At 35.7% G+C, this 57,671-nt stretch carries 49 protein-coding genes and 1 pseudogene (1 of these 50 running past the window's edge); 39 read left to right on the top strand and 11 right to left on the bottom strand.

All coding sequences use genetic code 11. The features are described from left to right. The 5 genes from KO504_RS16135 to KO504_RS16115 all read left to right on the top strand — a co-directional run. On the top strand, positions 1-1,244 hold the 3' portion of the coding sequence (locus KO504_RS16135; RefSeq protein WP_215928564.1) for a glycosyltransferase. The gene continues 178 nt to the left of window position 1, outside the view; the window shows 1,244 of its 1,422 coding nt (coding positions 179-1,422); its start codon lies beyond the left edge, outside the window; it ends in the stop codon at positions 1,242-1,244. A 290-nt stretch (positions 1,245-1,534) separates the two neighbouring features. Beyond that, complete coding sequence (proC, locus tag KO504_RS16130; protein WP_215928562.1) at positions 1,535-2,341, top strand: pyrroline-5-carboxylate reductase; 807 nt, start codon at positions 1,535-1,537, stop codon at positions 2,339-2,341. Between the two features lie 3 nt (positions 2,342-2,344). After that, positions 2,345-3,124, top strand: a complete 780-nt coding sequence (gene proB / locus KO504_RS16125; protein ID WP_215928560.1) for a glutamate 5-kinase — start codon at positions 2,345-2,347, stop codon at positions 3,122-3,124. 31 nt (positions 3,125-3,155) lie between these two features. Continuing rightward, on the top strand, positions 3,156-4,355 hold the full coding sequence (locus KO504_RS16120) for a glutamate-5-semialdehyde dehydrogenase (protein ID WP_215928557.1): 1,200 nt from the start codon (positions 3,156-3,158) through the stop codon (positions 4,353-4,355). Between the two features lie 112 nt (positions 4,356-4,467). Next, positions 4,468-4,842, top strand: a complete 375-nt coding sequence (locus KO504_RS16115; RefSeq protein WP_215928555.1) for a hypothetical protein — start codon at positions 4,468-4,470, stop codon at positions 4,840-4,842. A gap of 49 nt (positions 4,843-4,891) precedes the next feature. Here the strand turns inward: KO504_RS16115 and hemL are convergent, their stop codons facing one another. From hemL to KO504_RS16100, 3 genes are read right to left on the bottom strand one after another with little or no spacing between them, the layout of a single operon-like run. Next, the gene (hemL, locus tag KO504_RS16110) at positions 4,892-6,178 is read right to left on the bottom strand and encodes a glutamate-1-semialdehyde 2,1-aminomutase (RefSeq protein WP_215928553.1); all 1,287 of its coding nucleotides are present in this window, start codon (positions 6,176-6,178) and stop codon (positions 4,892-4,894) included. Between the two features lie 3 nt (positions 6,179-6,181). Then, a complete protein-coding gene (locus KO504_RS16105; RefSeq protein ID WP_215928552.1) occupies positions 6,182-7,015 on the bottom strand; it encodes a glucosaminidase domain-containing protein in 834 nt (277 codons plus the stop codon). A gap of 37 nt (positions 7,016-7,052) precedes the next feature. After that, entirely contained in the window at positions 7,053-7,907 is an 855-nt protein-coding gene (locus KO504_RS16100) for a 1-aminocyclopropane-1-carboxylate deaminase/D-cysteine desulfhydrase (protein ID WP_252723723.1), read from the bottom strand. A gap of 291 nt (positions 7,908-8,198) precedes the next feature. Between KO504_RS16100 and KO504_RS16095 the strand changes: the two genes are divergently transcribed. After that, positions 8,199-12,320 (top strand): GEVED domain-containing protein, encoded by a 4,122-nt coding sequence (locus tag KO504_RS16095; RefSeq protein ID WP_215928550.1) that lies wholly within the window; start codon positions 8,199-8,201, stop codon positions 12,318-12,320. A 560-nt stretch (positions 12,321-12,880) separates the two neighbouring features. Then, entirely contained in the window at positions 12,881-16,714 is a 3,834-nt protein-coding gene (locus tag KO504_RS16090) for a GEVED domain-containing protein (RefSeq protein ID WP_215928548.1), read from the top strand. On the opposite strand, the gene KO504_RS16085 is transcribed toward KO504_RS16090, so the two are convergent. Beyond that, on the bottom strand, positions 16,704-17,033 hold the full coding sequence (locus KO504_RS16085) for a hypothetical protein (RefSeq protein WP_215928546.1): 330 nt from the start codon (positions 17,031-17,033) through the stop codon (positions 16,704-16,706). The genes KO504_RS16090 and KO504_RS16085 overlap by 11 nt on opposite strands. Before the next feature lie 50 nt (positions 17,034-17,083). On the opposite strand from KO504_RS16085, the gene KO504_RS16080 reads away from it, so the two are divergent. From KO504_RS16080 to dnaG, 6 genes are all read left to right on the top strand, one after another. Continuing rightward, positions 17,084-17,269: a DUF5522 domain-containing protein gene (locus KO504_RS16080; RefSeq protein WP_215928544.1), complete on the top strand. Its 186-nt coding sequence runs from the start codon at positions 17,084-17,086 to the stop codon at positions 17,267-17,269. Next, a complete protein-coding gene (locus KO504_RS16075) occupies positions 17,269-19,269 on the top strand; it encodes a urocanate hydratase (RefSeq protein WP_215928542.1) in 2,001 nt (666 codons plus the stop codon). The genes KO504_RS16080 and KO504_RS16075 overlap by 1 nt, the downstream gene beginning before the upstream one ends. Before the next feature lie 18 nt (positions 19,270-19,287). Further along, positions 19,288-19,839, top strand: coding sequence for a DUF4136 domain-containing protein (locus KO504_RS16070; RefSeq protein ID WP_215928540.1), 552 nt, complete (start codon positions 19,288-19,290; stop codon positions 19,837-19,839). A 93-nt stretch (positions 19,840-19,932) separates the two neighbouring features. Beyond that, positions 19,933-21,840: a SulP family inorganic anion transporter gene (locus KO504_RS16065; RefSeq protein ID WP_215928538.1), complete on the top strand. Its 1,908-nt coding sequence runs from the start codon at positions 19,933-19,935 to the stop codon at positions 21,838-21,840. Positions 21,841-21,970: 130 nt separating this feature from the next. Further along, positions 21,971-22,162: a cold-shock protein gene (locus KO504_RS16060; RefSeq protein ID WP_020895249.1), complete on the top strand. Its 192-nt coding sequence runs from the start codon at positions 21,971-21,973 to the stop codon at positions 22,160-22,162. Positions 22,163-22,492: 330 nt separating this feature from the next. Further along, on the top strand, positions 22,493-24,457 hold the full coding sequence (dnaG, locus tag KO504_RS16055; protein WP_215928536.1) for a DNA primase: 1,965 nt from the start codon (positions 22,493-22,495) through the stop codon (positions 24,455-24,457). 16 nt (positions 24,458-24,473) lie between these two features. Here the strand turns inward: dnaG and KO504_RS16050 are convergent, their stop codons facing one another. Together KO504_RS16050 and nadE are read right to left on the bottom strand one after the other, a co-directional pair. Continuing rightward, entirely contained in the window at positions 24,474-25,103 is a 630-nt protein-coding gene (locus KO504_RS16050) for a response regulator (RefSeq protein WP_215928534.1), read from the bottom strand. A 134-nt stretch (positions 25,104-25,237) separates the two neighbouring features. After that, positions 25,238-26,026, bottom strand: a complete 789-nt coding sequence (nadE, locus tag KO504_RS16045) for an NAD(+) synthase (RefSeq protein ID WP_215928533.1) — start codon at positions 26,024-26,026, stop codon at positions 25,238-25,240. Positions 26,027-26,111: 85 nt separating this feature from the next. Between nadE and gldB the strand changes: the two genes are divergently transcribed. Both gldB and gldC read left to right on the top strand, forming a co-directional pair. After that, positions 26,112-27,074, top strand: a complete 963-nt coding sequence (gene gldB / locus KO504_RS16040) for a gliding motility lipoprotein GldB (RefSeq protein WP_215928531.1) — start codon at positions 26,112-26,114, stop codon at positions 27,072-27,074. Then, on the top strand, positions 27,074-27,412 hold the full coding sequence (gene gldC / locus KO504_RS16035; RefSeq protein WP_215928530.1) for a gliding motility protein GldC: 339 nt from the start codon (positions 27,074-27,076) through the stop codon (positions 27,410-27,412). Before gldB ends, gldC begins: the two co-directional genes overlap by 1 nt. 103 nt (positions 27,413-27,515) lie before the next feature. Here the strand turns inward: gldC and KO504_RS16030 are convergent, their stop codons facing one another. Both KO504_RS16030 and KO504_RS16025 read right to left on the bottom strand, forming a co-directional pair. Then, positions 27,516-28,538, bottom strand: a complete 1,023-nt coding sequence (locus tag KO504_RS16030; protein ID WP_215928528.1) for a hypothetical protein — start codon at positions 28,536-28,538, stop codon at positions 27,516-27,518. Between the two features lie 382 nt (positions 28,539-28,920). Beyond that, positions 28,921-29,688: a hypothetical protein gene (locus KO504_RS16025; RefSeq protein WP_215928526.1), complete on the bottom strand. Its 768-nt coding sequence runs from the start codon at positions 29,686-29,688 to the stop codon at positions 28,921-28,923. A 228-nt stretch (positions 29,689-29,916) separates the two neighbouring features. Here KO504_RS16025 and KO504_RS16020 point away from each other — a divergent pair, with 228 nt between their 5' ends. After that, positions 29,917-30,543: a DUF4230 domain-containing protein gene (locus KO504_RS16020; RefSeq protein ID WP_215928524.1), complete on the top strand. Its 627-nt coding sequence runs from the start codon at positions 29,917-29,919 to the stop codon at positions 30,541-30,543. A 3-nt stretch (positions 30,544-30,546) separates the two neighbouring features. On the opposite strand, the gene KO504_RS16015 is transcribed toward KO504_RS16020, so the two are convergent. Further along, the gene (locus tag KO504_RS16015) at positions 30,547-30,855 is read right to left on the bottom strand and encodes a rhodanese-like domain-containing protein (protein WP_215928522.1); all 309 of its coding nucleotides are present in this window, start codon (positions 30,853-30,855) and stop codon (positions 30,547-30,549) included. Positions 30,856-30,967: 112 nt separating this feature from the next. On the opposite strand from KO504_RS16015, the gene KO504_RS16010 reads away from it, so the two are divergent. From KO504_RS16010 to KO504_RS15925, 19 genes and pseudogenes are all read left to right on the top strand, one after another. Continuing rightward, on the top strand, positions 30,968-31,537 hold the full coding sequence (locus KO504_RS16010) for a TetR/AcrR family transcriptional regulator (RefSeq protein ID WP_215928520.1): 570 nt from the start codon (positions 30,968-30,970) through the stop codon (positions 31,535-31,537). Positions 31,538-31,605: 68 nt separating this feature from the next. After that, positions 31,606-32,679, top strand: a complete 1,074-nt coding sequence (gene paaE / locus KO504_RS16005) for a 1,2-phenylacetyl-CoA epoxidase subunit PaaE (protein WP_215928518.1) — start codon at positions 31,606-31,608, stop codon at positions 32,677-32,679. Positions 32,680-32,813: 134 nt separating this feature from the next. Next, a complete protein-coding gene (paaA, locus tag KO504_RS16000) occupies positions 32,814-33,770 on the top strand; it encodes a 1,2-phenylacetyl-CoA epoxidase subunit PaaA (RefSeq protein ID WP_215928516.1) in 957 nt (318 codons plus the stop codon). 205 nt (positions 33,771-33,975) lie between these two features. After that, positions 33,976-34,260: a 1,2-phenylacetyl-CoA epoxidase subunit PaaB gene (gene paaB / locus KO504_RS15995; protein WP_195871423.1), complete on the top strand. Its 285-nt coding sequence runs from the start codon at positions 33,976-33,978 to the stop codon at positions 34,258-34,260. Between the two features lie 90 nt (positions 34,261-34,350). Further along, complete coding sequence (gene paaC, locus KO504_RS15990) at positions 34,351-35,106, top strand: 1,2-phenylacetyl-CoA epoxidase subunit PaaC (protein WP_215928514.1); 756 nt, start codon at positions 34,351-34,353, stop codon at positions 35,104-35,106. Positions 35,107-35,256: 150 nt separating this feature from the next. Further along, entirely contained in the window at positions 35,257-35,757 is a 501-nt protein-coding gene (paaD, locus tag KO504_RS15985) for a 1,2-phenylacetyl-CoA epoxidase subunit PaaD (RefSeq protein ID WP_215928512.1), read from the top strand. A 110-nt stretch (positions 35,758-35,867) separates the two neighbouring features. Further along, the gene (locus tag KO504_RS15980) at positions 35,868-36,650 is read left to right on the top strand and encodes an enoyl-CoA hydratase-related protein (protein ID WP_215928510.1); all 783 of its coding nucleotides are present in this window, start codon (positions 35,868-35,870) and stop codon (positions 36,648-36,650) included. A 168-nt stretch (positions 36,651-36,818) separates the two neighbouring features. Beyond that, positions 36,819-37,139: pseudogene (locus KO504_RS17370) on the top strand (endonuclease domain-containing protein); the annotation flags it as partial. 6 nt (positions 37,140-37,145) lie between these two features. Further along, entirely contained in the window at positions 37,146-38,153 is a 1,008-nt protein-coding gene (locus KO504_RS15975; RefSeq protein WP_215928968.1) for a pyridoxal-phosphate dependent enzyme, read from the top strand. 93 nt (positions 38,154-38,246) lie between these two features. Further along, positions 38,247-39,434: a 3-hydroxyacyl-CoA dehydrogenase NAD-binding domain-containing protein gene (locus tag KO504_RS15970; protein WP_215928508.1), complete on the top strand. Its 1,188-nt coding sequence runs from the start codon at positions 38,247-38,249 to the stop codon at positions 39,432-39,434. 38 nt (positions 39,435-39,472) lie between these two features. After that, positions 39,473-39,853 carry a four helix bundle protein gene (locus KO504_RS15965; RefSeq protein WP_215928506.1) on the top strand — a complete coding sequence of 127 codons (381 nt, stop codon included), beginning with the start codon at positions 39,473-39,475 and terminating at the stop codon, positions 39,851-39,853. Between the two features lie 13 nt (positions 39,854-39,866). Further along, the gene (locus tag KO504_RS15960) at positions 39,867-40,277 is read left to right on the top strand and encodes a PaaI family thioesterase (protein WP_215928504.1); all 411 of its coding nucleotides are present in this window, start codon (positions 39,867-39,869) and stop codon (positions 40,275-40,277) included. Between the two features lie 35 nt (positions 40,278-40,312). Beyond that, positions 40,313-41,173 carry a KPN_02809 family neutral zinc metallopeptidase gene (ypfJ, locus tag KO504_RS15955; protein ID WP_215928502.1) on the top strand — a complete coding sequence of 287 codons (861 nt, stop codon included), beginning with the start codon at positions 40,313-40,315 and terminating at the stop codon, positions 41,171-41,173. A gap of 129 nt (positions 41,174-41,302) precedes the next feature. Beyond that, entirely contained in the window at positions 41,303-42,517 is a 1,215-nt protein-coding gene (pcaF, locus tag KO504_RS15950) for a 3-oxoadipyl-CoA thiolase (RefSeq protein WP_215928500.1), read from the top strand. Positions 42,518-42,731: 214 nt separating this feature from the next. Next, the gene (paaZ, locus tag KO504_RS15945; RefSeq protein ID WP_215928498.1) at positions 42,732-45,233 is read left to right on the top strand and encodes a phenylacetic acid degradation bifunctional protein PaaZ; all 2,502 of its coding nucleotides are present in this window, start codon (positions 42,732-42,734) and stop codon (positions 45,231-45,233) included. Between the two features lie 88 nt (positions 45,234-45,321). Beyond that, positions 45,322-45,639, top strand: coding sequence for a GIY-YIG nuclease family protein (locus KO504_RS15940; protein ID WP_215928496.1), 318 nt, complete (start codon positions 45,322-45,324; stop codon positions 45,637-45,639). A 39-nt stretch (positions 45,640-45,678) separates the two neighbouring features. Beyond that, the gene (locus KO504_RS15935; protein ID WP_215928494.1) at positions 45,679-46,431 is read left to right on the top strand and encodes an enoyl-CoA hydratase/isomerase family protein; all 753 of its coding nucleotides are present in this window, start codon (positions 45,679-45,681) and stop codon (positions 46,429-46,431) included. Positions 46,432-46,513: 82 nt separating this feature from the next. Next, positions 46,514-46,891, top strand: coding sequence for a four helix bundle protein (locus KO504_RS15930; RefSeq protein WP_215928492.1), 378 nt, complete (start codon positions 46,514-46,516; stop codon positions 46,889-46,891). 36 nt (positions 46,892-46,927) lie between these two features. Beyond that, entirely contained in the window at positions 46,928-47,524 is a 597-nt protein-coding gene (locus tag KO504_RS15925; protein WP_215928490.1) for a transferase hexapeptide repeat family protein, read from the top strand. 107 nt (positions 47,525-47,631) lie between these two features. On the opposite strand, the gene KO504_RS15920 is transcribed toward KO504_RS15925, so the two are convergent. Beyond that, on the bottom strand, positions 47,632-48,108 hold the full coding sequence (locus KO504_RS15920; RefSeq protein ID WP_215928488.1) for an Lrp/AsnC family transcriptional regulator: 477 nt from the start codon (positions 48,106-48,108) through the stop codon (positions 47,632-47,634). Positions 48,109-48,374: 266 nt separating this feature from the next. On the opposite strand from KO504_RS15920, the gene KO504_RS15915 reads away from it, so the two are divergent. The 4 genes from KO504_RS15915 to KO504_RS15900 all read left to right on the top strand — a co-directional run bounded on the left by KO504_RS15915 (position 48,375) and on the right by KO504_RS15900 (position 53,557). Further along, positions 48,375-48,695 carry a GIY-YIG nuclease family protein gene (locus KO504_RS15915; RefSeq protein ID WP_289846253.1) on the top strand — a complete coding sequence of 107 codons (321 nt, stop codon included), beginning with the start codon at positions 48,375-48,377 and terminating at the stop codon, positions 48,693-48,695. Further along, positions 48,685-50,019, top strand: a complete 1,335-nt coding sequence (locus KO504_RS15910) for a dihydrolipoamide acetyltransferase family protein (RefSeq protein WP_252723722.1) — start codon at positions 48,685-48,687, stop codon at positions 50,017-50,019. The genes KO504_RS15915 and KO504_RS15910 overlap by 11 nt, the downstream gene beginning before the upstream one ends. A 66-nt stretch (positions 50,020-50,085) precedes the next feature. Further along, complete coding sequence (locus KO504_RS15905; RefSeq protein WP_215928485.1) at positions 50,086-51,153, top strand: branched-chain amino acid aminotransferase; 1,068 nt, start codon at positions 50,086-50,088, stop codon at positions 51,151-51,153. 316 nt (positions 51,154-51,469) lie between these two features. Then, positions 51,470-53,557 carry an alpha-ketoacid dehydrogenase subunit alpha/beta gene (locus tag KO504_RS15900; protein WP_215928483.1) on the top strand — a complete coding sequence of 696 codons (2,088 nt, stop codon included), beginning with the start codon at positions 51,470-51,472 and terminating at the stop codon, positions 53,555-53,557. Positions 53,558-53,561: 4 nt separating this feature from the next. On the opposite strand, the gene KO504_RS15895 is transcribed toward KO504_RS15900, so the two are convergent. Then, the gene (locus tag KO504_RS15895) at positions 53,562-57,299 is read right to left on the bottom strand and encodes a T9SS type A sorting domain-containing protein (RefSeq protein WP_215928481.1); all 3,738 of its coding nucleotides are present in this window, start codon (positions 57,297-57,299) and stop codon (positions 53,562-53,564) included. Between the last annotated feature and the right edge of the window lie 372 nt (positions 57,300-57,671).

The raw sequence follows: 57,671 nt of genomic DNA, 5'->3' as shown, positions 1-57,671 counted from the left end.
CTGTTTTTTATGGCGACTTTGAACAATTCAACGCCGATAAAATGAGTACCACTATTGGATATACATTTATAATCTTAGCCACTACCCTCTTAGCCTTTAAAGCCTTATTTTTTATTTATAAGGCCTTTAATTATTACAAATACAAACCTATTGCCTCTGTTTCAGACAAAGAATTACCAACCGTTACGGTAATTGTTCCTGCTTATAATGAAGGTAAACAAGTGTATGATACTTTAATAAGTTTAGACAATAGCAACTACCCAAAACACAAATTACAAATTATAGCTATTGACGATGGCAGTAAAGATGACACTTGGAATTGGATGCTAGATGCTAAAAAAAAATTAGGAGACCGTTTAGAAATATACCAACAACCCAAAAACCAAGGGAAACGTCATGCACTTTACCGCGGATTTAATTTAGGAACAGGTGATGTATATGTTACCGTAGATAGCGATTCTATCGTTACTGAAGACACACTGAGAAATTTAGTCAGCCCTTTTATTAAAGACGAAAATTGTGGAGCTGTTGCTGGTAATATTAGAGTTTTAAACAACAAAAAGGAAATGTTACCTAAAATGCTAGATGTTAGCTTTGTTTTAAGTTTTGAATTTGTGCGTTCTGCAGAAAGCAACTTAAATTCTGTACTCTGTACTCCTGGAGCCTTAGCGGCTTACAGAAGCACTGCTGTGCATAACTGTTTACCACAGTGGATCAATCAAACGTTTATGGGACAACCATCAGACATTGGAGAAGACAGAGCGATGACCAATATGATTTTAAAACAAGGTAAACACGTTTTGTTTCAGAAAAATGCAGTGGCCTACACTAACGTTCCTGAAGAATATATAGGCCTATATAAAATGTTTATCCGTTGGGGACGAAGTAATGTTAGAGAAAACCTAGAAATGGCTAAATATGTATTTACAAACTTTAGAGCCAAAGGAAAATCTGCTACACGGATTTTATTTATTAGCCAATTTGTAAAAATACTTATGAGCTATCCTTTATTAATCTCTATGCTGTTCTTCGTTTTAGTACATCCCTTATTATTTTTAGGCTCTACCCTAGTTAGTATTTTAGTGGTTTCAACTTTTTCTGTACTATTTTTTACTAGCCAATATAAAACCACGCAAGGATTTTGGGCTTACTCGTATAGCATTTTATTCACCTTTGCTTTATTCTGGATTACACCTTATGCTATTGCAACAGCAAATAGAAGAGGTTGGTTAACACGTGGTTGAGCCTAACAGAAGTAAAAAACGTTTTACACCACCTATATAAACCTATCAACATAAAACTTGATAGGTTTTTTTTATACAAATCACTCAATTTGTCACCGACAGGCTGTCAGTTTTATAGGTTTAGTAAAATTTTAAGATTTTCATTTCCACAAGTATACCTCTCATAAGTTTACAGTTTCTCAATGATTAACACAAATATTTTAAGATTCCATAATTCTTAAAATCAATCTTTCATTTTGGCACTTCCGTACAGTCCTTGTGGTAATTAAGGTGAATTAATTTAATAAAAAATGAAAGTATTAGTAATTGGAGCTGGTAATATGGGTTTAACATATTCTGAAGGTATGGCAGAATCGCCATTACTTAATAAGCATAAACTGAGAATATATGATACCGATCCAAAAAAAATAGAAACCTTACGCCAAGATTCAAGATTTAACGTTTTTGACAATCTAGAGGATTGCTTACCAAAAGCAGATATTGTCTTTATTGCTGTAAAACCGTATCACAGTGATGGTTTATTTGAAAAAATGAAACCCATGATAAATCACAGTCAAATCTTTGTGTCCTTAATGGCAGGAGTCACTATTGAAACCATTCAGCAAAAATTAGACGTAAAAAAAGTCATTAGAACCATGCCTAATTTACCTGCACAAGTTGGCAAAGGCGTCACATCTTACACCGAATCTACAGACGTTTCTAAAGTAGAACTAATCATGGTAAGAAATCTTTTAGACACTACAGGAACATCCATTCATGTTAACACGGAAAAGTTTATTGACGCCTCTACAGGAATTTCAGGAAGCGGCCCTGCTTATGTGTTCTATTTTATGCAATCCATGTTAGAAGCAGCTTTAAAAATGGGCTTTTCGGATTACGATTCCAAAGTCTTAGTAAGCAGTACGTTTGAAGGAGCCATAGAACTCTTCAATCAAAACAATATATCGCCAAAATCATGGATAGCTAAAGTCGCTTCAAAAGGAGGCACAACTCAAGCAGCCATTGATTCTATGGAAGACAATAATGTAAAACAATTAATACAAGATGCAGCCTATGCAGCATTTGATCGTGCTGTAGAATTAGGCAAAGACAAATAACATATGAATAACAATATAAAACGTGTGGTCGTCAAAGTAGGCACCAACGTATTAACAAACAAAGACAATAGAATATTAGGACCAGTACTTAGAGAATTGGTAAGGCAAATTGCCGTTTTATACGAAGAAGATATCATGGTTATTTTAGTCTCCTCAGGCTCTGCAATTGCAGGTATGGAAGTTTTGGGCGACACTGATATCAAGGATAAATCGGTAAGAAGACAAGTCTATTCTGCTGTTGGCCAACCAAGAATGATGCGTCATTATTATAGCATTTTCCATGATTACGGCATGCATTGTGCTCAAATTTTAGCCACAAAACGCGATTTTGATGCTGGAAAACACAGGCAAAATATGATTAACTGTTATGAAGGCTTATTGTCCGAAGGCGTCATTCCTATTGCCAACGAAGACGATGCCGTATCCTTAACCATGTCTATGTTTTCAGACAATGACGAACTCGCAAGTTTAGTTGCCGAACTTTTAGATGCCGACCGATTAATCATTTTGTCCGATACAGACGGACTCTACACAGGACATCCAGACGACGAAGATTCTATTAGATTACATGAAGTTAAAACCAATCAGAATGTCGAACAATATGTTCAGGCTTCTGATAAAAAAGAAGGTGAAGGCCGTGGCGGAATGGCCTCAAAATTAAAAATAGCCAAAGGCACTGCAAATAAAGACATACCTACTTACATCGCCAATGGTAAACGCGAAAATGTAATCATAGATATTATTAATAATAAAGCAGTAGGCACAAAATTTATTAGTGCTTAAAAGAAACCCCTCAATTATAAAAATTTAGAAAATGAAACTATTACAAACACGTATAAAAAACAAAGTCCTCAAATCAATGATAAGGATTTTAGGACACGAAAGACATGCCATTATCGAAGCCAATAAAAAGGATTTAGAGGCTTTTCAAAAAGAAGACCAAGCCCTTTATGAGCGTTTAATTGTAAATGATAAAAAGGTAGATGAAATGATTACTGCGGTTGAAGCCGTTATGAATCAGGAAGATCCTGTTGGACAAGAACTATCTAATCGTACACTAAAAAACGGTTTAAATATAGTAAACACTACAGCTCCTTTTGGTACCATCCTTATTATTTACGAATCGCGACCAGACGTTACTATTGAAGCAGCAGTTTTAGCCTTTAAAGCCAATAATAAAATTTTATTAAAAGGTGGTAAAGAAGCCCTAAACAGCAATCTTATTTTAGAAAAATGCTGGCACCAAGCTTTAGAAGAAAATGGCTTGTCTAAAGAATGGATTAAGCTATTGCATTTAAAACGTGAAGAAACCCAAGAATTTCTTAAAAACCCAACCGAACCCTTAGATTTAATTGTTCCTCGTGGTGGTGAGCGTTTAATCAATTTTGTAAAAACACATGCCACTTGCGCCGTTTTAGTTAGTGGACGCGGCAATAACTTCTTGTATGTTTCTGAACATGCCGATTGGAGCAAAGCTGTAAATGTGATTATTAATGCTAAAACAGATAAAATTTCGGGCTGTAATGCTTTAGACAAAGTATTAATCAATAAAAACCTTCCAGAATACGAAACCAAACTAAAAATGCTTCAAGAAAAATTAGAACAACATCATGTTGAAATTCTAGTCGATGATAAGGTCTCAAGCATTTTACCTCAAAAAGAAACGGTTTCGAACAATGAAATTTGGCACGAAGAATTTCTAGCTCTAAAACTTCTCATCGGAGAGGTAGATACTTTAGAAGAAGCTATTGATCTTATTAACACCTATTCTGGAAAACATTCGGCTGCTATTATTACAGAACACACAGACGAGGCCATGGAATTTATGCACAATGTTGATAGTGCTGCAGTATATCATAATGCCTCTACCAGATTTACAGATGGTGGACAAATGGGTGTTGGCGCAGAACTCGCTATTAGTACAGACAAACTACACCACAGAGGACCTTTGGGCTTAAACCAATTGGTAACGAATAAATATTACGTGTATGGAAATGGACAGGTTAGGATTTAGACTTAGGTCTTAGGTGGTAGGTGGCAGGTCATTCTTAACCTAACAACATGCTTTTCAAAGTTTTAACCAAAATAATTAGGGTATCTCAATAAAATTTGGTATACTATAGGTTATGATAACACAAGACAAAGAGAAGTACGCAAATGAGTTAAATCAGTCCATTTCCTATCTGCAAAATTTAGGCTATTCTAATATCAAGGCCGATATTGAAGGTTATGAAACCCCAAAGTCGTATTTAAAAAGGGGAAGTACAATTGAAGTTACACCAGATATTGTCGCAGAAAAAGAAGGCCGTAAACACATCTTTGATTTAAGTTTAAAATCTCAAAAACCAAGATTGTTAAAATCTAAATGGCTATTTTTAAATACATTAAGCCAATTAAAATCGTATCGTTTTAGATTAATAACAACGAGAGGACATTTTAAATTTACAAACCAAATTGTAGAAGACATTCATTTGGACTCCATTAAACTCATCAAAATTTAAGAGACTGTATCTTATAAGCTAAATGCCACTATAAGATACAGTCTTTTTATTACAATGTTTTAGCAACTTGTTCTACAGCTGCAATGGTTGCATTTAAATCTTCATAGGTTAAAGCATCTGTAATAAACCAAGTTTCAAAAGCACTTGGTGCAATATAAATGCCCGCATTTAGCATGCCGTGGAAGAACGTTTTAAACGTCTCATTGTTTCCTTTGGCAGCCGAATCAAAATCTACCACAGCTCCTTCTGCAAAGTGAACAGAAATCATAGAGCCAATGCTATTTATAGTATGTGCTACTCCATTTTTATTTAAAGCATCAGCAATACCATTATGAAGATATTTCGTTTTTTCTTCTAACCTATTCATCAAGCCTGTATCTGCATTAACGGCTTTAAGCATTGCTAATCCGGCAGCCATAGCTAATGGATTTCCACTTAGCGTACCTGCCTGATATACGGGACCTAATGGCGCTAAGTAATTCATAATTTCATTCCGTGCCGCAAATGCTCCAACAGGCAAGCCGCCTCCAACAACTTTACCAAAACACACAATATCGGCTTTAATACCTTTTAGCTCTTGCACTCCACCTTTAGCCAATCTAAAACCAGTCATTACCTCATCAAAAATTAATAAGATATGATGCGCATCGCATAGATGTCTTAAGCCTTCTAAAAATCCATCTACAGGAGGAATACACCCCATATTACCCGCAACAGGCTCTATTATAATAGCTGCAATTTCATTGGTATTAGCTTCAACAAGTTCCTTTACGTTTTCAAGATCATTATACCGCGCTAACAAGGTATCTTTTGCCGTGCCTTGAGTTACTCCCGGACTATTTGGTGTCCCAAAAGTAACAGCTCCACTACCTGCTGCTATTAAAAATGAATCACTATGACCATGATAACACCCCGCAAACTTTATAATTTTATCTTTTTTAGTAAATCCTCTTGCTAATCTTATAGCGCTCATACAAGCTTCTGTACCAGAATTCACAAAACGAATTTTATCAATATTTGGCACCATAGATACAGCTAATTCTGCTATTTCTGTTTCAATAGCTGTAGGCATTCCAAAAGATGTTCCCAATTTTGTCTTTTCTATAACAGCATCAACAACTGGTGGAAATGCATGACCAAGCAACATTGGTCCCCAAGAATTAATATAATCGATAAAACGGTTGCCATCTTCATCATAAACATAAGCACCTTTAGCAGATTTTGCAAAAATTGGTGTACCACCAACAGCATTAAAAGCTCTAACGGGTGAATTTACTCCTCCCGGAATCACCTCTTGCGCTTCTTTAAACAAAGCGCTACTTCTTTGATATAACATAACTTAATTAGGAATAATAAGTTCTTGACCAATAGTTAGGTCATTTGATTTTAATTTATTTTGAGACTTTATAGCCTCAACAGTAGTTTTATAAAGTCTTGAAAGCGAATACAAGGTATCTCCTTTTGTAACAGTATGCTTTTTTATAACAGACGTCTTCCTACCTTCAATAATTGTTGTAGATTTTCGTTTGGTCTGAGCAGTCGTTGCACCACTAAGCACCTCATCATCATATTGATGCAGCTGGTAACGCTCTATTAAACTGATTAGTTTTTGAGGATATTTTCTATCTGTAGCATAACCTGCAGCCCTTAGTCCTTTTGCCCAACCTTTATAATCGTTTGGTCGTAATTTAAACAAGCTCGCATAACGACTTCGGCCTGTTAAAAATTTAGAATGATCTTCATAAGACATTTCTGCCTTGGTATATTTTCTAAAACATTCTTGTGAACGGTCATCATCATGGTAAATTTTGGCTCCCTTCCATCCATGGCATTTTATACCAAAGTGATTGTTTGCCTCTACAGCCAAACGCCCTCTACCTACACCAGATTCTAAAATACCTTGCGCAAGTGTAATACTAGCTGGTATGTTATGGTGTCGCATATTGTCTTTAGCAATCGTTGCATAAATAGCAATATAAGCATCTACAGTACTTGGTGCTTTATGGGTTGTTGTACTAGGAACTTCGGTTCGTTTTTTAGGCTTAGGTTTCTCATTTTTACCAACAACCGTTTTATGAGTCCTATCATTTTTTCGTTTGGTAACAATACCTTTTTTAGGACCACAACTCATTGCAGACACTACAATTAATACAATTATATATCTAAACTTCATGTGCTTGCTAGTATTGTTTTATAGGTTTCTTTCATTTTCATAGCTCTATTAGGGGCTGGTTTTTTCGCTTCAATATTTGATTAACACCAGGTATACCTTGTAAACCTCCGGTATGAATGGCTAATATTTTTGACTCTTTTTGAAAAAACCCTTTATCAATTAAATCAAATATACCAAATAGCATTTTACCAGTATAAATAGGATCTAACGGAATATCATAAGCTTTCTTAAACTGATTAATAAACGCAATTAATTCCGGCTTTATTTTACCATAGCCACCAAAATGATATGCTGTTATCAGTTCCCAATTATCTTGATTTGCAAATTTACGAATATCTTGTTGTAAAAAATCACCTTTTAACGCCGGAAAACCTAATATTTTCTGATGAGGCTGCGATGCGTTTATGAGTCCCGAAATTGTACCTCCTGTTCCTACCGCACAACAAATATAATCGTACACATGATCTGTAGCTTGTAAAATGTCTTCACAACCTTTAACCGCTAAAGCATTAGTACCTCCTTCTGGTAAAAGGTAGAAGTTTCCAAACCTACGTTTTAATCCATCAATAAAATCGTCATCATTTTTCTGCCTATAGTGAGTTCTAGAAACAAATTCTAAATGCATCCCACAGGTTTTAGCAAATTGTAAGGTGGGATTTAATGGCGTTTTTAAAGCTAACTCCTCTCCTCTTATAACACCAACCGTTTTAAACCCATATAGTTTTCCCGCATAGGCAACAGCGGCAATATGATTTGAAAACGCACCACCAAAGGTTAATAAAGAAGTTGCATTTATCCTTTTAGCTTCATCAATATTATAGATCAACTTACGGTACTTATTTCCCGAAATAAAAGGATGAATTAAATCTTCACGCTTTATAGTTATTAACAAATTTTTAAACCTAATATCTTGATGGCTAACGGATGGCACTTCCAAATCTTTTTTTTACAAAAATAGGCAACTCATTTTAATTTTAGTTTTTTTAAAAAATTGTAGGAAAACCTCTTAAATATGCAGATAATCGGTGTTTTTAATCGTTTTATCGGTAAAAAATTATTTTTTATCCTTTTTTTTTCCTACACTTGTCCTCAGATTTAAAATAAATTAGTCCTATTTAACCCTAGATGAAGCCAATTATTAATATCAATTAAACGGTATTCTTAATGCTAAAACCTACTAATTATGAACAATAATTTTCGTTCTCAGTTATCTCAATTACTTATTAATTTTAGAATAAGTAATTACAAAACATTAAGCGTTGTCTTTTTTGCAATAGCGCTTTTAACAAGTCATTTTGCTACGGCCCAATTACCCGTAACTTACGATTTTGAATCGGGCTTACAAGGCTGGACTAGTAACGCCTCAAATGGCAATGGAAATAATGATTCCGGAACCTATTATGGTTGGGGCTGTAATGCTAACAGAAGCATTTACTCAAAAGACGATGACGGCTCTAACAATATTATGATGTCACCAGCCATAGATTTAACTTCATATTCTGAAGTCACCATTTCATTTTGTCATAAATCTATCAATATTAATAATAACAAAGGTTTTAGACTTCAATATTACAACGGCTCTAATTGGACAACTATTAAGCATTTTAGGCGAGGTACAGATTTTTTCACTCAAGGAGTTTATGCAGAGCATAGTTTTAGCAGAACCATAACTGATGGCGCTACCTATGTGTTCACTGCTAATTCTAGATTTAGATTTAGAGGAACAAGTAGCGACAACAATGATTGGAATTTTTTCGACGATGTTACCATCACCGGCGTAAATTCTACACCATGTGCACAACCTGCTAACCAACCTACTAACCTTACATTTAGCAATGTTTTAGATACCTCTATGGACATTAGTTTTACTCCTGCAACAAGTTCGCCAGATGGCTATTTAGTGGTCTACAACACCACAGGCGTCACTCCGCCCGTAGCAGACGGCGCTACTTATACTGTAGGCGCAACCTATGGCGACCATACAGTTGTAAGCGATAATACAGACACCACTTTTACACTAACAGGATTAAACAATAACACCACTTACTATGTGTATGTGTTTTCATATAATGCATTATGTTCAGGTGGCCCAAATTATTTAAACAGCTCACCGCTTAACGGTAATGAGACCACTTTAAATTATTGTATTCCTAACGGCACAAATTCATCGTTTTACATAGATGATTTTTCAACCTCAGGAGGTGTCACTAATATTACCAACAATAATTCTGGGTATTCTGCCAATGGTTACGGCAATTTTACCAACTTATCTGTAAGTCAATATCGTGGCTCTGCAGTCAATTTTTATGGTAATTTTGAAGATGGCTCTTGGAGCTATGATGGTTTTGGCGTTGGAGTATGGGTCGATTTTAATAATGATGGTGATTTTAACGATGCCGGAGAAACCGTTTTTAATTATGGATACTACGATCCTATAAATAGCAGTTTTACCATTCCTGAAAGCACAACTCCTGGCGACTACCAAATGAGAATTGTTATAGATTGGAATACCGGCAACCCCTATTGGTGTTCTAGCAGTTTTATAGGAGAAGCCGAAGACTATACACTAACCGTATTAGACATTGTTACCTGTACTCCTTCTGATGGTGTTGGCACAACATCCTTGGCTTGTCCTTCTGTAAATGCAGGTGGACTAGGATTATCTGGCGCAGATCCAGATCCTATTAATTGCTCGGTAGGAAACAACACCACAACATTAGAAGCCACTTATCTAGACTTAGGAGATACCTCTACTTACAATGTAGAATCTATTCCTTATGCTCCTCCGTTTCAATTTAGCTGTCTAGAAAATCCGGTGAGTGTTAACGATGACGATGTATGGTCGCCAGAAATAGATTTACCTTTCGATTTTTGTTTCTTTGGCACTACCTACGATTCTTGTGTTATTGGCTCTAATGGTGTCATCTCTTTTAATAGCAGCTTAGCAAACGGTCCTACCGGCTGGAGAACCTTAAACAATATACCTACTTACCAAAATGCATCAGGTTACTTTTATGGCCCTTCAATACATGGTGTGCATCACGATGTAGATCCTAGTGTAGGCGGCGAAATAGGCTACCAATTAATTACTCTAGATACAGGCTGTAGAGCTTTAGTTGCGGCCTGGAGCGATGTACCAATGTACGATGATAATTCTTTGTTATATACCGGAATGATTGTATTCTATGAAGATACTAACATTATTGAAGTCTATGTTAAAGAAAAAAGAACGTTAAATGCATGGAACGATGGTAACGCCACTATTGGACTACAAGCCAACGGCTCTACTGCTGTAGTAGCACCAAATAGAAATGCAAGAGATGCTAACTGGACCGCTTTTGACGAAGCTTGGAGATTTGTACCTGCTGGCCCTTCTATTACAACACTTAAATGGTACAAAGATGCTATCTCACCTGCCAATGAAATTAACGATCCTAATAACGATGGTATCATTACCGTAACTCCAACAGAAACCACAACCTACTACTCTGAAGTAACTTACGACCTTTGTTCTGGTTCTTCAATCGTAGAAATTGATACAGCTACAATTACCTTAATAGGAGATAAAGTTTGGGATGGTTCTGAAAGCTCTGATTGGAATAACCCTAACAACTGGACTCCTGCTGGTGTCCCTGTGATTACAGACTGTATTGTGATTCCTGTTACCGCTAACAACCCTGTTATTACTGGTGTGGTAGATGGAATTGGTTTTAATATGGAAATTGAAGATGGTGCCACACTCATACAACAACCTAATTCGTCTTTAACTATTGAAGATAAAATTACCATAGATACTAATGCCGATTACGAACTTAAAGACAGCGCCAGCCTTATACAAATTACTGATGTGGCTACCAACCAAAATGTAGGTACTGCCAAAGTGCAACGTGAAGTTAACGGATTAACCAATTTTGATTTTGTCTATTGGTCTACTCCTGTTGAAGCTTTTGATGTGGGAGATGTATCGCCAAGCACACCTAATTATGGTATTTTTGAATGGCTGCCAACCGTAGATAATGGCAGCCCAGGCAAACATGGCGAATGGAGCTATGCTACAGGCAACATGACCCTAGGAAAAGGTTATGCCATTAGAGATTTAGAAGGGACTGCTATTGCCAATACAGCCCAATTTGAAGGCAAATTAAACAACGGACAAATTACACATTACATCACTAGAGGTGTGTACAACGGTATGGATTATCCAGGCAACGGAAATACCGCTACAGCCGAAGATGATAACTGGAATTTAATAGGAAACCCATACCCTTCTGCAATTTCTTTAACCGATTTTACAACCGCAAACCCTTATATAGATGGTACACTCTATTTTTGGAGACACACCGCTCCACCAAGTACTTTTGTAGGCGATCCGTTTTATACCGGTTTTCAATACAACTATTCGGAAAACGACTATTTAAGTGCCAACAGCTTAGGCTCTACACCTCCTGGTTTTAACGGTTATATTGCCGCAGGTCAAGGCTTCTTTGTACAACTTCTTAACTCATCGCCAAGACCTAGTCCTGTAGTGTTTAACAATACCATGAGAGGAACTTATGCTAACGATGGCTTCTATAGAAGTGCCAATCTAAACGCAGACAACACCAGCAATACAAACCAAAAACATCGTATTTGGTTAGACTTAATTGACAGCAACAACAGCGCTTTATCACTATTAGTAGGTTATGCTGCGGGTGCCACAGATGCTATAGATAGATTATATGATGGCCATTTACTAAACGATTCTAACTATCAGTTTTATTCTACACTCAATACACCTGAAAAAACGAATAAACTGGCTATTCATGGTAAAGCCTTACCTTTTGAAGAAACAGACACCATTCCTTTAGGATTTCAAACTCCTACACAAGGACAATACACTATTGCACTTAATACGGTTGATGGTCTATTTGAAACCACAGACCAAGGCATTTATCTTGAAGACAAAGTGCTAGACATTATACACGATTTAAGAACAAGTCCGTATAGTTTTACTACAGATTTAGGCACTTTTGAAGACCGTTTTGTCTTAAGATTTAACACCGATAACAGCCTAAGTGTTACAGACCTAGATGCCAATGCCAATTTAGATATTAGAACCTTAGCTAATGCGATTGTAGCCACGGCGACTAAAAGTTTAATTAAAACCTTTGAGTTGCACGATATTACAGGCCGCTTAATACATAAAAAGCTTAATATCACAGCAGCAGATTACAGCTACCCTACTCAAAACTTAAGTCGTGGGACCTATATTGTAACAGTGTCGCTTGCCAATGGCACAACAGCATCTAAAAAGCTTATCATCTAAACCTTAAAATACCATTACAAACAGACCGAGATCTTAACATCACAACCGTTAAGATCTTTCTGTTTTTACACCTGTTTTTTAGAGCCGTTTTAGCGGCTTTGTTTAAGTGATTTTTTTACAACTTTTACGTCCTTTTTTTAGAGGAATTTATAGCACCTTTTTAAGCCCTTTTTTACCCGTTTTTAAGCCTAAATTAAAGCCGTCCTAAAATGCCTTCAACCCTAATAATTAGTGCTTAAACGACTATATTTTTTTTATAAAAAACTACGTTTTTACAAAAAACCAAAGCTATTCGCAATTAAACACTACAAAAACCTCACTTTCATCCGCTAATTTTTAGGTTTTATCGATAATATATTGAAATATACCTCCTAAAACATAGAATAGCTTTAATTTAACTCCTTAACAGTAAGGTAACACTACGGTGTTTATAATATAATATACATCTGTTTTTTACCTGCTTAATATGTATAAATAGTTTTTGAAACCCAAGTTGAAAAAACAAAGGAGGTCTTAGCATAGACCATCTTATTTTAACCCTACATTAAAACATAGAATACATGCTTAAAAAATTACTTTTTGCTATTGCATTAACTACTTATGGTGCAATAAGCGCACAAACCGTACTTATAGACCCTAACGGCGATGGTGGTTTTGAAGATGGAGCTACTTTTGCTGCTAATGGTTGGACTCCATCACTTGCTTTCGATGCCAATTGGAATCAATGGGCAACAAACACCGCAGCCACAGGCTATACAGGAGCCAGAGCCGCTTATATTACAAACCTTGCAACCGGCACACCACCTCCTTATGCTTATAGTGATGGCACTTTTAGTTTTCTTGCCCCTAAATTTTATAGAGACGTGACTTTTGATCCTTCAGAAAGCCACATTAGCCTAAGTTTTGATTGGAAAGAAGAAGGCGGTACCCTTTTAAAGGTATGGCTAAAGGATGATGCTACCGATGCAGGCAATCCTGCTTCCGCTTTAACCGCTTCAGCTACTAACATCCTTTTAGGGACTTATACAGGAGCTACCAGTTGGACCAATGAAACCATTACCATTCCTAGTAGCTATGCAGATAACGTTACGCGTTTTTTAATTTTTGAGTGGACTAATGATGGTAGTGCTCCTACTGCACCACCTGCAGCTATAGACAATATTAGTTTGGTTACCAACTGTTTGCCATCAGGTTCATGGACAACACGTTGGATTCAAAATTTCACAACCGCTGTACCAGGAAGTCCATTTAATATTACAGATACAAATCCGGCATGGGTTGCACCAGGTTACGAAAATAATTCTGCCACAGATTTTGTAGAACAATTTCCTGGTGGCGAAGTCGATTTTACCGTTATTTTTGGTGGCGGAGGCTACAATGGTTTTAATATTTGGGTAGATTGGGATGGCGATGGCGATTTTTTAAGTTCACCCAACGAAAAAGTGTTTGCCACAGGAATTTTAACCCCAAGTTTTGTTTCTGGTTTTCAAATTCCTTCTACTATTCCGCCTGGCACCTATACCATGCGTATTAGATCCGATTTCAATAATGCCGATCCAGCACCATGTGGCTATATCCAATATGGAGAGTCTAAAGATTACAGCCTTATTGTCTCAGACATTAACTGTTTAGATAATCCTTCAAACATTGCTATTAGTGCTATAGATTATACCACAGCAACGGTAACTTGGGATCCCGCATCTCCAGCTCCGGCTAATGGTTATGAGTATTTTATCACTCAAAATCCAAATCCTATTATATACAACCAAACACCAACAGGAACTTCGGCTACAACTTCAGTAAACTTAACAGGCTTGTCTGCAGATACCACCTATTATGTTTGGGTACGATCGGTTTGTGGTTCGGCTTGGGGCCAACAAGGCGAATGGCAAGGTTCTGCAACCTTTAATACGCTTGTTAATCCGCCAACAACAACCAATGTGTCTATTTGTCCTGGAGACCCTTCAGATGTATTAACCGCAGATGCGGCTTGTGTTTCCAACGCTATTATTGGTCATACCATTATAAGCAGTTTAGACCCTACAGATCCTACAGCAAACAGGCTCAACTGGTTTACAACAAGTGGAACTCCATGTGGCAGTGCCTTTAGCTCAACTAGCCAACACTACGATACTTTTGAATTTCAGGTAGATGCGGCAGGTGTGTATGTTTTTGAAACAGACGATGGCGCCACAGCTTTTGATCCTATGGGTTATATTACTTCTGGTGCTTTTACCTTTGGATCTTGTGTCACAGGGACATACATTGCTGGAGATGATGATTCTAGCCCTATTGGTGTAGATAGCCGCATAACAGCAACACTTAGCACAGGCATAACCTATACTTTAGTTACCACAAGAGCTACAGGAAATACCACAAGCCCTACTCCATACCAATGGAACATAACAGGGCCTGGTAACTTAACAGACCCTTATTCTGTACCTAGTGGCATAGAATGGTACACTAGCGCAAGTGGTGGTACACCTATTTTTACAGGTGTAGATTTTGACCCTGTTGCCGAAGGAGAAATAACAGGAACCACACCTGGTGTATATTCTTATTGGGCGGCATGCTCATCGTCTCCTGACGTAAGAACTCGTGCCGATTTTAATGTTGGTAAAGCTTGGACTGGAGATGTAGATTCTAATTGGAACACTCCAGGAAACTGGTCGCCAAGCGGAGCGCCAACAGATTCGGTTTGTGTAATTATTACGGCTGCAGGATTCAGTCCTATTATAGATGGCATAACAGCGGGTGAAGGTTATAGATTAATTATTGAGAATGGAGCCACACTTACGCAACAACCCAATTCTATATTAACCATTACAGATGCTATAAACGTTAAAGCAGGCGGAACATATACCATGTTAGATAGTGCGAGTTTATTTCAAGATACGGATGTCGCCAATACGGTTAATGGGACATTTACTATGCAACGTACAACAACTATAAGCGAGGATGATTATGTGTATTGGTCTTCGCCAGTAAACTCTTTTAATGTTGAAGATATTTCAATAAACACACCAAATGGATATAAATTTATATGGGAACCAACGGCAACTCGTCCTGTTGGACCTCCACCAGATTCTGATCCAAGAGACTTCGGAGAATGGCAAAGTGCAGACACAGGCGCTATGGATGTAGGAAAAGGTTATATTGTAAAAGGCCCTACTGGTCATGGCTCTACAGATGCTCCGTTTACTGCAACATTTTCTGGTACACCTAATAATGGGACTATAATTCAACCTATTACAAGAGGAACATATCAAGGAGTAGGTTACACCTATAACCCCTACTCAAATGACATCCTTACTATTACATCTGACGATGACAATTGGAATCTAATAGGAAATCCGTATCCTTCGGCCTTGAGTATTGAAGATTTCTTAACAGGTAATAGTACTATCGATGGTAACGTTTACCTCTGGACGCACGGTACAGATATTGGCGTAGGAAATACAGATTCATTTTATGATGATTTTACGTATAATTACAACACCGCTGATTATATCGCTATTAATTCTGTTGGTGTTTCAAGTCCAGTAGTCATTGACCATAAGTTTATTGGCGCAGGGCAAGGCTTCTTTGTGCTAATGAATGATACTGGCACGACTACCGAAAGTGTAACGTTTGAAAATTATATGAGACACACTGCTTCTTACAGAAACGACCAATTTTATAGAAGTGCAGATACCGATGCCGCAGAAGAAGACCTAGCAACTAAACATAGAATTTGGTTAGATTATATTAGTCCATCTGGTAGCACCAATACCACATTAATTGGTTATGCTAATGGTGCTACAAATGATAGAGACCGTATGTATGATGCCAAAACCACTAGAGGCGAAGGCTTAAATTTCTATTCTATGATTGAAGAAGACGCCTATCTTATTCAAGGTCGCCAAACACCGTTTGTAGATGCAGACACAGTGCCTTTGGGGCTTAATATTACAGAAGCAGGTATTCAAACCATAGCTATCAATACCGTTGACGGTTTATTTTTAGACACCGATCAAGACATTTATATTAAAGACCTTTTAACAGGCACTACGCATAATATTAGCAACGCGCCGTATACATTTACAAGCGAAACTGGTATTATAAACGATAGATTGGTTTTAACATACCGAGCTAACAACTTAAGTGTAGATGATTTTGAAAGTGTAAATGATGTTAAAGTTTATAAAGATAATACCAATATTGTTGTAAACGCTGCAAACGAAACCATGCAGTCTATAGAAGTTTACGATATGTTAGGCAGAACACTTTTTAAAAACACAGCAATTAACCAAACGCAGTTTACTATTAATGCGCTTCAGCCTAGTACAACCACTTTATTCTTAAAAGTGAAGTTAACTAACGGTGAACAACGTATTGCTAAAATTATTTTTTAAAATACTTTATAACATTATAAGAAGGCCTTGTTTTTAAATATTCAAGGTCTTTTTCTTTGGCATAAGCTTCACGTTCAAAAGAGATATTTCTATAAGCCACATCCCAGTTTTTATACTGAATTAATCGCCATAAAAATTCAACAATATACATTATAAAAAACGGAAGAATAAGTAATTCTAACTGTTGTTTAAGGTGAATTTTTTCATGATTAATGAGTACAGCATCGCCTTTTAAAGTTTTTGTCTTTAAAATCATAAAAGGAAATATGGTCATTCCAAGATAGCCTTTAGGCACCATATATTTTGAAATTAATATCATAGTTTATTCGTTTCAAAAATCAATCCAAATTACATTATCTTTGTTAAGATATGAAAAAATACGTTCCCATTGAAGACGGAGACTACTACCTTACACCAGAGGGCTACCGTTGTTTTACCGAGCAATACCATTTAAAACGCGGTTATTGTTGTGAAAGCGGTTGCAGACATTGTCCGTATGGATTTAACACATCGTCACCGCTTAAAAAAGAAAAAAATACGTTAAAAAAAAAGTAATGCATACAACCACATTATCATTTAAAGACCAAATACTAGAAGGCATTCCTAACCCTTTACCAGCACCCAAACCTTTTGATGCCGCTATTAATCATGCTCCAAAACGTAAAGCTATATTATCTAAAGCCGAAGAAAAATTGGCTTTAAAAAATGCCTTACGCTATTTTGACAAAAAGGACCACAAGACTTTATTGCCAGAGTTTAAAAACGAATTAGACACTTACGGTCGTATCTATATGTATCGCTTAAGGCCAGACTACAAAATGTACGCCAGACCAATAGCGGAATATCCTGCAAAATCAACACAGGCCGCAGCGATTATGCTTATGATTCAGAACAATTTGGATTATGCTGTAGCACAGCATCCGCACGAATTAATTACCTATGGTGGTAATGGAGGAGTGTTTTCAAACTGGGCGCAATACAGATTAACCATGAAGTATTTGGCTGAGATGAATGACGAACAAACTCTAGTGATGTATTCTGGTCATCCTATGGGATTATTTCCTTCACATAAAGAAGCGCCAAGAGTTGTAGTGACTAACGGGATGATGATTCCTAATTATTCTAAACCCGACGACTGGGAAAAATTTAACGCCTTAGGAGTGACCCAATACGGACAAATGACGGCGGGAAGTTATATGTATATTGGACCACAAGGTATTGTTCATGGCACAACAATTACGGTACTTAATGGCTTTAGAAAAATAAAAAAAGAACCTAAAGGTAACCTTTTTGTAACCTCAGGACTTGGAGGCATGTCTGGAGCACAACCCAAAGCTGGTAATATTGCAGGTTGCATTACGGTTTGTGCCGAAGTGAACCCAAAAATTACACAAGTACGATTAGACCAAGGTTGGATAGACGAAAAAATTACCGATTTAGATGCGCTTGTTCATCGTGTTAATAAAGCCAAAGCAGACAAAGAAACCATTTCTATAGCGTATTTAGGCAACGTGGTAGATGTTTGGGAAAAATTTGATGAAGCCAATATTCATATCGACTTAGGAAGTGATCAAACCTCATTACACAATCCGTGGGCTGGTGGCTACTATCCTGTAGATGTTTCTTTTGAAGACGCTAACGAAATGATGGCGAACCAACCCAAATTATTTAAAGAAAAAGTTCAAGACACCTTACGTCGCCATGCAGATGCTATTAATAAACACACCGCAAAAGGCACCTATTTCTTTGATTATGGCAATGCCTTTTTACTAGAAGCTTCTCGTGCTGGAGCTAATGTTATGGCTAAAAATGGTATTGATTTTAAATACCCAAGCTACGTTCAAGATATTATGGGCCCAATGTGTTTTGACTATGGTTTTGGTCCTTTTAGATGGGTATGTGCTTCTGGAAAAGCAGAAGATTTAGCCAAAACAGATGCTATTGCTTGTCGTGTTTTAGAAGACATCAAAAAGAATTCACCTGAGGAAATTCAGCAACAAATGGCTGATAACATTCAATGGATAAAAGGAGCACAAGAAAACAAATTGGTTGTAGGCTCACAAGCCCGAATTTTATATGCAGATGCCGAAGGTCGTATGAAAATAGCCGAAGCATTTAACCAAGCCATAAAAAATGGAGACATTGGTACTGTTGTTTTAGGAAGAGACCATCACGATGTCTCGGGAACAGATTCTCCATACAGGGAAACTAGTAATATTTACGATGGCTCACGCTTTACAGCAGATATGGCCATTCAGAATGTTATTGGAGATAGTTTTAGAGGAGCCACTTGGGTAAGCATTCACAATGGTGGAGGCGTTGGCTGGGGCGAAGTTATAAACGGTGGTTTTGGTATGGTTCTTGATGGTAGTATAGAAGCATCAAAACGATTAAAACAAATGCTGTTTTGGGACGTTAATAATGGTATCTCTAGACGCAGTTGGGCAAGAAACGAAGGGGCTGTATTTGCAATACAACGCGCCATGGAAACGGAACCAAACTTAAAAGTAACCTTACCAAATTTCGTAGATGATGATTTATTAAATGAAGTGTAATAAAAAAACAAAGCTGTTATGAAAAAACTACTCAAACTTACTCCAATGTTTCTTTTACTAATAGTCTTATCATCTTGTAGCTCGGTAAGAGTGGCAACAGATTATGACAGAGAAGCAAATTTTGAAAATTACAAGACTTTCGCATTTTTTAAACCCGGAATTGACAAAGCCGAAATTAACGATCTTGATAAAAGGCGAATTCTTAGAGCTATTGAGTCTGAATTAATGGCAAAAGGCTATACCAAGTCTGAAACCCCAGATATGCTGGTTAGCATATTTACCAAATCTAACCAACGTGTAGACATCTACAACAATGCTTGGGGCTATGGTGCTTGGGGCTGGGGAGGTTATGGCGGTTGGGGCTGGAGATCTGGCTGGAACAACAACCAAGTATCTACCACAACAGAAGGTGTTTTATACATTGACCTTATAGATGCAAATAAGAAAGAATTAATTTGGCAAGGTTCTGGAACAGGAAATCTTGAAACTAGAAGCGTAGAAAAGAAAGAAGCGCGCATTAATGAATTTGTCTCTCAAATGTTAGCGCAGTTTCCACCAGAAAAAAAATAAGCATCATACCTATTAAAAAAAGCATCGGTTTCCGATGCTTTTTTTTGTTAAATTCAAAAAGTCTATCTTTGCCGCCTTTTAATTTAAGGAACTATGAAGCTAGGTAGCAACATCATTAAAAAAATTACGCAAAACCCTAAAAATGACATCCTTGCAGGTATAACCGTTTCATTGGCTATGATTCCTGAGGTCGTCGCTTTTGCTTTTGTGGCACAGATAAGCCCTATTGTAGCACTTTTTGGTGCTTTTATAATTGGTATTATTTCGGCTCTTTTTGGAGGCAGACCTGGTTTAATCTCAGGAGCTGCAGGTGCTGTGGCTGTTATTTTTGTTTACATGATCCAAGAAGGACATGCCAAAGGGCTTTTATTTGATACTCCAGTGGAAAACATGGGCTATTTTTATCTATTAGCAGCCGTCGTCTTAATGGGAATTATTCAAATTATAGCAGGTGTTTTTAAGCTTGGAAAGTTTGTACGCCTAATTCCACACCCTGTAATGATGGGATTTGTTAACGGTTTAGCCATTGTTATTTTTATTGCACAATTGGGAATGTTTAAAGAAAACAAAAAAGATGTTTTTGGACAAAACATGCGTAAAACCGTATCAAAAGAATTGGTTTATAATGTTAGTGATAACAAGGTAAGAGATTTAATTTCTGACACTGAATTATTTTCTATAGAAGGCGAAAATATAATCAACATTAATACAGGTGAAACTGTTTTTATAGCATCAAACGATCAGGTTTTTGATGTTAAAACAAAACGAGTGGTCTTTAATATTAAAAACAACGGCTTCTATTCTATAAAAGATAAGGGCGTTGTTAAATCTACGTTACAAGGTCAAAAGCTATACATTATGATAGGCCTTGTACTATTAACTATGCTTCTCATTTGGGGCTTACCTAAATTTAAACTCACAAAAAAATTACCTGCGGCATTAACAGCAATTCTTATCGTTACTTTAATTTCTATTTTTAGTGGACTGCATTCTATAAATGTTGGAGACTTTATTAGAGATGGTGGCGGAGCTGGCCTCAATGGATTTGATGAATTATCTAGCAAACTCAACCTCTTTGACCTTTGGAGTCACCTACCCTTTAACTTAGACACCTTAAAATTTATTGCTCCTTATGCCTTTTTAGCAGCTTCTGTTGGGTTAATAGAAACACTCATGACGATGAATCTTGTAGACGAACTAACCGATTCTAGAGGAAATGGTAACAGAGAATGTGTTGCTCAAGGAGCAGGAAACATGCTAAGTGGTATATTTGGTGGTACTGGTGGTTGTGGTATGATTGGCCAAACCGTTATAAACATTAATGCTGGTGGTAGAGGACGTTTATCTGGTGTAATGATGGCAATAACGCTACTTACTTTTATCCTTTTTGCAGATAAGTATATAGAACAAGTACCAATTGCAGCTTTAGTAGGTGTTATGTTTATGATGGTTATTGAAACTTTTGCTTGGTCTAGTTTCCGAATCATGAAAAAAATTCCTGTATCTGATGCTGTAGTACTCATTATTGTTTCTGTGGTAACTGTAATTTTTGATTTAGCCATTGCTGTATTTGTAGGTGTTATTATTTCGGCCTTATCGTTTGCATGGGAAAATGCCAAAAGAATTAGAGCCCGTAAACGTTTTAAAGAAGACGGCACAAAAACTTATGAAATTTGGGGCCCATTATTCTTTGGAAGTATTACCTCATTTAACGAAAAATTTGATATCAAAAACGATCCTAATATAGTAGAAATTGACTTTGTAGAGGCTCGAATTTCGGATCATTCGGCTATTGAAGCTATTTATACATTGGTTGAAAAATATCAAGCTGCAGGCAAAACTATAAAACTAAAACACCTGAGCGAGGATTGTAAAATATTGCTTTATAAAGCCAGTCCTAAATTTAAAGATGTCATTGTTGAAGCTATTGATGACCCGCGTTATCATTTGGCTGAAAATCCAGAAAAATTTACAAAACCACTTTCGGAATATAACATCTAATTTATATGCTTTTTAGAATCTCTAAAGACTAATCTTTAGACACTTATCTTTTTTTTAAAATAAAAGACTCAAAATAATTGATTACCAACTATTTAAACTATATTTGCATCTTAATTTAATATATTTTAATATGAGTACTGGTACAGTAAAATTTTTTAATGACTCTAAAGGTTTTGGATTCATAACAGAAGAAGGAAACAACAAAGAGCATTTTGTACATATTTCTGGTTTAGTCGATGAGATTAGAGAAGGCGATAATGTAGAATTCGATTTAGCAGAAGGAAAAAAGGGATTAAACGCAGTAAATGTAAAAGTTATATAATTATATACCTTACAATCTTTTTAAGCATAAGACCTATCTTTTAGATAGGTTTTTTTTGTGCTTAATTTTAGGCATACCAATACTTAGCCACTTTAAATAAACCAGCTATGATTTATAAAATCCAATTCCTATAACCAACTGCTTTTAGTCTAACAGTTAAACCAAAATTTGGCATTTTATTTTAGATCATACGATTACTTTAAGACATTAATTTTTAATACAAATTGTTTTTATCTTAAATTTACAAACTTAATATTTCTGTATTGACAGAAATCCACAAAGCGCATAAAACATTAATAAAACTCCTGCTTTTACAGGAACACAGCACACATGATTTCACAAAACTCTATAGCACAAGTATTTGAAACCGCTCGCGTAGAAGAGGTTATTGGTGATTTTGTACAACTTAAAAAATCAGGTAGTAATTTTAAAGGCCTTAGTCCTTTTAGTGAAGAACGTTCTCCGAGCTTTATGGTTTCGCCCGTAAAGCAAATTTGGAAAGATTTCTCTAGTGGAAAAGGCGGAAATGCGGTGACCTTTTTAATGGAACACGAGCATTTCACCTATCCTGAAGCTATAAAATATCTCGCCAAAAAATATAATATTGAAATAGAAGAAACCGAACAAACAGATGCAGAAAAGGCACAAGCTGATACTAGAGAAAGTTTGTATTTGGTTAGCGAATACGCCAACACGTATTTTCAAAAAGTACTACATAACACCAACCAAGGCAAGGCTATTGGCTTAAGCTACTTTAAAGAGCGTGGTTTTACAGAAGACACCATTAAAAAGTTTCAGTTAGGTTATTCTTTAGACGAATGGCAAGCCTTTACAGACGATGCCTTAGGAAAAGGCTATAATATCAATTTCCTTGAACAAACAGGCTTAACGATTGTTAAAGGAGAAAAACGCTTTGATAGATTTAAAGGCAGAGTTATGTTTCCTATTCATAGTATGAGTGGACGTATTCTTGGCTTTGGTGGACGAATTTTAGTTAACGATAAAAAAGCAGCTAAATATTTAAACTCGCCTGAAAGCGAAATTTACCATAAAAGTAAAGTGTTATATGGTTTGTTTCACGCTAAGCAAAGTATTGCCAAAGAAGACAATTGCTATTTAGTTGAAGGCTATACAGATGTGATTCAGTTTCACCAAACCGGAATTACGAATGTAGTCTCTTCTTCAGGAACAGCTTTATCTGCAGATCAAGTTCGTTTAATTAACAGACTTACTAATAACATTACAGTGCTTTTTGATGGTGATGCCGCTGGAATTAGAGCATCTATTCGCGGTATAGATTTAATTCTAGAACAAGGAGTTAACGTCAAAGTTTGTACGTTTCCTGATGGTGAAGATCCAGATAGTTTTTCAAAATCAAACACCTTAGAAGAACTTACAGCTTATCTTGAAGCGAATGCCAAAGATTTTATTCAGTTTAAAGCATCACTATTAGTTAAAGAAGCTAATAATGACCCGATAAAAAAAGCGGAAACCATTCGTGATATTGTAAATAGTATTGCTAAAATTCCAGATCAGATTAAACGCGAAATCTATATTCAAGAATGTGCACGCATCATGGATATTAGTGAGAATGTGCTATTTAGTACCTTAGCGCAAATCAATAAAAAAGAGCATCAAGAGGCTAATAAAACATATAAACAAGACCAAAAAGCATTTCAAGTTGTAAAAAACGAACCTCAACCTAAACAAAAAGTAGATGTTCAGTTTGAATTAGAACGAAAAATCATAGAAATATTAATGCTTTATGGAGATCGTACAGAACAATTTGAAGATTTAATTTTAAAGGAAGACGAAGCCTCTAAAGAGTTGGTATTAGAACCTACCAAACATGAAGCACGTGTATTTGAAAAAATATATTTAGATCTTCAGGAAGATGAAATGCAGTTTTCTAATACACAATTTAAAGCCCTCTACTACGCTATTATTGATAAGTTGAATCAAGACGAAAATTTTTCTACCAAAAATTTCATCAATCAGCTCGACCAAGAATCTGCAAGTACCGTAACCAGTATTTTAATGGAAGATGAGCGCTATAATTTACACGATTGGGAACGCAATCAAATTGTTCCAAAAGAAAAGACAGATGCTGTTCCTCAATTGGTAAGCCAAACCATTTTAAGTTTACGTTGTCATTTAATTGACCAAAAAGTGGCCGAATATAAAAATGAGACCTTAAACAAAAATGCAGACCTACGTGCTATTATGGAAGATGTAAAAGACTACGTTAGCCTTAAAAGACTATTATCTAGAAAATTAGGAAAAGTATTAGGATAACAGCAAAAACAAACTTCTATGTTAAGTTGTGATGCTTAGCTTGATGAATTAAATCTACAATATTAGTCACGTTAAGCTTTTTGAAAAGTCGCGCTTTGTACGTACTAACTGTTTTTTCGTTAATATCTAATTCTTGTGCAATTTCTTTGTTTTTACGACCAATAGAAAGCAGTTTTAAGACTTCAACTTCTCTGGTTGAAAGTTTTTTAAACATACGGCTTCTGCTTTTTCTGGTATCCTCATAACGCAAATGCTTGTCCATTTTTTCACTAAGAGAGGTTTCTCCTGCGCTAATTTTTCGGATTGCAGTTTCTATATCTTGAACATTAGCCGTTTTACTTAAGTATCCTGATGCTCCTGCTTTAAGCGTACTTATAGCATAGATTTCTTCAGGCTGATGACTAAACATTAAAACATTTACAGACTTGTTTTCTTTTTTAATCGCCCTAAGTGCTGTAATACCATTGAGTTCTGGCAAGTCGACTTCAGATATAATAATATCAACTTTATGGCGACGTACAAATTCAAAGATTTCAATACCACTACCTAAACTACCTATAACTTTTAAATCTGGCTTACTGTTTAAAAATAGTTCTAATCCAGTTCTAATGATAGGATGACTATCAACAATCAAAATATTTATCATGATAATCGACTTTTTTTTGTTAGGTGTTAATTATTTATAACAACGGCTAGGCTAAATGATTATGTGTGGATTTGTTATACAAAAATAACCAAAAATTAAAGAATTTTAAGAATTTATTCGACAAACTACAGTTTTTACCTTAAAATTTTAGGAATTTCACAAACTGGTATCGCAACCATTTTATGTTTATTTGAGCTATTGTAGTTATTAAAAATTTCAAATACTTCACGGTTTCTACCTTCAAAATCGGCAACAGTTTTTCCTTTGACTTTCATTTCCATAGCCCATTCTAGCTCGGGATAAGACGCTCCTATTTGATCTTCATCGCTACGAGCATCTCCAAATAAGCCATCACTAGGAGCCGCTTTTATAATAGAAGCTGGCACGTCTAAAAAACGTCCTATTTCATAAACTTCAGATTTTAACAAATCTGCAATTGGACTTAAATCCACTCCACCATCTCCATACTTGGTATAAAAACCAACTCCAAAGTCTTCTACTTTATTTCCTGTACCAGCAACCAACAAGCCATACAAACCAGCATGATAATATAGGGTTGTCATACGCAAACGTGCTCTTGTATTAGCCAAAGCCATATCTACTGTAGATTGCTTTCCTTCTAAACTTACTTCTGTTTTAAATTCTTCGAAAACAGGAGTTAAATCTACCACCTTGTCTTTTACATTAGGAAAGCGTTTTTTTAATTGCGTAATATGCTCTTGCGCTCTAGTAACGTGACTTGGCGCTTGATGAATAGGCATTTCTAAACACAAAAGTTCCAAACCTGTTTTTGCACAGAGCGTTGAAGTTACGGCAGAATCTATTCCACCTGAAATACCAATAACAAAACCTTTAACCCCTGCTTTTGCAGCATAGTCTTTTAACCAATCTACAATGTGATTTATAACTTTTTCAGTTTGCATAATTTTTGAATTTTTAAAACAAAGAAGTGTACCTTTGCACAACAAAAATAACGCAATCGTGTTAGTATTAAAAACATTTTATCAAATGCAAATTAAATTCTACCTTATATGTATACTCGGACTGACACTTATGTCTTGTAATGAAGAGTCTAAGATTGAAAAAGAAATTGCTAATATTAAAATAGATTTTATTGTAGAGCGTTTTGACAAAGCTTTTTTTGAAGCTACACCTAAGGATCTACCAAAGCTAAAAAAGGCATATCCTTTTTTCTTTTCTAAACATATACCAGACTCTATATTGGTTCATAAAATGAACGATACTTTACAACGTGAGTTATTATCCGAAGTACAAAAAACTTTTCCTGACTTTAAATCTTCTAAACAAGAATTAAAACAGTTATTTCAACATTTAAAATATTACGACAAAACCTTTACATCTCCTCGTGTAATTACCTTAACCAATGATGTAGCATATAGAGATAAAATTATAGTTAATGATTCTTTAGTACTTATTGCTTTAGATAACTATTTAGGTGCAGAACACGAATTTTACCAAAACATCTCAATGTATATTGCTGCTAATTTACGAAAGGACCTCATTACAGTTGATGTCGCTAATGGTTATGCCGAAAAATATATATTTCAGACCAACAGAAAAACCTTATTAGATGAAATGATATACTTTGGAAAGCTACTGTACTTTAAAGATGTTATGATTCCATTTAAAACAGATGCTGAAAAAATAGGTTATACTGAAGCTCAAATAAAATGGGCCGAAGCCAATGAAAGTCCAATATGGAGCTATTTTATTGAAAAAGAATTATTGTACAATACAGACCCTAAATTACCCAATCGCTTTATTGCTGACGCTCCTTTTTCTAAATTTTATTTAGAATTAGACAATGAGTCTCCAGGACGTTTAGGACAATATATGGGCTGGCAAATTGTAAAAGCTTATGCCGAAACTACCGATGAAGATATAATGAAAATAATGCAAACAGAACCTCAAGTTATATTTAATAAAGCAAAATTTAAACCCAAAAAGTAATGTCTGAAATTATAAAATCTAAAATAGTCTTAAACGTTGAACTCGACGAAAACAGAGTGCCAGAAAAACTAAACTGGTCTGCCCAAGATGGTGGTGTTGACAACGAAGAAGCCAAAGCTATAATGTTATCTGTTTGGGATAGTAATGCTCAAGAAACTTTAAAAATAGATTTATGGACAAAAGATATGCCTGTAGATGAAATGAAACTTTTCTTTCACCAGACATTAGTAACCATGAGCGATACATTTTTAAGAGCGACACAAGACGAAAAAATGACCGCTACTATGAAAGATTTCTGCGATTATTTTGCTGATAAATTAGAGCTTAAAAAGAAATAAACACGGCGTTTTTTCTTTTAAACTTAAAATTGTATAAATAAAAAATCTCAGGCTATAATTAACCTGAGATTTTTTATTTATATATTATTAAGAGCTCGTACTGTTATAAATCACTAGACTTATCTTCATCTACTACCCTTTTATAATAAGGCTCCATATTAAAACTCTCTGAAGCAATATTCATATAATCTTCTTTATTCTTTTTCTTGTGTTGCACAAACTCAGAAGGATCGTAAACCGTCCAAACTGTAAGCTCATTTAATCGACCTGTTTTTGTTTTCATGTCAATCTCAATCTTCTTAATCATTCTGTCAACAACATCTTGATCACTCATTTTCTGTATTTTTTCAGAACTTTGACCATTATTTATTTTATAAACAACCCAATACGTACTAACAACTCTGTTTGCTCTGGCTGCATCAATCTCACGTGTTGAGATCTCAGGGGCTTTTTTAGTCACCTTTGGTTTTGCACTAAACAATGACAAACTGCTCTTTTTAGGTGCCTTTTTCTTTGCTACAGCAACTTTCTTTTCAGGTTGCTTGGCCTTTTGTGGCTGAGCTTTTTTACCGGCTACCGCTAAGTCAGTCTTTTTTATACTGCTTTCACTACCATACAATTCTTCTTTAGGCTGTATAGGCTTTTTTATAACTTCTGTTTTTGTTTCTGCTATTTTCTTAGTTACAGTTTCTTTAGGCAATGCTTTAGGAGCTTCGGCACTAGCTACAGCTGCTTTTGGAGACACTAACTTCCTTCCAAAAAGATCTGAGCTATCTGCAACTAAAGGAGTGTCGTTAAGCGACTCTATAGGCTCATTTCTTAATAAAGTAATAACTATTAGCTTATCACTTAATAAAGCTTCTACAATATATCTACCAACTGGTATATCTCCAATAGGTATTATAGCTTCAGATTCTCTTACTTTTATAACGCGTTCAAAATCGTCATTAAAAATAACGACTTCATAAATAGTACGTTCACATTTAAAGATAAGGCTATCTCCGGAATCATTAAGCTTGTGCTTAAGTTCTTTTGCTCTTACATTAACGTTTTGAAATAATGTGGATTTTTGACCATAGATAACAGACGTCATCAATAAGAATACAAGCGTGTATAATAGTCTCATAATAAGTAGGTTTTTTTTGCTTTGGGAAACAATTTTTTTTCACATGGAAAAGACAAATATGTACAATTCCTTATTAAAAACAAAGATATTCGCTTTATTTTATGGCGCTTTATAATTCAGATATTATACATTTATTTTTGGTCAACTTGCACCAATCCTCGACATAACGGGGAAAACACAGGTTAAAGGGAGACTATTTTTTAGCGCATTTTATATTTTTACAACAACAAAATCTGTATGAAAAATACTACTAAATAAAGTTGTTTGTCTGAAAAAAGCATACTTACAACTGACATATGGCGCTTCAAAATTCTTAAAATCTAACTAAAATTATCAGTTAAAAATTGGGATTTAATTAGCTCTAAAACGCTAAAAAACCTCCCTATAAATTTTGAAGAGTATTTTCGGTGATATAATAAGGTGTTGTATTAAACAAATCAGAATATAACGAATAGAAAAAATCAGGATTTAACATCTGATACTCCATAAATTTAGCTGAATTATAAACTTCCCAAACGGTTAATTCGTTGTGTTTACCAGAAACACTATTCAGTTCTAATTTATGTTTTAAAATCATTCTATCAGCAACGTCCTTATTTACTAACCTCATCGTTTTACTAGAGCCACTTTCACTATTTATTTTAGTTAACACCCAGTAAAATTTTTGCTTTTTCTCTGTATTTCTTTTAGCACTAGACCCCGTTAAAAGGAACTCAATACTTTTATTTGGTGTTTTTCGTATGACATTTAAACTTTCGTCTAACATCATACCTTTGCCCTCTGCGATGTTTTCCTTTGTAGCTGTTTTAGAATAAGTACCTTCATCAGCATAGTCATATCGCATTAACCCCATAACGATGTTCTTATCCTCCAACCTCGCTTCAATCACAAATTTACCTTCAGGAATATCTGCTAAGGAAATTTGAGATTCAAAACCTTCAACTTTTACCAACTTTTCGTAATCTTCGTTAAAAATCTCAATTTGAAGGATTTTAGTTTCACTACTCAAAATCAAGCTGTCTTTAGCATGATTCAAATCATGCTTTAATGCTTTTGCTTTTGGATTGTTATTTTTGAATAGTATAGAATTCTGACTAAAATTAATTAATGTCGAGAATAGAATCAGTAGCGTGCATATATTCTTTGTCATAATAATCACTTTTAAGTTAAAGAGCTTTCTTCAAACAGGATGTACAAAACACAAATGTTCTTCTAATTAAAAGCTAAGTTATATCCTTAAAACCAAACGGTTATATATTTAAGATATGATGCATTTTTCTTAGACCATACACTTTCATCTTCGTTATAAAGCAAAAAAACAGGATTTAATTATCCCTAATTATTGGTGTGTTAATTTGTAATTATATTAAATTAGCCTATGCGAAAAATTTTATTTGGTGTTGTTATAACATTAATTGTTCTATTGACCTTTAAGTATTGTGAAGACAAGAAAGAAGATAAAATTGTCATTGAAGCACATAGTGCTTTAATTCAAGAACAGATTAAAAATGTTGGAAAATTAGTCGTTACTGAAGGCCATTTTTCAGAGGTCTTTAGTTACAAAAATTCTAAAGCAGTTTTTGGAGATTTAATGTCTGCAGAAAAGAAAGCATTAGTTGTGGTTAATGCCGATGTAAGCATAGCTTATGATTTAAGCAAAATAGAATATCATATTGATGAAACAACTAAAACACTACAGATTATAAGTATTCCTAAAGAGGAAATAAAAATTAATCCCGATTTTGAATATTACGATGTACAGGCTGATTTTTTAAATCAGTTTGATGCCAAAGATTATAATACCATTAAGAATACAGTTAAAGAATCATTAATGAAAAAAATTGAGGCTTCTGAATTAAAATCTAATGCTCAGAATAGATTAATTAGCGAGCTTTCAAAGTTCTTTATTCTCACTAATTCTTTGGGATGGACCTTACAATACAATGAAAATCCTATAGAAGACTTAAATCAATTTCAAAACTTAGAAAAGATTTTAGCAGACTAGCTCTTAACCCAACTTTCGTTTTAAACTACCTATACCTCCGCCATTAATAGCATCAACTCCTTTAGATTTTAATAGACTCGCGGCACTACCAGAACGCATACCACTGGCACAATAGGCAATCACAGGTTTGTTTAACTTTTTAACTTCATTAAGTCTATTACCCAATTCCTGTACAGGAATATGTAAAGCATTTTTAATATGACCACCTTGGTACTCACTATGAGTTCGTACATCTAAAATAACAGCGCCTTTTTCAATATAGTCTGCAACGTTATTCGTCGATTTTCCAAATAGAGCATTTAATAATCCCATAATTTTAATTTTGAACAAAATTCTAAATATTCCTAAGAACATTGCGTAACCAAAGTTACATTAATCTGTGTTCAACTCAAAAATCTTCTTATTTTAGTGCTTATACATGTCTATGAAATCAGAAACACGTCAGGAAGAAATTGTCAGAGTAGCTGCCAAGCTATTTAAAGAAAAAGGCTATAGTGCTGTCACTATGCGAGATTTAGCCAAAGCCATTGGTATAAAAGCAGCAAGCCTGTATAACCATATAAACTCCAAACAAGACATCCTAAATAAAATTATAATTTCATTAGCTGAAGAATTTACAGAAGGGATGACATCCATTCAATCTTCTGATGCTAGTTGTATTGAAAAACTCAAAAAAATTATAGAACTACATGTGCGTATTTCTAGCCAAAATATTTACGGTATGGCATCGCTTAATAACGATTGGATGCACTTAGAAGACAAACTTAATTATTACCAAAAATTAAGAATTGATTACGAAAATGATTTTAGGGCAATTCTCAAAGAAGGAATAGCATCTGGCGAAATCGTAGACACCAAACCAGACGTAATGATGTTTTCTATTTTAACAACATTACGCTCTCTCTATATCTGGATACCTAAAAAAGAAGACATTAACCCTGAAGAATTAGCTCATACCCTAAATCAAATACTGATAAAAGGCATTAACAAATAGTTTAGAATATATTTTATAACTTTGCTGAACAAACTAACAAGTGTTAGTTAAATGTTTAAGAAAAACATATGGCAGATTTTCACATCTTAAAAGTTGCAGACATTTATAAGGAGACAGAAGACACTTCTGTAATTACTTTTGAAGTACCCTCAGAATTAAAAAAAGAGTTTCAATTTAGGCAAGGTCAGCATTTAACCTTAAAAGCAGACATTAACGGAGAAGACGTACGTCGTTCGTATTCGCTTTGTTCAAGCCCATTAGATGGTCAATGGAAAGTCGCGGTAAAGTTAATTCCTGGCGGAAAGTTCTCTACCTATATAAACAATGAATTAAAACGTGGTGACCAGTTAGAAGTAATGTCACCAAGCGGAACCTTTGGTGTAGACGTCAATGCTACAAAAGCTAAAAACTATCTCTTTTTTGCAGCAGGTAGCGGAATCACACCTGTACTGTCCATGGTAAAAGCGCATTTAGAAGCAGAACCAAATGCAACATGTAAATTATTTTATGTCAATAAAACCGCAAAATCCATTATCTTTAAAGAAGAACTAGAGCAGCTTAGAAATAAATATTTTGGACGGTTCGAAATCTATTACTTCTTAACCAAAGAACGTAGAGATATAGAACTGTTTAATGGAAGATTTGATGACGAAAAGATGCGAATTTTAACGCAAACGTTTATCGATATTCCAGATACTAGCGAAGTCTTTTTGTGTGGTCCAGAAAAAATGGTGAATTATGTTAGTACTTACCTCATTAATGCCGGATTACCAAAAGAACTCGTGCATTTTGAATTGTTTGTCACCGGACTTTCAGATGAAGATATAAAACGAGCAGAACGCTTAGCGCAACAAAATGTAGAAGGAATAGAGGTCACTATTGTTGATGGAGGAAAAGAATTTGCTTTCACCATGACCAAAGAATATGATAATATTTTAGATGCAGCCTTAGGTGCAGGAGCCGATTTACCTTTCGCATGTAAAGGTGGTGTTTGCAGTACTTGTAAATGTGAAGTTATTGAAGGGGCTGTTGAAATGAAAATTAACTATGCCTTAGACGAAAAAGAAGTCTCTCAAAATTTGGTATTAAGCTGTCAAGCCGTGCCAACATCTGAGAAAGTAGTGGTAGACTTTGATGTGTAAAATTCCTGCAAAGACAGGAATCTCATAAAGCAAATTCCTTAACGCACCAACAGCAAAAGGCCAACGGCCACAGCTAATAAAAAATAAAGTTCAACGAGCTAAAGGCCAAAAGCCAATAGCTAATAGCTATAAAGATGAGTGAAGAACAAATAAAAAATCTAGAAAAGCAGTTCGAAGAACGTATCGCAAGAGACGAGAAAATCGAACCTAAAGATTGGATGCCTGAAAAATATCGCAAGACGCATATTAGACAAATGTCGCAACATGCGCATTCTGAAATTATAGGGATGCTTCCCGAAGGCAATTGGATCACAAGAGCACCTTCGTTAAGACGAAAAGTAGCTTTATTAGCTAAAGTTCAAGATGAAGCAGGTCATGGCTTGTACCTCTACTCTGCTTGCGAAACCTTAGGAGTTTCTCGCGATGAGTTATATGAGCAATTGCATTCCGGAAAAGCAAAATATTCGTCCATATTCAATTACCCAACCATAACTTGGGCAGATATGGGAGCCATTGGTTGGTTGGTAGATGGTGCAGCCATTATTAATCAAGTACCACTTTGTAATACCTCATACGGCCCATACGCACGTGCCATGATTCGTGTGTGTAAAGAAGAAAGTTTTCATCAGCGACAAGGTTTCGAGATCATGATAAAACTAGCCAATGGAACACCAGAGCAAAAAGACATGGCTCAAGACGCTTTAAACCGTTGGTGGTGGCCAAGCTTAATGATGTTAGGCCCAACAGATGCAGAATCTATTCATACAGAGCAATCGATGAAATGGAAATTAAAACGAAAATCTAATGACGATTTACGTCAGCAATTTATAGATCAAACCGTTCCTCAAGCAGAATTAATTGGACTTACCATTCCTGATCCCGATTTAAAATGGAACGAGGAACGCCAAAGCTATGATTTTGGAGAGATTAATTGGGATGAATTTTGGCAAGTCGTCAAAGGTCATGGACCAATGAATAAAGAACGAATGAAAGCTAGAGTGAATGCATGGGAAGAAGGAGAATGGGTTCGTGATGCTGCAATGGCTTACGCTGAAAAGAAACAAGAACGAAAAGAGAAACAAGTAGTTTAATTAGACAATAGATATTTAGACCGCTTTGCTGTTAGATTATAGACAAAGCAGTCCCTTGACAAAAAATAATAATATAATAGTTGAGATTTTGAATCCTCGGATTGTCCCCTTGAGGGGACTTTAGGGGTGTTTTTAAGATAGTAATAGTATAAAGTATAAATTGAAACGATTCATATTCAAGTTCAACTTCAAATTCAATTTCATAATGAGTAAAAACTGGCCACTTTGGGAAATCTTCGTAAGAAGTAAAAACGGATTAGAGCATCGTCATTTCGGAAGCCTTCATGCTGCAGATGCAGAAATGGCTTTAGAAAATGCAAGAGATGTCTACACTAGACGAAACGAAGGTGTAAGCATTTGGGTTGTAGAATCTAAAAATATCACAGCATCAAATCCAGAACACAATGGTGAAATGTTTGAGCCTGCTCAAGACAAGGTGTATCGTCATCCAACATTTTACGATTTGCCAGACGAGGTGAAACATATGTAATTAGAGCTGTGCTCTAATTACAATTCCCACGAAAGTGGGAAACTAAAAAAACGTTTAATTAATTGATACCCGCTTTCGTGGGCACTGAAGATGAAAAACGAAAACTTATACAACTACATACTTGGCATAGCAGACAACAGCCTAATCCTTGGTCAAAGACTAGGAGAATTAACAGGTCATGGGCCAAGTTTAGAAACAGACATCGCCTGTACTAATATCTCATTGGATTTATTCGGACAAGTGCGAAGCTATTTTCAATATGCAGCAAAAATAGCAGGTGACGATAGAACAGAAGATGATATTGCTATGCTTCGAAAAGAGCGCGATTATAAAAATGTGCTATTGGTAGAACAACCAAACACAAACTTTGCCTACACTATGGCGCGTCAGTTTTTATTCGATGTGTACCATTTAGCTTTTCTTAGCGAATTACAAAAAAGTACCGATTTAACATTGTCTGCAATTGCTAATAAATGTATTAAAGAAGTCAGTTATCACGAACGTTTTTCTTCAGATTGGATAAAGCGTTTAGGTGACGGCACAGAAGAAAGCAAAGTAAAAATGCAAGAAGCTATTGATGGTTTATGGACGTACACTGATGAGTTATTTCATCAAACAGAAGCCGATAAAGCTATGGTTGCAGAAGGAATCGGTGTGGATGTTACTAAACTAAAAGACGCTTATTATGCTAGAGTGAATGAAATTTTAGAAGAAGCAACGCTTGAAATACCAGAATCAAAATGGTTCCAAAAAGGTGGAAAAGAAGGTATTCATACAGAACATATGGGATATTTATTAGCAGAGCTTCAGTATATGCAACGCGCCTACCCTAATATGGAATGGTAACAAATTCCTGAGAAGGCAGATAAACCATTAGGTTCAGCGAAGCTAATCTCATAAATTAATACAAAATATCACTTCGAGTGATTCCGATTTTTCATTGGAATCGTATCGAGAAGAAATAAAACAAGATTCCCGTTTTCACGGGAAATGAATATGACAACAGAAGAACAAAATATAGACGAAATCTTAATTCCAATTCTGGAAAAAGTTTCAGATCCCGAGATCCCAGTATTATCCATAATGGATATGGGTGTGGTGCGTTCTGCGGTTATAAAAAACAATAGCGTTAATGTTAAAATTACACCAACTTACAGTGGTTGTCCCGCAATGGATGTGATTGGCGATGATATAAAATTAGCATTAAAACAAGCCGGATACGAGTCTAAAATAGAATTGATTTTACATCCTGCATGGACAACCGATTGGATTACACCTAGAGGAAGAAAAGCATTAGAAGATTATGGAATAGCAGCACCTTTAGATGCAGAAGCAGATAAAGATGTATTGCTTAATGGAAAGCGAATTGTTAAGTGTACCAATTGTGGTTCTACTAATACAAGACTAGTAAGTCAGTTTGGTTCCACAGCTTGTAAAGCACAATTTCAGTGTGACGATTGCCAAGAACCTTTTGATTATTTCAAGTGCTTAAAATAGAAACCTGATGTCAGTTCGAATGAAATTGCTTTTTTGCAATTTTGTACCGAGAACAAATAAAAGTTTTGTCATTCCTGCGAAGGCAGGAATCCACAATAAAAGAAAAACAGATGAGTAAAAGTATACTTTTAAAAATAGAAAATAAAATAGCATACATCACGCTAAACAGACCAGAGGTATTCAATAGTTTTAATCGTGAAATGGCATTTTTACTACATGACACTTTGGATGCTTGCGAAGCAAATAAAGATGTTAGAGCTATTGTCTTAACCGGAAACGGAAAAGCATTCTGTGCTGGTCAAGATTTAAAAGAAGTTACAGATCCTGATTTAAATCCGGGATTCAAAAAAATATTAGAAGAACATTATAACCCAATCATCACCAGAATACGTTCCATTAGAAAACCAATTATTGGTGCAATTAACGGAGTGGCTGCTGGTGCTGGTGCAAATATTGCTTTGGCTTGCGATATAGTAGTTGCTCACGAAAAAGTAAGTTTTATTCAAGCCTTTAGTCTAATAGGTTTAGTGCCAGATAGTGCTGGCACGTTCTTTTTACCAAGATTAATCGGATTTCAAAAAGCATTAGCATTAGCGATGCTAGGTGATAAAATTGGAGCTGAAGAAGCTGAAAAAATGGGCATGATTTACAAATGTGTTCCAACAGAAGAATTTGAAGAAACGATTGACAAACTAGCGTTAAAACTGGCAAACATGCCAACGAAAGCTTTAGGTATGATTAAAGAATTGTTCAATAAATCCATGACTAACGATTTAGAATCGCAATTAGCTTTAGAATCTCAATTACAAATAGAAGCCGCACAAAGTGACGATTACAAAGAAGGTGTTGCTGCGTTTATAGAAAAGCGTCAACCAAATTTCAAAGGGAATTAAAATTAGACATCCGAATATTGTCCCCTTGAGGGAGCTTTAGGGGTGTTAAAACAAAATAGAAATAAAATGTAGATCTCATTGGAAGGTCAAGAAACTTTAAAAGAGACAAAATAGTACGCGTCTGAGTATTGTCCCCTTGAGGGGACCTTAGGGGTGTTAAAATAAAAAGTGAAAAATAAAATTATTCCATACAATCCAAAACTAAAAGAATACGCAAGAGAGCTAAGAAACAATAGCACACTTGCCGAAGTTTTAATGTGGAAAGCAATTAAAAATAGAGCCTTGGGAGTTCAGTTTCATAGACAAGTTCCGATGCTAAATTATATAGTAGATTTTTATTGTCACGAGCTTATGTTAGCTATTGAAATTGATGGTGATTCACACGGTTTCAGATATTTTGAAGATAAAAATAGACAGTTTGAACTTGAAAAATTAGGTGTCGAGTTTATCAGATTCTCTGATTCGGATGTAAAAAATAATATGTTTAGTGTTTCTATGACTTTAGAAGAAAAAATTAAATCTTTAAAAACACCCCTCAAGTCCCCTCAAGGGGACAATCCATACGATTTAAAACAAACTCTCATACAAAACCACAACCAAATAAAACCCTTTATTCACAATACACCTGTGTTAACATCGCAGTTGTTGAATGAAAAAGCAGGGTGTAATCTGTTTTTTAAGTGTGAGAATTTCCAGAAAATGGGAGCCTTTAAAATGCGAGGTGCTGCAAACGCTATTCTATCGCTTTCAGAAGAAGAAAGACAACGAGGCGTAGTGACACATTCGTCTGGTAATTTTGCGCAAGCGGTGTCATTAGCAGCTCAGAAATTAGGAGTTAGAGCTTATATTGTAATACCAGAAAATGCACCTCAAGTCAAAAAAGATGGTGTTAGAACTTACGATGGGGAAATTATAGAATGCGAATCGACACCTCAAGCAAGAGAAGCAACTGCCAATAGCATAAAAGAAGAAAAAGGTGCGACATTTTTACATCCATCAAATCAAGATGAGGTGATTTACGGAAATAGTACAGCTGCAATGGAGTTGTTAGAAAAACAACCCAATTTAGATGTCATTGTAACACCAGTTGGTGGCGGAGGATTAATTGCAGGCACAGCGCTGGCAGCACACTATTTTTCAAACAACTGTAAAGTGATTGGAGGAGAACCCAAAAATGCGGATGATGCGTTTCGATCTAAACAATCAGGGAAAATTGAATATAACAGCACGGTAAATACCATTGCCGATGGCCTAAGAACACATTTAGGCGATCGTAATTTTCCGATTATTCAAACGTATGTGGATAAGATTATTCGTGTTGAAGAGGTTGAAATTATTGAGGCAATGCAATTGATTTGGGAACGCATGAAAATTATTGTAGAACCATCAAGTGCTGTAGCTTTAGCTGCAGTGTTAAAACATAAAGAAGAATTTGCAACTAAAAACGTAGGCATTATTTTGTCTGGCGGAAATGTAGATGTAAAAAACCTGCCATTTGGTTGATTTGTTAACCTGAACTGGTTTCAGGATCTCATCAAAAAAGAAACAGTTTTGTCATTCCTGCGTAGGCAGGAATCCACAATAAAAGTAAAAAAAATGAAAATAGGAATTATAGGTTCTGGTACCATGGGAAGCGGCATTGCACAAGTTGCAGCAACTTCGGGATGTAAAGTAAAATTATACGATACCAATCAAGTGGCTTTAGATAAAGCAAAAGCTTCACTAGAAAAAATACTGAATCGCTTAATTGAGAAAGGAAGAATTGATACGTCTGAAAAAGATAGAATTCAGTCAAACATCGCTTACGTCAATAACCTAAAAGATTTAGCCGATTCCAACCTGACTATTGAAGCTATTATTGAAAACCTAGACATCAAGAAAAAAGTGTTTTCAGAATTAGAAAGCTATGTGGCTGAGGATTGTATTATTGCATCAAACACATCAAGTTTATCTATAGCATCAATCGCTGCATCGCTGAATAAACCAGAACGTTGTGTAGGGATTCACTTTTTTAATCCAGCACCTTTAATGAAATTGGTGGAGGTTATTCCAGCAATTCAAACTTCAACTGAAGTTCTTGAAAAAGCCATACAAACCATTAAAGATTGGAAGAAAGTAGTCGCCGTAGCTAAAGACACACCAGGATTTATAGTCAATAGAGTGGCAAGACCATTTTACGGAGAAGCATTACGAATCTACGAAGAAGGATTAGCAGATTTCGCGACCATAGATCATAGTTTAAAGTCTTTAGGTAATTTCAGAATGGGGCCATTCGAATTAATGGATTTCATAGGAAACGATGTTAATTACACCGTAACCGAAACCGTTTTTACAGCATTTTATTTTGATCCAAGATATAAGCCTTCCTTTACTCAAAAACGCTTTGCAGAAGCAGGTTATTTAGGACGAAAATCTGGAAAAGGGTATTATGATTACGACGAAAATGGGAAAATAATTAACACGAATCACACTAATTCAAGAACTTTTGAAACCTATGAGGAGGAAATGCTTCTTAAAAATCAAATTTTCGATCGTGTATTAGTCATGCTCATCAACGAAGCGGCAGATGCCTTATTTTTAAACATTGCATCCGTTGAGGATATCGATAATGCCATGACCAAAGGCGTAAACTATCCAAAGGGATTATTGGCTTGGGCAGATGAAAAAGGAATAGATTGGTGTGTAAGTAAAATGGATGAATTGTATAACGAATATCATGAAGACAGATACCGTTGTAGTCCGTTGTTGCGTAAAATGAATAGAGAAAACCAAACCTTTTTTTAATAGATGAGGTATCAATTAAACAGGAATTAGGCATTAGTATGAAAAGTGATTATCATTTTAAATTTGAAGATTTATTAGTGTATCAAAAGGCTATGGACTTTGGAGAAGTGGTTGATGACCAAGTTAAGTCCTTTCCTAGTCACGAATTATATGCTTTGTCATCGCAATTCAGAAGAGCTGCTGATTCTATTGCCTTAAATCTTGCTGAAGGTTATCCAGGATCTGATGCGCAATTTGTAAAACATATAAATCATGTAATTCATAGTGCTAATGAATGTGTAAGTTGCAGCACAAAAGCTAATAGGAGAAAGTATATTAACTTTGAAGAGAATGAAAATAACCGAAAATTAATTTCCGAATTAACAAAAATGATGTCCTCATTAAGGAAGAAAATTTTAGAACGAAAAACTAATCCCTAATACCAAAAATCTAATGCCTTTAATCGGTGATAAAATTCCACATAAAATGTTAAGTCAAGATGCCTACAGCACGTGGCTAGGCATAGAAATTCTAGAATGCGAAATCGGACGCTGTAAAGTCGGAATGACCATTAGAAAGGAAATGTTAAACAGCATGAATAAAGCTCATGGCGGAATTAGTTATTCATTAGCAGATACCGCTTTTGGATTTGCAGCAAACACCCATGGGAAATATGCCGTGTCTATTGAAACAAGCATTAACCATATTGAAGCTTTAGACGAAGGTGATTATATTACAGCAGAATCTGTAATAGAATCTGTAAAAAACAGATTAGGCTTTAATATTATTGAAGTCAAACGCGGTGAGGAATTAGTCGCACTTTTTAAAGGAGTTGTATATCGAACTCAGAAAGACTGGGAATAAAAATCTAAAGGTCTAAAGATCTAAAAATATTAAATATGAAATGGAAAGGTAGAAGACAAAGCGGAAATCTCGAGGACCAACGCGGCATGAGCAGCAAAGGAAAAGTGGTTGCAGGCGGTGGAGTCATTGCTGTTGTGGTAATTTTATTGCAACTTTTTGGAGGTGAAACCGGACAACAAATAGCACCAATCATAGAGCAAGTAGCCAATAGTCAAACAACACAACAAGTTGAGCAACGTCAATTGACCAGCCAAGAACAAGAAATGGGAGATTTTATGGCAACTGTTTTGGCGGATACCGAAGATGTATGGAACCAAATATTTAGAGACTACAATTTAGGAGATTATAAAGAACCTAAAATGGTATTATTCACAGATGCTGTTAATACGGCATGTGGAAGTGCAACCTCGGCTTCTGGACCGTTTTACTGTCCTGGAGACCAAAAACTATATATGGATTTGGCATTTTTTGATGAATTACAAACACGTTTCGGCGCTAAAGGTGGTGATTTTGCAATAGCTTATGTCACAGCGCACGAAGTTGGTCATCATATTCAAACCATTCTTGGGACCTCTAATAAAGTAAGACAGTTACAACAACAAGGTGGTCAAGTTCAAGCCAATAAATTATCGGTAGCACAAGAATTACAAGCCGATTTCTATGCAGGAGTTTGGGCACATCACAATAAAAAATATTTACAAGCAGGAGATATTGAGGAAGCCATAAGCGCTGCCAATGCGGTTGGTGACGATGCTATACAAAAACGATCTAGAGGAAGTGTAAACTCTGATAGTTTTACCCACGGCACATCACAACAACGTATGGAGTGGTTTATGAAAGGCTACAATACAGGTGATATAAGAAACGGAGACACATTCTCTGCACTGTTAGATTAACCAATTCCCGCTAAAACAAGACAATCTATTGTTTATAACAATTGTCATTCCTGCGTAGGCAGGAATCCACAATAAGAGTAAAAATATTAATTTGAAATAGAAGAATCAATTTCAATATCAATTTCAAAAATGAAAGAAGCATATATTATAGACGGCATTAGAACACCAATAGGAAATTACAAAGGCACATTATCTGCTGTTCGTACAGACGATTTAGGAGCCTTAGTAATTAAAGAAATCGTAAAACGTAACCCAAACATCCCAAAGGAAGCGTATGATGATGTCATCATGGGCTGCGCCAACCAAGCAGGTGAAGACAACCGAAACGTAGCAAGAATGTCATTATTGTTGGCAGGATTACCATTTACAGTTCCAGGAGAAACAGTCAACAGGTTATGTAGCTCAGGATTGTCAGCAATTATTCACGCCAATCGTGCTATAAAAGCTGGAGATGGAGATGTATTCATTTCTGGAGGCGTCGAGAATATGACACGCGGACCATACGTCATGGCAAAACCATCAACCGCATTTGGAGGTGATTCAAAACTATACGATTCAACCTTCGGATGGCGTTTTATCAATCCAAAAATGCAAGAGCTATATGGCACAGATGGTATGGGAAATACAGCCGAAAATCTTGTCGAGAAATATAATATTTCAAGAGAAGACCAAGATAAGTTCGCTCTTTGGAGTCAGCAGAAAGCAACCAAAGCACAAGAAAACGGACGCTTAGCAAAGGAAATTGTAACCGTTGAAATTCCACAGCGCAAAAAAGCCCCCATCCTTTTCTCTAAAGACGAATTTGTAAAACCAACAACCTCTCTAGAAGTATTAGGAAAACTAAGACCAGCCTTTAAAAAAGAAGGAGGAAGCGTTACTGCGGGAAATTCTTCTGGATTAAACGATGGCGCAGCAGCAGCCATTATCGCGTCAGCAAAAGCTGTGCAACAATACAATCTAAAACCATTAGCACGAATCGTAAGTTCTGCTGTGGTTGGTGTCGAACCAAGAATCATGGGAATTGGCCCTGTAACAGCTTCAAACAAAGCGCTAGAAAAAGCAGGATTAACCATGGATGATATGGATATTATTGAGCTTAACGAAGCGTTCGCTGCGCAAGCCTTAGCATGCACTAGAGCTTGGGAATTAGCAGACAACGATCCGCGATTAAATCCAAATGGAGGTGCTATCGCTATTGGTCACCCATTAGGAGTAACAGGCGCAAGAGTTGCGTATTCTGCCGCTTTGGAGTTGCAGGAGCAAAACAAACGTTATGCCTTAATTACCATGTGTATTGGAGTTGGGCAAGGTTATGCAGCGATTATTGAGAATGTGAATTTGTAACATCATTTGGGCGTTACCACAAGGGTCGCGCTTTCCACTATATCTTTTTTGCTTTTAATGGCAAAAAAGGATGCCGCTGCAATCGCTAACGCATGCGCAGTTAATTGAATAAAAAATAACGTCACTTCGAGAGGTTTGAGAAGAATAAACAAATCGTATCGAAAAGACATAAATTAGATTTCCGTTTTTAAGGAAATGATAAATAAACGTATCGATGAAAAAATTACAAAATTACGTCACAGGACAATGGCTAGAAGGTAAAGGCGAAGGAATTCCTATGTTCGACGCCATTACAGGAGAGGTTGTTGCACTTTCAGATACCGAAGGCTTAGATTTTGCCGAAATTCTTCAATATGGAAGAACTAAAGGAGGTGAAGTGCTTCGTAAAATGACTTTTCAAGAACGTGGCAACATGTTAAAAAGCTTAGCTTTATATCTTACCAAAAGAAAAGCTAGTTTTTACGAATTAAGTTACAGAACAGGAGCTACCAAAGTAGATAGCTGGATAGATATTGAAGGTGGTTTTGGAAATCTTTTTGCTAATGCGTCATTACGTAAACTATTTCCAAACCAACCGTATCACGTAGAAGGTGATGCTATCGACTTGTCTCGTGGTGGACGCTTTATGGCACATCATATTATGGTGCCAAAACGAGGTGTGGCGATTCATATCAATGCCTTTAACTTTCCTGTTTGGGGCATGTTAGAAAAATGTGCTGTCAATTGGATGGCTGGAGTTCCTGCTGTGGTTAAACCAGCAACAAACACTTCATTTCTAACAGAAGCAGTTGTAAGAGAAATTATTGCTTCAGGTATTTTACCAGAAGGCGCTTTACAACTGATTACAGGTTCAGCAAGAACGATTTTAGACACTGTTGAGTCTCAAGATGTTGTAACCTTTACAGGTTCTGCTACGACAGGAAGACTTTTAAAATCTCATAAACGTATCATTGATCAAGCAGTGCCTTTTACTATGGAAGCCGATTCATTAAATGCATCAATATTAGGTGAAGATGCTGTCCCTGGAACACCAGAATTCGATTTGTTTATAAAGGAAGTTCGAAATGAAATGACGGTTAAATGCGGACAAAAATGTACTGCAATCCGTAGAATTATTGTACCTCAAAATCTTATAGATGATGTACAAGCTGCTCTAGGAAAAGCCTTAGACAAAATTACCATTGGAGATCCACGACTTAAAGAAGTGCGTATGGGAGCCTTGGTAAGTAAAGATCAAGTTACCGAAGTTAGAGAACGTGTACAAGAATTAGCAAAAACAGCTAGTATTGTTTATGGAGATTTAGATAAAATTGAAACTATTGGTGCAGATGCTAAAAAAGGTGCGTTTTTAGCGCCAATACTGCTTCGTGAAGATCAGCCATTTACAAATTTAGCCGTTCACGAAACAGAAGCATTTGGACCTGTAAGCACCATAATGCCATATAAGAATTTAGACGAAGCTATTACTTTAGCGCAGATGGGCAAAGGATCTTTAGTGTCTTCTATTGCAACTTATGACGATAAAATTGCTAAAGATTATGTGGTTAATGCTGCTAGTCATCATGGTCGTATTTTAGTGGTTAATCGCGATATGGCCAAAGAAAGTACTGGTCATGGTTCTCCATTACCATATTTGGTTCATGGTGGTCCTGGTCGAGCTGGAGGTGGCGAAGAAATGGGAGGCATGCGTGGTATTAAGCATTATTTACAACGTACTGCCATTCAAGGATCACCAACAACGTTGACGGAAATCACTGGTATTTATCAGCAAAATGCAAAATATAAGGAAGCAGAGCAGCATCCATTTAAATACCATTGGGAAGACATCCAACCAGGAATGTCTATGAAAACCCACAATCGTACATTCACTGACACAGACATCATTAACTTTTCAAACCTTACTTGGGATCACTTCTATGCACATACAGACATCACCTCATTAGATGGCAGTATTTTCGAGAAGAGAACCGCACATGGGTATTTTATTATTTCAGCAGCTGCAGGATTATTTGTATACCCAAATAAAGGACCAGTGTCTGCAAATTACGGATTAGAAGAATGCAGATTCCTTCGCCCATTATATCACAACGATACCATTTACGTGCGCTTAACCTGTAAGCAAAAAGTAGATCGCGATGTCGCTTCAGCGGAACATCCAAGTGGCATTGTAAAATGGTATGCCGAAATTTTTGATGCAAACAACGATGAGAAAGTAGCATTCGCCACAGTTTTAACCATGGTGCAAAAAAAGCAAGAGGTTTTTGTTGAAATGACAGAAGATAAAATCAACACATGCCTTTCTGCATTAAAAGAAGACATGAAACCAAAATGGGGCATTATGACTCCGCAACACATGGTTGAACATTTAGAATACACCTATAAAATTGCTTCTGGAGAGATTCAAGATTTTGAAATTGCAACACCAGAAAAGATTTTAGATAAAGTGCATAATAGTTTATGGAATTATGATAAGTTCCCTAAAAACTCTCAATTTCCACAATTAGAAAAAGACACTTTAGAACCTCTAAATCATCCAGATTTAGCGACAGCTATCGAAAAATTTAAAGCACAACGTGAAAAGTATTTAGAGTTTTTTAAAGAAAACCCAGATGCTAAACTAAAGAATTTAGTTTTCGGAGAATTAAATAAATATGAATCGTATTTATTAGAACGAAAACACCTGAATCATCACTTTGAGCAATTCGGATTACTGTAATTATTAATAGAAAGTCACTGCGCATTTATTGCGCAGTCGCTTAAATTTTAGCAATAATATAAATTGCAGTCGCTTAAATCGAAACGAAATGTCTAAAAAATATTATACATACATTTTAACACATGAAAGAAATCACCTCTTTTATGTTGGTGTAACAAATAATATAGAACGACGAATGAGTGAACATAAAGCAGCAACTTTTGGAACTCATGTTGGGCATTATAACATTAAAAAATTAGTTTATTTTGAAGTGCATTCGGATATACGAATCGCCATCAAAAGAGAAAAGACTATTAAGAAATGGAAAAAAGAATGGAAGAGAAATCTAATAACAGAAATGAATCCGGAATGGATGGATTTGAGTTTAGATTGGGAGCTTTCTAAATATAATAAGAACAAAGATTAATACGAATGCGCAACAAGTGCGCATTGACAAACTAAGAACATGAACACACCATACGTAAAACTAGACATAAAAAACGAAGTAGGATACATCGAGTTTTTCCATCCTGCACACAATTCCTTACCAGGAGATGTATTAGCCAAACTAGCACAAACCATTACCGATGCAGGAACTAACGACGCGATTAAAGTGGTCGTTCTTAAAAGTGGAGGAGACAGAACCTTTTGCGCAGGAGCTAGCTTCGAAGAGCTAATAAACATTAACGACGCAGCAACAGGGAAAGTCTTCTTTTCTGGATTTGCAAACGTGATTAATGCGATGCGTAAATGCCCGAAATTTATTATCGGTCGCATTCAAGGAAAAACCGTTGGTGGTGGTGTTGGACTAGCAGCTGCAACCGATTATTGTATGGCTACCAAATTTGCTGCCATCAAGTTAAGCGAATTAAATATTGGTATTGGACCATTTGTGGTCGGACCAGCAATCGAGCGTAAAATGGGATTAAGCGCCATGTCACAAATCGCTATAGACGCCAACACATTTTATCCTGCAGAATGGGCAAAACAAAAAGGCTTATTCACGCAAGTGTATGAAAGCACAGAAGCATTAGATGAAGCGGTAAAAACAACCGCAGAACATTTATGTACCTATAACACAGAAGCGATGCTAGAAATGAAAAAAGTATTCTGGCAAGGCACAGACGATTGGGATGCTCTTTTGGCTGAACGCGCTGCAACTAGTGGTAGATTAGTGCTTTCTGATTTCACAAAAGAAAAACTAAAAGGGTTTAAGTAGTGATGAGGTTTGAGCTATGAGTTGTGAATTGTGAATTGTGAATTGTGAATTGTGAGAAGTTTTATTCAAAAACAATTATAATATGGAATTTGAAAGCAAGTATCATTTTAGTTTTGAAAATTTAATTGTCTATCAGAAAGCAATTACTTTTGGAGAAGATATTAATAAGTTGGTAGAAACTTTTCCAAAAAAAGAAATGTTTAGGTTAACTTCTCAATTTTCACGAGCAGCGGATTCTATAGCAGCAAATACATCTGAAGGTTCGGCAAGTACGGATGCTAATTTTAATAGGTATTTAAAAATGGCTTGGGATAGTAGTCATGAATGCGTAACATGGAATACAAAAGCTTATTTAAGAGCATATATTTCTAAAGAGGAATTTGAATCAAATCGTGCTATGTTAACAGAAATAGGAAAAATGATTTCCTCTTTAAGAAGAAAACTGAATTTAAAAAAGTAATCCAACTCACAGCTAATAACTCACAGCTCAAAACTTATGATATACAGTTTCAAAAATTACACACCTGTTGTTCACGAATCCAGTTTCGTGCACCCCTTAGCGGCAGTAACAGGAAACGTCATCATTGGTAAAAATTGTTATATTGGTCCAGGAGCAGCTATTCGTGGCGATTGGGGACAAATCATTTTAGAAGATGGTGTTAATGTGCAGGAAAATTGTACGGTGCACATGTTTCCTGGAAAATCCATCACACTTAAAGAAAGTGCGCATGTTGGTCATGGTGCCATTATTCACGGTGCGAATTTGGGCAGAAATTGCTTAATAGGAATGAACACTGTAATTATGGATGATGCCGAAATAGGCGACGAATCTATAGTAGGTGCCATGGCATTTGTAAAAGCGGAAACAAAAATTCCAAAGCGAAGTTTAGTCGTTGGTAATCCTGCCAAAGTCATCAAGCAGGTTAGTGATGAGATGATCGCTTGGAAAACTAAAGGGACGCAATTGTATCAGCAATTACCTGCAGATTGCCACGAGAGTTTAAAAGCCGTTGAGCCATTACGAGAAGTGCCTGAGAATATGAAAATGCAGGATGATGTTTATAAAACACTTCGAGAAACATTCAAAAAATAAGATGATGTCACTTCGAGTGATTCCGATTTTTATCGGAATTGTATCGAGAAGTCCTATTTTCAATCATCAATATTAAATACCTGTCAGGTTTTCAAAACCTTACAGACCTACAACACCTGACTCAAATCAATCTCATTCGTTTCTTTACTTGTCGATAGCGCAATCAAACTTTGTACATTTCCTAGATAAGGAAGTAGCGTCAATTTTGAAATGATAAAGGTTTCATAAGCTTCAATATCTTCAACGACGAGTTTCAATAAATAATCAAAATTCCCGCTGACTCTGTGGCATTCAACAACTTCCGGGAAGTTATTAATTTCCTTTACAAACTTTTCCAAATAACTTCGGGTATGCCCTTGCAAGGTAATACCTATAAAAACAGTCAACTTTAAGCCAATTTTCTTATTGTTTAAAACAGCGACATATTTTTCAATATAGCCTTCTTTTTCTAATTTTTTAATACGTTCAAATATAGGTGAAGTGCTCATACCGAGTTCTTCAGCAATACTCTTAGTCGTCCGATTGCTATTCTTTTGAAGTATAGTGAGTAGTTGTGTGTCTATGTTATCGAGTGTATGTGACATGAGAAAATTAGTTGTTTTAAAGCGGTAAATTTAACGATTAAAAGACAAATCATCTGCAGTATTATTTAAATAAAGAATAATATCCTTTTTAATAGTAAATTAAAAGATTTTAACAATTGTATAATTCGATATATATTATCTTTAATTCTTATAATTCTAAACTATATTCGCTTGATGACTTTTGAATTAAAGATGCCCAAAATGGGTAAAAGTATTACTGAAGGAACCAACTTCCTGCGCATGCAGGAATCTTATTAGTTTATAATTTGAGTCTTTGGTATATCTATATAATGTCGAATAAATTTAATGGAACTATTTATATAGGTGTTACAAATAATTTGGAAGAACGAGTGAAAGAACACAAATTAAAAATATATCCAGATTCATTTACATCAAAATATAATTGTAATAAACTAGTATATTTTGAAGAATATAGTAAAGCGGAAGAAGCAATTGTTAGAGAAAAACGATTGAAAAAGTGGAAGCGTGATTGGAAAATAAAATTAATTGAAGATATGAATCCAAGTTGGGTTGATATTAGTGATAATTGGAATATAGACTTTAATAGATTGAGAGATGAAAGATAAAAAGGTTCCTGCCTTCGCAGGAATATTTGAATTAAAGATGCCCAAAATGGGTGAAAGTATTACTGAAGGGACTATTATCAATTGGTTAATAGCTGAAGGCGATGCATTTGAAGAAGGAGATATTATTCTTGAAGTCGCCACAGATAAAGTAGATAACGAAGTACCTGCACCAGCATCTGGAACATTAGTAAAAACCATGTTTCAAGCTAAAGATGTGGTTCCTGTAGGAGAAGTTCTAGCGATTTTAGACCTTTCAGAAGAAGTGAAGAAATCCAAAACACTAAATGAATCTAAAGCTGTCCCTTCGAGCGCAGTCGAGAACAAGGCTAAGACTAAAAGACCAAAGCCAGTTCAGCAGCCTACCAATTCGAATTCAACTTCATTTTCGGTAAATAATACTAACACTTTCTTTTCGCCATTAATTATAAACATAGCCAAAGAACATCACATTAGCTTTGAAGAATTAGCACGAATACCTGCAACAGGAAATGAAGGCAGATTACGCAAAAGTGACGTCTTTCAGTATATAGAAGACGGACGACCTTATAAATTTGCACAAGCTGTAACGCAAGATCCAACGGCTTATAGAATTCCGCAATTAAATTTCGATAAAGGCAAAGGAAAAGTCATCGAAATGGACAGAATGCGCCAAATGATTGCAGATCATATGGTGTATTCCAAACATACATCACCCCACGTTACGGCTTATGTAGAGGCCGATATGACAAATATGGTCAACTGGCGTAATGCCAATAAAGTAGCCTTTCAAGAAAAGCATGGAGAACGTTTAACCTTCACACCATTATTTGTTGAAGCCGTAGCTAAAGCCGTTAAAGATTTTCCAAATATTAATGCTTCTGTCGATGGAAATAACATCATTGTAAAAGAAGATATTAATATTGGTATGGCAACCGCATTACCAAGCGGAAACTTAATCGTTCCTGTGGTAAAAAACGCAGACACTAAAAACTTAAAAGAGATTGCTAGTAACGTCAACGAACTCGCCAATAAAGCTAGAGAAAACAAACTAGCAGGAGACGATATAAAAGGTAGCACTTTTACCATTTCTAATGTAGGAACCTTTGGAAGCGTTATGGGTACACCAATAATCAATCAGCCAGAAGTTGCCATTTTAGCATTAGGTATCATTAAGAAAAGACCAGAAGTCATCACCACAGAAAAAGGTGATGAAATTGCTATTAGAAGTATGATGTACTTATCGCTGTCTTTTGACCATCGCGTAGTCGATGGCTTTTTAGGCGGAAGTTTTGTGCGTAGAGTTGCTGATTATTTTGAGCAATTTGATAGTAATAGAGAAATATAAATTCAGAATTGTTCCCTTGAAGAGAACTTTAGGGATGTTTAAAACATTCTAAAAAAATATACAAATATGAAACCTAACATTTCAATCACTAAAGTAGAAACATCAAAAGTTGATGCCTTAGACTTCAACAATATTCCATTAGGCACCACATTCACCGATCACATGTTTATTTGCGACTACGAAAACGGAGAATGGGTTAACCCAAGAATTGAACCATTAGGATTAATTCCTACACATCCAGCTGCAATGGCTTTACATTACGGACAAGCTATTTTTGAAGGGATGAAAGCCTATAAAGACACCGAAGGTGCACCAATGTTGTTTCGACCAGAAGAAAATGCCAAGCGTTTAAACAAAAGTGCAGACCGAATGGGAATGCCTCATATTCCTGAAGATTTATTTGTAGAAGGCCTTAAAGAATTAGTCGGTTTAGAGCACAATTGGATTCCGCCAACCGATGGAAGTGCACTTTATTTAAGACCATTCATGTATGCCGATGAGCCTTTTATTGGTATGCGTGCAGCAACCCATTATAAGTTTATAATAATGGCATCACCAGCTGGTCCATTTTTTAGTAAACGCATCAAATTATGGGCAGAAAAGCAATTCATTAGAGCAGCACAAGGTGGAACTGGTGAAGCTAAAGCCGCTGGAAATTATGCAGCAGCCATTCGTCCAACAGAATTAGCAAAAGCTAAAGGTTACGATCAAGTGTTGTGGTTAGATGCCGCTGAGCATAACTACATTCAAGAAGTTGGTACCATGAATATTTTCTTCAAAATCAATGGAGAATTTATCACGCCAGAGCTCGACGGTTCTGTGTTGCATGGCATCACAAGAGCCAGTGTTATAGAGATGTTACGTGCTATGAATTACAATGTAACAGAACGAAAAATCACTATCGATGAAATTAAAACAGCATCAGAAAACGGGACTTTAGAAGAAGCTTTCGGAACAGGAACAGCCGTTGGTATAGCGTACATTCAAGAGATTGGATTAGAAGGCGAAACCATTCATGTTTCTGATGAAAGTCCGGTTGGATTAGAAGTTAATGACACCTTGAATGCTATTAAAACAGGCAAGCTAGACGACCAATTTAATTGGATGACTAAAGTAGAAAAAGAATTAGCTTAGGGTTATTTGGACGTTACCACAAGGGTCGGGCTTTCGGCAGTCGCTTTTTTTTGAGAAAAACAAAAAAGAACTTCAACAAAGCCTCAACTGCGAAGCAATCACAAGTTCTAATTTATTAAATAAGAATGAACGAGTAATCCCTAACGCAAAACACCCCTAATGAGCTACACTCGGTATCTTCTAAGAAAATAATTTTTCTTAGATAATCCTCAAGAGGAAAATAGTTCACTATTCAGAGGATTGTCCCCTTGAGGGGACTTCAGGGGTATAAAAGAAGAAACATTAAAAAAGATAACCGCTTTCGCGGTCACTAAAGATGAAAAAAGAAACACTAGAAAAAGGATTTTCAAAACTCTGCACAGCAAAAGCTATGGCAGAATTATACGAAGCTAATTTTAAACAAGTTTCAAAATACGTACATGCAACATCTCGTGGACACGAAGCCATTCAAATCGCTTTAGGTTTACAATTATTACCTCAAGATTATGCCTTTCCGTATTATAGAGATGATGCTATGTTATTATCGTTTGGTTTAGAGCCTTACGATTTAATGTTGCAATTGTTAGCTAAAAAAGACGACCCGTTTTCTGGAGGAAGAACATACTATTCGCATCCAAGTTTAAAGGACGACGATAAACCAAAAATTCCACACCAATCTTCTGCAACAGGAATGCAAACCATTCCAGCAACAGGAGTTGCTATGGGAATGCAGTATAAAGAATTACAAGGTTTAGACAATTATAGTTTAGAATCTGATCCTGTCAGTTCGAGCGCAGTCGAGAACGCTCTAAAACCAATAACAGTTTGTAGTTTAGGAGACGCATCAGTAACCGAAGGTGAAATAGCAGAAGCTTTTCAAATGGCAGCATTAAAGCAAATGCCAATTTTGTATTTAGTACAAGATAATGGTTGGGACATTAGCGCCAATGCAGCAGAAACGAGAGCGCAAAATGCTTTTGAATATGCACAAGGATTTAAAGGTTTAGACGCTATCTCAATAGATGGAGCCAATTTTACAGAAAGCTACGACGCCTTAGAAAAAGTCATAGAAACGATTCGTACAGAGCGAAGACCGTTTTTAGTGCACGCCAAAGTACCATTATTAAATCACCATACATCTGGTGTAAGAATGGAATGGTATCGCGATGATTTAGAAGAGGCGCGTTCTCGTGATCCTTATCCGGTTTTAAAACAACAATTACTAGATGCTGGATTTTCAGAAGAAGAGGTAAGTGAGATTGAGACTTCCGCCTACGCGGAAGTGCAAAAGCATTTTGAAAGAGCTTTAAAAGCCGAAGACCCAAAACCTGAGGATTTATTTACAAACGATTTTGTACCCACACCAATTACCGAGGAAAAAGGAACACGTTCGCCGGAAGGTGCTGAAAAAGTAGTCATGGTAGATTGTGCCTTATTCGCCGTAGAAGAACTGATGAAAAAGCACAAAGAATGTTTACTCTATGGGCAAGATGTTGGTGGAAGACTTGGTGGTGTTTTTAGAGAAGCAGCAACTTTAGCGCAAAAATTCGGAGACGATCGTGTGTTCAATACACCAATACAAGAAGCCTTTATTGTTGGTTCAACCGTTGGTATGTCTGCTGTTGGATTAAAACCCATTGTTGAGGTTCAGTTTGCCGATTATATTTGGCCTGGTTTAAATCAGTTATTTACAGAAGTTAGTAGAAGTTGTTATTTATCTAACGGTAAATGGCCGGTTTCTATGATTCTTAGAGTGCCCATTGGTGCTTATGGAAGTGGCGGGCCTTACCATTCATCTTCAGTTGAATCTGTAATTACAAATATTCGTGGTATTAAAATAGCCTATCCAAGTAATGGAGCCGATTTAAAAGGCTTGATGAAAGCAGCTTATTACGATCCTAATCCGGTTGTCATTTTAGAACACAAAGGTTTATATTGGTCTAAAGTGCTAGGAACGCAAGGTGCAACATCCGTTGAGCCAAGTGAAGATTATGTATTGCCTTTTGGTAAAGCATGGGTGTTACAAGAAATTTGGAAACAAGAAAATGTAGAGACTTTAACCATAGTGACTTACGGAATGGGAGTGCATTGGGCCATGAATGCATCGGAAGAATTAGGGATGCAAGATCAGATAGAAGTGATTGATTTACGTACGTTGTTTCCTTTAGATGAAGCCACGATTATGACATCGGTTAAGAAAACAGGAAAGTGTTTGGTTGTGACAGAAGAACCTTCAAACAATAGTTTTGCACGCGCATTATCTGGAAAAATTCAAGAGGAATGCTTTAAACATTTAGATGCACCAGTAATGACGATTGGTAGTGAGAATATGCCAGCAATTCCTTTAAATTCGACTTTAGAGCAAACGATGATTCCTTCAACAGATAAAGTGAAAGCTAAGATAGAAACGATCCTAAAATACTAAAAGTTTATTGCTGAATAATTAACTTTTTAGCTCGTTTCGTACTAGTTCCTGATTCTATTAATTCAATAATATACATACCAGCAGATAATTCTGCGATGGCAATAAATTGATTGGTTTGAGTACTATCTAAAGCATTTGAAAGAATGATTCTTCCATTTACATCGTATAGCTTAAAACTTGTTTGATTTTGTAATTGACCAATCACTTCAATAGTTTTGTTCATATTATTCGCATAAACTATTAATTTTTCTAGAGGTTGTTCTGAAATATTAAGTTGGTTAGATTCTAATCTTAAATAAAAACGACCTGTCCCAGAAATTTGCTCTGATGGATTAATTATATAATCTGAATTATTAAGTAATGTTATTTCGTTAGTTAGGGTGTCTTCTAAGTATAAATTAACCGTATTTGGAAGCGTTGATTCTAGAATACTAAACGTTAAAGATTCATTTGCATTAGCATGAACGCCTAACGGAATAACCAGATCAGTGACATCATTTGAATTAAACGTTTGCAAGGCAATTGGTCTTCCAGTATTATCCTGTAATAAATTAGAATATAAAGAAAAATCAGAAGGTGTTTCACCCCAAATCTCAGCATCATATCCAGGATCTAAACCTAGACTAGCATTATCGTTGAAATAAAAATCAGTATGATACTCTTTATCTAAAGCGTTAATTTTTAATCTCAGGTAGGTGATTAGGTTTTCGTTTCGTCCTAAAATAAAATCATCATCGTTACCGACTCTTCTCATACTTGGTGTAAATGCGATATCGCCTGATGCTTCAGCCTTTACAAAAAAGCCTTGTCCTGGGGCTATAACAGTATTAGAAGTCGTTGTAGCTAAATTTAAAATAGTCCAACCATCAGATGCAGCTCCATCATATCCATAAATACCGATTGCATTTTCGTTAATTAAGCCAGAGTTTATTATATTATTTAAAAAATCTTGAGCATTTAGATAACTAGGATATGGATTACCTATAAGATTCCAATCGTTAGCTCCTCCTGACACAATAGAAGCATTAATAGAACTTGTTTCTACATTCCCTATAAATGTAAAATCAGACGCATCGGTTGATCCAGACACGTAACCAATTCCTTCTGATAAAACATTACTATCTTCGTTTGGTGTATAGTAGACATAATTTCCAGCTACTGGATTATAAGTCCCAAACAAGAAGGCTGGATTACCATTAATAGTTCCAGAAGGTAAATTTGAATTTTCAACTCTAAAATCTCCGAAAGTTTGTCCAGTTACAGGTGCACTTATTAAATCATTATTTGAAGTTGATGAATTTGTCCCTGTTGTGTTGTTTACATGACGCTTGTAAGACACACTTCCTGTACTTACACCTTCAACGATTAAGCTAGAATATTTAGTAGATATAGATTCGAGCGTAACATTACCATTGTTCACCAAATTACCATTTACGGTTATACTTCCTCCTTCTTTAATTATTACGGATCCATTAATTGATACATTAAGATCGTTAACTACTACATTTTCATCTTCATTTATAGTATATGTTCCTTTACCTACATATACATCTACAGTGCCTGTCGTTAAAGAAGGAACATTGTTATCTTTCCATGCATCACTGCAATACAAGTAAGATTCTGCAGGAAGACTAGAAATACAATCAGCATTTGGAACATCCTCACCTAAAACTTTACTAAACAGCAGGTTATGACCTGAATCATTTAAATGAGCTCCATCTCCATAATCTAAATTACTTAAAATTGTACCATCAGTATCTGCAACATCTGTCCAAAAATCAATTGAATAAGTTCCATAAGTGGAAATTATACCATCTCTGACATCAATTTGATCTTGTGTCTGTGTTGAAGATGCAAAATATCGTGGTTGGGTTGTAGTAATCCAAATAGGAACGGCGTTAATCACAGCTTCATTATATATGGTCGCAAAATTATTTAATTGATCTGCAACCGGATAGCCATTAGCTGTATCATTTGAAGGTAAATTTACAATAATACCAATTGGATGGTCTGAAATAGCCTTTGTAATATTTCTTTCAGTATCTATAGTAACTCCTACACCACTAGGAATTGAAGTACCTGTTGGTAGCAAATGATACGTTGTATACCCACCTTTTCCATAATTAATAACATTTATTCTAGTGTCTTTTTGAAAAAGTGCTTTGGCGTATAGGTTTACCCATGCAAATTCAGGTGAAGACGCTCCAATACCTTCAGCTGTTGAAGATCCTATAACTACAATATTTCTACTTGTGTTATCACTAGATATCTCAAAAACAGTATCACTTGTATCACTAATTAAACCAGATGTTGCTCTTACCAAGCAGTTTTCTGAAGGCGTGTTTGGTATCGTCCAACTATAACTATTTGTTGTATAAGACACGGTTGCAATAGCACTCCATGACGCACCATTATCAATAGAATACTCTAAATCGATGTCTGAACTAAGACTTGTAGAATCCCACATTATTTCAGGTGTTTTACCAACTTGCCAAAACTCATCTCCATTTGGGCTCTTTAATGTTAATGACGTTTGTGGTGTATAATCTAATACCATGGCACCTAAATAGAAAAACCCATAGGTATTGGTGTTATTTGGACCTGGAGATGCTGTTATTTTTAATGTACCATCTGCCTTAGGACTTACATTAGTTGAGACTGTATTGTTTTGGTTATTAGCAACATCTAAAAATACCGTTTCTGTTGTTAAACCCTCAATTACGTACTGTGTTTCTCTGTTATCTGTAATATCGTAATCTAATCGCGACGCGTAAATTGTGATGTTAAACACATCATTTGGATTTAGATCACTAAACTCTATAGCACCAGTTGGTTCTGTTTTTTCTATAAATTCGGTTGTGTTTCCAAAAAAGCTATCTGCTGTTGCTGTGCTCGGCAAACCTAAACTAGTGCCAGATGCTGTTGTTCCGTCTTCATTAAAATAATTAAAACTGTCGGTAACAGAAACATCTATTGTAGTTGTAGTTCCTCCTTTATTTATTAGATTATTTACGTTTCCTGTAATAAATGGATCGGTTAAATTATTCCATGGAGTGCTACTTTGATTAGCGCTAGATCCAAAATCTATAAGTAAAGCATTATCAGAATATACAGGTACATCAACGCTATATTCAAGTTTAATTGCTCCTAGATAGAAAAAACCAGAAGTATTATCGTTATTTGGTCCCGTTGAAACATTTATGATAATTGTGCCATCAGCTTTAGGATAGAAAGAAGCTGTAGCAACATTACTTGTATTTTGAGAAGCATCTAAATTAATGGTTTGTGTAGATTGCGCTTCAATTGTATATGCCGTCTCTCTATTATCAGACACTCCTATACGCGATGCAAATACTGAAATAGTGTATTGTTTACCTACAACTAGATTATTAAAAGTTAAAGAACCACCATCGGAAGACGTCCCGTAAAAACTATCGCTTGTTGCAGATCCTATAAAATTTAAACTAGGATCCGGAGACGTAGTACCGCTTGAGTTAATCCCAACAAAAGCGTCTACAATTGAAAAACCTATTCCTGTTTGTACTGTGTTAGAATTTATAAGATTACTAATATTACCAGAAACATCGTTGGTGACATTATTCCAAGGTGAAGCACTTTCGTTTGCACCAAGACTTCCAAAATCAATATAAATAGTTTCGGTTTGAGCAGAAATAGAATACACGGAGAAGCATAAAAGTAAAAATACAAGGATTCTAACTTTTATAGGAAAAGTTATTTTCATAATAAGTAGGGTTTAAATAAGAAAACTAGATTTTGGGGCTCTAATTTTGTTCAAAAGTACTATTTAATTTTAAACGACGCATGTTTTTATTTTATAATTATCTTATTTCAAAAAAAGTTAGAGTATGAATTTTGATGAATAATTAATACCCTTAATATCATTTTAGAAAATCGTAAGTATCCAAGTTGAAGAATGTAAATAAAATATTATTTTAAATTCTTAGATGCTCAAGTTTGACTTATACAAGCTTATTGATGAGGCCAAAATACCTTAACCAAAAATGCCATCGTTTTGTAACTATAGGTAAAAAAAACCTTAATCTTATTTCAGACCAAGGCTTTTAACACTCAAAAATTGATTGATTGATTGATT

Source organism: Winogradskyella psychrotolerans, assembly GCF_018860565.1.
GTDB lineage: Bacteria > Bacteroidota > Bacteroidia > Flavobacteriales > Flavobacteriaceae > Winogradskyella > Winogradskyella damuponensis.
This window is presented reverse-complemented; position numbering and strand designations above follow the sequence as displayed.

What these genes read in the sequence shown, in the direction of transcription:
- proC (WP_215928562.1), top strand. Translation starts at nt 1,535, where the DNA reads ATGAAAGTATTAGTAATTGGAGCTGGTAATATGGGTTTAACATATTCT.
- proB (WP_215928560.1), top strand. Translation starts at nt 2,345, where the DNA reads ATGAATAACAATATAAAACGTGTGGTCGTCAAAGTAGGCACCAACGTA.
- KO504_RS16120 (WP_215928557.1), top strand. Translation starts at nt 3,156, where the DNA reads ATGAAACTATTACAAACACGTATAAAAAACAAAGTCCTCAAATCAATG.
- KO504_RS16115 (WP_215928555.1), top strand. Translation starts at nt 4,468, where the DNA reads ATGATAACACAAGACAAAGAGAAGTACGCAAATGAGTTAAATCAGTCC.
- hemL (WP_215928553.1), bottom strand. Translation starts at nt 6,178, where the DNA reads ATGTTATATCAAAGAAGTAGCGCTTTGTTTAAAGAAGCGCAAGAGGTG.
- KO504_RS16105 (WP_215928552.1), bottom strand. Translation starts at nt 7,015, where the DNA reads ATGAAGTTTAGATATATAATTGTATTAATTGTAGTGTCTGCAATGAGT.
- KO504_RS16095 (WP_215928550.1), top strand. Translation starts at nt 8,199, where the DNA reads ATGAACAATAATTTTCGTTCTCAGTTATCTCAATTACTTATTAATTTT.
- KO504_RS16090 (WP_215928548.1), top strand. Translation starts at nt 12,881, where the DNA reads ATGCTTAAAAAATTACTTTTTGCTATTGCATTAACTACTTATGGTGCA.
- KO504_RS16085 (WP_215928546.1), bottom strand. Translation starts at nt 17,033, where the DNA reads ATGATATTAATTTCAAAATATATGGTGCCTAAAGGCTATCTTGGAATG.
- KO504_RS16080 (WP_215928544.1), top strand. Translation starts at nt 17,084, where the DNA reads ATGAAAAAATACGTTCCCATTGAAGACGGAGACTACTACCTTACACCA.
- KO504_RS16075 (WP_215928542.1), top strand. Translation starts at nt 17,269, where the DNA reads ATGCATACAACCACATTATCATTTAAAGACCAAATACTAGAAGGCATT.
- KO504_RS16070 (WP_215928540.1), top strand. Translation starts at nt 19,288, where the DNA reads ATGAAAAAACTACTCAAACTTACTCCAATGTTTCTTTTACTAATAGTC.
- KO504_RS16065 (WP_215928538.1), top strand. Translation starts at nt 19,933, where the DNA reads ATGAAGCTAGGTAGCAACATCATTAAAAAAATTACGCAAAACCCTAAA.
- KO504_RS16060 (WP_020895249.1), top strand. Translation starts at nt 21,971, where the DNA reads ATGAGTACTGGTACAGTAAAATTTTTTAATGACTCTAAAGGTTTTGGA.
- dnaG (WP_215928536.1), top strand. Translation starts at nt 22,493, where the DNA reads ATGATTTCACAAAACTCTATAGCACAAGTATTTGAAACCGCTCGCGTA.
- KO504_RS16050 (WP_215928534.1), bottom strand. Translation starts at nt 25,103, where the DNA reads ATGATAAATATTTTGATTGTTGATAGTCATCCTATCATTAGAACTGGA.
- nadE (WP_215928533.1), bottom strand. Translation starts at nt 26,026, where the DNA reads ATGCAAACTGAAAAAGTTATAAATCACATTGTAGATTGGTTAAAAGAC.
- gldB (WP_215928531.1), top strand. Translation starts at nt 26,112, where the DNA reads ATGCAAATTAAATTCTACCTTATATGTATACTCGGACTGACACTTATG.
- gldC (WP_215928530.1), top strand. Translation starts at nt 27,074, where the DNA reads ATGTCTGAAATTATAAAATCTAAAATAGTCTTAAACGTTGAACTCGAC.
- KO504_RS16030 (WP_215928528.1), bottom strand. Translation starts at nt 28,538, where the DNA reads ATGAGACTATTATACACGCTTGTATTCTTATTGATGACGTCTGTTATC.
- KO504_RS16025 (WP_215928526.1), bottom strand. Translation starts at nt 29,688, where the DNA reads ATGACAAAGAATATATGCACGCTACTGATTCTATTCTCGACATTAATT.
- KO504_RS16020 (WP_215928524.1), top strand. Translation starts at nt 29,917, where the DNA reads ATGCGAAAAATTTTATTTGGTGTTGTTATAACATTAATTGTTCTATTG.
- KO504_RS16015 (WP_215928522.1), bottom strand. Translation starts at nt 30,855, where the DNA reads ATGGGATTATTAAATGCTCTATTTGGAAAATCGACGAATAACGTTGCA.
- KO504_RS16010 (WP_215928520.1), top strand. Translation starts at nt 30,968, where the DNA reads ATGAAATCAGAAACACGTCAGGAAGAAATTGTCAGAGTAGCTGCCAAG.
- paaE (WP_215928518.1), top strand. Translation starts at nt 31,606, where the DNA reads ATGGCAGATTTTCACATCTTAAAAGTTGCAGACATTTATAAGGAGACA.
- paaA (WP_215928516.1), top strand. Translation starts at nt 32,814, where the DNA reads ATGAGTGAAGAACAAATAAAAAATCTAGAAAAGCAGTTCGAAGAACGT.
- paaB (WP_195871423.1), top strand. Translation starts at nt 33,976, where the DNA reads ATGAGTAAAAACTGGCCACTTTGGGAAATCTTCGTAAGAAGTAAAAAC.
- paaC (WP_215928514.1), top strand. Translation starts at nt 34,351, where the DNA reads ATGAAAAACGAAAACTTATACAACTACATACTTGGCATAGCAGACAAC.
- paaD (WP_215928512.1), top strand. Translation starts at nt 35,257, where the DNA reads ATGACAACAGAAGAACAAAATATAGACGAAATCTTAATTCCAATTCTG.
- KO504_RS15980 (WP_215928510.1), top strand. Translation starts at nt 35,868, where the DNA reads ATGAGTAAAAGTATACTTTTAAAAATAGAAAATAAAATAGCATACATC.
- KO504_RS15975 (WP_215928968.1), top strand. Translation starts at nt 37,146, where the DNA reads ATGACTTTAGAAGAAAAAATTAAATCTTTAAAAACACCCCTCAAGTCC.
- KO504_RS15970 (WP_215928508.1), top strand. Translation starts at nt 38,247, where the DNA reads ATGAAAATAGGAATTATAGGTTCTGGTACCATGGGAAGCGGCATTGCA.
- KO504_RS15965 (WP_215928506.1), top strand. Translation starts at nt 39,473, where the DNA reads ATGAAAAGTGATTATCATTTTAAATTTGAAGATTTATTAGTGTATCAA.
- KO504_RS15960 (WP_215928504.1), top strand. Translation starts at nt 39,867, where the DNA reads ATGCCTTTAATCGGTGATAAAATTCCACATAAAATGTTAAGTCAAGAT.
- ypfJ (WP_215928502.1), top strand. Translation starts at nt 40,313, where the DNA reads ATGAAATGGAAAGGTAGAAGACAAAGCGGAAATCTCGAGGACCAACGC.
- pcaF (WP_215928500.1), top strand. Translation starts at nt 41,303, where the DNA reads ATGAAAGAAGCATATATTATAGACGGCATTAGAACACCAATAGGAAAT.
- paaZ (WP_215928498.1), top strand. Translation starts at nt 42,732, where the DNA reads ATGAAAAAATTACAAAATTACGTCACAGGACAATGGCTAGAAGGTAAA.
- KO504_RS15940 (WP_215928496.1), top strand. Translation starts at nt 45,322, where the DNA reads ATGTCTAAAAAATATTATACATACATTTTAACACATGAAAGAAATCAC.
- KO504_RS15935 (WP_215928494.1), top strand. Translation starts at nt 45,679, where the DNA reads ATGAACACACCATACGTAAAACTAGACATAAAAAACGAAGTAGGATAC.
- KO504_RS15930 (WP_215928492.1), top strand. Translation starts at nt 46,514, where the DNA reads ATGGAATTTGAAAGCAAGTATCATTTTAGTTTTGAAAATTTAATTGTC.
- KO504_RS15925 (WP_215928490.1), top strand. Translation starts at nt 46,928, where the DNA reads ATGATATACAGTTTCAAAAATTACACACCTGTTGTTCACGAATCCAGT.
- KO504_RS15920 (WP_215928488.1), bottom strand. Translation starts at nt 48,108, where the DNA reads ATGTCACATACACTCGATAACATAGACACACAACTACTCACTATACTT.
- KO504_RS15910 (WP_252723722.1), top strand. Translation starts at nt 48,685, where the DNA reads ATGAAAGATAAAAAGGTTCCTGCCTTCGCAGGAATATTTGAATTAAAG.
- KO504_RS15905 (WP_215928485.1), top strand. Translation starts at nt 50,086, where the DNA reads ATGAAACCTAACATTTCAATCACTAAAGTAGAAACATCAAAAGTTGAT.
- KO504_RS15900 (WP_215928483.1), top strand. Translation starts at nt 51,470, where the DNA reads ATGAAAAAAGAAACACTAGAAAAAGGATTTTCAAAACTCTGCACAGCA.
- KO504_RS15895 (WP_215928481.1), bottom strand. Translation starts at nt 57,299, where the DNA reads ATGAAAATAACTTTTCCTATAAAAGTTAGAATCCTTGTATTTTTACTT.